Raw genomic sequence first — 55,741 nt, forward strand, 5'->3', positions numbered from 1 at the left:
GACGATGCAACCCTTGACCTTGGTCGCCGCGAGGTTCTGGTTCGCGACCTTGCCCGAGACCTGGTCGACGATGAGGTCGACACCTTCGCCGTTCGTCGCCTTCAGCACCCCGTCGACCCATGAGGGGTCAGAGGAGTCGACCGCAAGATCGGCGCCATACTCCTTCAGCCGGCTGCGGCGATAAGCATCGGTCGAGGAGCCGATCACGAGCCTGGCGCCCTTGAGCTTCGCAATCTGCATCGCCATCAGGCCGACGCCGGAGCTTGCGCCCTGGATCAGCACGGCTTGCCCGGGCTGCACGCCGCCGATGGTGACGACGGCGTTGTGCATGGTCGCGAGTGCGACGGGCAGGGTGGCGGCTTCCTCGAAGTTCATGTTCGAGGGCGCGTGGAAAAGCCGGCCGTGATCGGCCAGCGTGTATTCGGCAAACGCCGCGCCGCCCGAGCCCATGATGCGGTCGCCGACCTTGAGGCCCTTGGCATCCGGTCCGAGCGCGGCGACCTCGCCGGCCCATTCCATGCCGAGCACGGTGCCGGCGCCGCCGGCCGCGCCATGGGCGTGGCCCTTGCGCATGCCGGTGTCGGCGCGATTGAGGCCACAGGCGCGGACCCGGACCAGCACCTGCGTGCCTTCAGGCTTTGGTTGAGCGACGTCGGAAATCGTAGCGCCACCAGGGCCGTAGACATAAGCCTTCATGAATTGCTCTCGCTTCTTGCAGTGATTATTCAGCAGCCTGCGCTGTCGGATGAACGATCATGCCTTCGAGCCGGCTGCGGATGATGGCCTCCGCTTCGCGCACGATGCGGGAGATCAGTTCCGCGCAGGTCGGGATGTCCTGGATCAGGCCCTGGACCTGGCCCGCCGACCAGATGCCTTCGTCCGAGTTGCCGGTCGCGTAGACCATCTTGCCGCGGGCGCCCGCGACGAGTTCGCGGATGTCCTCGAACTTGGCGCCTTCCTTCTCCATCGCTACGACCTTGGTCGAGATCTCGTTCCTGGCGACGCGGGAGGTGTTGCGCATGGTGCGGAAGATCAGCTCGGTTTCGCGCTCGTCATTGGCCACGATCTTCTCCTTGATGAGCTGATGAATGGGGCTCTCTTTGGTCGCCATGAAGCGGGTGCCCATGTTGATGCCTTCGGCGCCGAGCGCCAGTGCGGCGACGAGGCCGCGGGCGTCGGCAAAGCCGCCGGAGGCGATCATCGGGATCTTGATCTTGTTGGCGGCGGCCGGGATTAGGATCAGGCCGGGGGTGTCGTCCTCGCCGGGATGGCCGGCGCATTCGAACCCGTCGATCGAGATGGCGTCGACGCCCATGCGCTCGGCCGAGAGCCCGTGACGGACGCTAGTGCATTTGTGCACGACCTTGACGCCGTGCTTCTTGAACTCGTCGACATGCTCCTGCGGCTTGTTGCCGGCGGTTTCGACCACCTTGATGCCGCTCTCGATGATGGCGGCGCGATATTCGGCATAAGGCGGCGGCTTGATTGCGGGCAGGATGGTGAGGTTGACGCCAAACGGCTTGTCGGTGAGATCGCGGCAGCGGGCGATCTCCTTCCTGAGGTCCTCCGGTGTCGGCTGGGTCAGCGCCGTGATGAAGCCGAGCGCGCCGGCATTGGCGACGGCGGCGACCAGCTCGGCGCGCCCGACCCACTGCATGCCGCCCTGGACGATCGGGTGCTCGACTCCGACGAGCTTGGTGAACCGTGTCTGCAGCATGATCTGTTTCCCCGCTTGCGTGGCGCTCTTTTATCGGTCGATGCCGGCAGGATGCCGCCCGGGTCGGGAAAAGTCTATTGCGAGGGCGTGCGGTGGAGGCGGGGCGATCATGCGGGGAGTGGGGGGATTCCGTGAGGCGGATAATTGACGCGGGCTCGTGTCCCGGACGCGCTGCAACGCCTCTTCGCGTTGCCGCGCAGAGCCGCGACCCATGCCCAGCGAGCGCTCTGAAAGATGGGCGCCGGCTCTGCAGCGCACCGTCGAACCGGACGATGCTTCGCTCTGCCGGGGGATGCTGCGCTGCGTCCGGGGCACGGACGCACAATCTTCCGATCAATCTCGATCCGACTTGCAAACAGCAGACGCATCTTCGCATCCTCGCGGCGCATTTCGCCCGAGCTTTGCCTGATCGCATCGCCCTCGTCGTGACAAGGGCGCAGGGAAGGCCGGGCGCCGGCTGGCACCCGCAAGTCCGTGCGCCAGAAGAATGCACACGGGGTGGACCACAGGTCAGCCAATCGCCCGGCCTTCCCTGCGCGGTGGTTTACGGCTTACTTCGTGCTCTCCCCGGGGAGCGATGCACTATTGCCCCCGTCGCCCCGCAGATGGCTGATGCAAGCGCCCGGTCGGGCAGCACGCATCACCACAGGACTTGACGCACAGACCCCGGGCGTCAGGACCACACGACTTCGCCGTCCGCGCACGTCCTCGCTGGGTCTTCGGGAGCTGGCGTGTGCTCGCACCCGAAGCCATGCGAAGACGCTGTCGGCGCCGTGTCGTAGGCGCGAAAGCCTGTGCTCACGGTTTCCCGCCCTGCAAGGCTCGCCGCGCCCGACGCCGTCGCGTCCATCGCTGCCCCACCCGCGGTCCGTGACGATCGCGATCCGCCCCTTGTCCCGGGTCAGGGTGTGTCGTAGGTGCGCCAAATCCGAATTTCGGTAAAGTGGAATATTTTGGCAGACGGGGATTGACAGGCGGCGCGCGAAATTTGTGCGGCTGTTTTGCCCGACGGGCGAACCCTGCCGGGCTATTCCGTCGACAGCCGCACCATCTGGCGGCCGCCGTTCATTTCCTTGAGGCTGTTGACGAAGTTTTCGGGGCGCTGCCAGCGGTAGGGGACCTTCAATCCCATGTACTCGGCGATGTCGCCGATGAAGCCGGTGCAATTGGTGGTCTCGGCGTTCCAGACCGGCGAGCTCGCCTGCAATTTCTTGATATAGGCAAACACGCGCTTGGCGTCGGCTTCGTTCAGATATACGCGGTAGTTCGCGGTCAGATACTCCGGGTCGAGATCGCCGTAGCTCGCGCCGGTCTCCGCCGGCACCCAGGTGAGGTGACCAAGCACATAGGCCCAGGTGTCGCCGGCGGGCGTGAGCCCTGCCACTTCGACGGCGCGCTCGCTGGTCTTGCCGTACCAGACGAAGGCGTGGCCCCAGCTCGCCGCCGTGCGGGCGCGGAAATCGACGTAGTACGGACCTTTTTCCGCGCGCGCGACCGGGCGCCGGGTCGATGGCGCCGGCCGTGATACGGTGTCGGTCGTGGCAAGCGCGTTTGCGTCAGCAACGCGCTTGTTCGCTTCGTGGGCCGAGGCCGAAGGTGTCGTACACGCGAGCATGGCCGCGAGCGCGAATCCCGCAAGGATGCAGGGTCCCGATCGATCAGGTTTGTTCGTCACGCTGTGCCCCTCGACTGTCGGCCACTCACGCAGAGTCTACGCTTGCTTCTGCGGGTATTTCGCTAACGCGTCAGTAGCGCGCTGCGACGGGGCCGGGCGCCTTGCCGATCGGGGCCTTTCCAACCGGGCTCTTGCCAATCGGCATCTTGCCGATCGGCGCCTGCTCCGAATAGACGGGAACGGGCTGCCGGCGCGGCAGATCCGCGGCATTCGCGACCGTTACCAGAGCAAGCGTAGCACCCACGACAAATACAATCTTCTTCACAGTCATACCCCTAGAAGGTTTGGTCCAAACACGGCACCGCCGTGCCCCCAGACACGCCTCACAGAAGGGCGGCCGAATGCGTCCACAGTGCGGCATCGGCGCGACATGTTGGCGGCATCTGCCGGCCGCGCGGAGATGTGATGTGTCTGGATGTTTCGGCGCGCTCTGCCCAGCCTACGCGACTCGGCCTCACCCGATCCGGTTCAGGCTGTTCCTGATCGTCGAGAAGATGCCGCCGATGTCTTTTCGCAAACCGTCGAGCGCGTTGAAACTGTCGAAGATGCGGGCGAGGCGGTCTTCGACCTCGCGTTTGCTCTTGGTCAGCGCGTCGACGCGCGAGGCGAGGGTGACGTCGCCGTTTGCCTCGATCTCGCCGACGGTTTTGGCGAGGAGGTCGTGCGTCGTGCCGACGTCCGCGATCATGGCCTCGATTCCGAACACGGGCGCCTTCAGCGGGACGAGGTCAGCCTGCGACTTCGACAGCTCTGTCTTGAAGGCGTTCAGCGTCGCCAGCGTTTCCTGTAACGCACCGAGGCGCTGGCGCGACTGGAGAACAAAATCGTTCAACGCATTCTGGCGGTCGGCAAGCGTCTTGCCCTCGGCGTCGATCTCGACACGGGCGAGCGAGCGTTCGAGCTGGGCCCGGCGCTCGCCGAGCTCTTCGAAGTCGAGCCCGATGCCTTTCAGGATGTGGAAGCTGTCGTCGATGCGGGCCAGGCGCTGCTCGATGTCGATCTTGTTCTTCGACAGCGTCTCGACGCGGGCGCCGAGCGGTGCTTCGCCGCCGGTTTCGAGCTCGTCGACGCTCTTGGCGAGGCGCTCATGGCTGAGGCTCAGCTCGCCGATCAACGCATTGAGGCCAGCGTCCGACGCGCGCAGCGGCACCAGCTCAGCGTGGGACTTCGCTAGATCGTCCTTGTACTGGTTCAGGGTCGCAAAGGTGTCCTGGACCGCGCCGACCCGGGACAGCAGCGTCGATACGTCGCCCGCGATGTCCTTGAGCCGGTCGGCGAGGTTGTTCTTGCGGTCGTCGGTCTCGAGGTCGTGCAGCGAGCGTTCGAGCTGGTTCTGGCGGTCGCGGATCTCAGTGAAAACCGGCTCGACCGCGCGGCGCTGCTCGGCGATCTTGCCGACCATATCGCGCAATTCCTGCTGGCGGCGGCGGATTTCGGCGAGCTGGTCGTGCATGTCGGTGGATTCGTTGCGGCCCCGCTGCAGCAGGGCGCGCTGCTCGGTCTCGCCCAGCTTGTCGTGCAGGGCGGAAACGGCCTCCCGGGGATCGCTCTCGATCAGGTGCTGGACGGTGGCGTCGAGGTGGTTCTGCAGGGCGTGGGCGACGACCACGTCCTCGCGGGTCTTCTTGAGGCGGTCGCGCAATGTGTCGAGGCGCCGGTCCTGGCGCGAGAGCCGCCAGGCGGAGGCGCCGATCAGTGCCAACGCCAAGGCCAGGATCGCGCCGGTCGCAACACGCTGCGGGACGGGCAGGCCTCCGAACCAGGCAGGCAGGTGGCCGACATCGTAACCGAGCGCCTGCTGGGCGAAGATCGCGATGGCAGTGAGCAGAACAAACCAGGCAACCAGGAAAAACAGCCACATCGTGACTTCCTCACGCCGGCACATTATCGCCATAATTGCTATTGGAGAGCGGAACCGAGATCAAGGGCGGCGGGAGCTTGCTGGATAGGTCCGGCCTCACGATCCACGGCTGAATGCGTCAGCCGATCGGTGGAGGGGGAGAGGCGCGTTTCCCGTGTTGGGGGCAGACGTTCAGGGCGCTGGTCATGCCCGGGCTTGTCCCAGGCATCCACGCGCCTCCGCGCCAACAGAACGTGGATGGCCGGGACAAGCCCGGCCATGACGGAGAGAGAAGCTACAGCCGAAACTCGTTGGTCAGCTCGCCGATGCCGTCGATCGCGACGGTCACAATGTTCACCGGCTCTTTCATCACGCCGACGCCGACCGAGGTGCCGACGGCAATGAGGTCGCCGGGGAGCAGGGTCATGTCGTGGGAGATCCTGCTGACCAGCTCCTGCGCGGTGAAGATCATGTCCGATATCGGATAGTTCTGTCGCTCCGCACCGTTGAGGATGGTGCGGACCACCAGCCTGACCGGATCGAGACCGGTCGCGATGACGGGGCCGAACGGGCCGTAATCGTCGATGCCTTTGGCCCGTGCCCATTGCGGGAAGGTCGGGTCGCTGGTCAGGATGTCGTTGGCGGTGATGTCGTTGACGCAGGTGTAGCCGAAGATGAAGCTGTCCGCTTCCGCCGGCGACACCCGGGCACAGGTCTTGCCGATGACGATGCCGAGCTCGCCTTCATACGTGGTCTTGCCATCGTAATAAGAGGGACGGCGGATCACCGCGCCTGGCGTCGTAATGCTGGTGGTGGCCTTCAGGAGGTAGAGCGGCTCCGGTGGCTCGGGCTGGTTGAGCCTGGCCGCGAGTGCATGAAAATTGTTCCAGAGCGCGACGATCTTGCTGGGCACGCAGGGCGCGAGCAGTTCGACCTCCGACAGCGCCAGCGTCTTGCCGGTGGCTGCATGGCGGCCAAACATCTCGCCCTCATGGACGCTGATGCCCGACGACGTTAGCGTGCCGAAGCCGGTCGCACCGCTATTCCGGAAGCGGAGCCATTGTTTGATCTCGCCAGCCATCACGCCACCGCCAGTGCGCGCGGATCCGATGGGGTCGGGATGCCGTCGTAGAGACCGGCAATGCGGGCGCGCTGGGTCACCATCGCCAGCACTGAATCGAGGGCGGGGGTGGCGACGCCGGTGAGGCGGCCCATCTCCTGCACGACGGTGACGAGCGGGTCGATCTCCATCGGGCGGCCGCGCTCGAGATCCTGGAGCATCGAGGTCTTGTGCGCGCCGACCTTGCGCGCACCTTCGATGCGGCGCTCGACGTCGACGCGGAATTTGACGCCGAACGTTTCGGCGATGCCTTGCGTCTCCATCATGATCGCGCGCGACAGCGCGCGAGTGGCCGGATCGGTGCAGATCACGTCGAGCGTTGCATGGGTGAGTGCGCTGATCGGGTTGAAGCAGACATTGCCCCACAGCTTGAGCCAGATCTCGTCGCGGATGCGGTCGAGCACCGGCGCCTTCAGCCCGGCTGCGACGAAGAGATCGGCGAGGCGTTGCACGTCCGGGGTGATCTCGCCGGAGGGCTCGCCGAGCGGAAAGTTGTTGCCGTAGACGTGACGGATCACGCCGGGCGCCTCGATCTCGGTGGCGGGATAGACGATGCAACCGATGGCGCGCTCGGCGCCAATTTCGCGCCACTGCCGTCCGCCGGGGTCGATGCTCTCCAGCGTCGAATTCTCGTATTGGCCGCCGTGCTTGTAGAAGTACCAATAGGGGATGCCGTTGACGGCGGTGACGATGCGGGTGTGGGGTCCGAGCAGCGGCTGCATTGTCTCGATCACGCCGGTGATCGAGTGCGCCTTCAGCGTGATGATGATGTAGTCCTGCACACCGAGCTCGGCGGGATCGTCGGTGCAGCGCGGATGCACGGTGTGCTTCTCCTCGCCCGCGAGCAACGTCAGGCCGCGCTCGCGCATCGCGGCAAGGTGCGCGCCGCGTGCGACGAGGCTGACGTCGGCGCCCGCGCGCGCGAGCTGAACCCCGAGATATCCGCCGATTGCGCCGGCGCCGTAGATGCAGATCTTCATGGAATCCTCGCGAAGCAGCGGAAGCCGGATTTCGGGACGAAAGATCCGGTCCGGCTCGGAAGGTCCGAGCCGGGGACGGTAGTCGCAGGGGAAGTGAGACGCTTTAAGCTGCTTGCGGCGTGCCGTTGATCGCTTCGTCCACGAAGGAGGCGATGTCACGCATGCTGATGACCGAGACGAGGCTGTAATCGTCGATGACAGGCAGGTGCCGGATGTGATTCCGGTTCATCAGATGGCGGACGTGCTCGATCGTGTCGTTTGAGGTGCAGGATACGAGCTGCTGCACCGAGACGAGCTGCGAAACCTTGACGTTGACGGCATTGGCGCCGTGCTCGGCGACGGCGCGCACGACGTCGCGCTCGGTGAACATGCCGACCGCGGTGTTACCCTCGGAGCGGACCACGTCCTTCACCACAAGTGCGCTGATATTGTTGGCGCGCATCAGCTTGGCGGCGATACCCACCGTTTCGTTCATTCGCACCGTGACAACGCGCGGTGTCTTCTTGCGCAGAATGTCTCCGACCAGCATTGCAACCTCCCTGGGTGAATGATGGGGCAAGTGTGGTATACATAATGCCAATCGTCAAGCACTCGATTTGGCTGTTCCGAAAAATCTTGAGGCAACAATGCTGACGTTTGCCGTGAGCCAAAAAGAAAGAGGCGCATCGCTGCGCCCCCTGTCTCACCGTGCAAGGAGTGTTCGTTATGCCGTCTCGGTCTTGGCGTTCCCCGTCGCGGCGTTGGCGCTCTCGGCTTCCTTGCCGAGGATGAAGGAGCGGCGCATCGGCTTGATCACGAACAGCGCCGTCAGGGCCGCCGTCGCGTTCAGCGCGACTGCGACCACGAACACGGCCTTCCAGCCATACGTGGCCGAGATCACGCTGGCGAGCGGAACGAGCAGGGACGCGGTCCCCTTCGCCGTGTAGAGCATGCCGTTGTTGGTGGTTGCGAACTTCGAGCCGAAGGTGTCGCCGCAGGTCGCTGGGAACAGCGAGTAGATCTCGCCGAACACGCCGAAATAGACCGCGGTGGCGAGCACGAAGACGACAGGGACGTGGCCATAGGCCGACAGCGTCAGCAGCATCAGCGCGGCGGTGCCGAAGGCGATGAACATGGTGTGCTCGCGGCCGATCGTGTCGGAGACGAAGCCGAAGAACGGCCGTCCGAAACCGTCGAAGATGCGGTCGAGCGAGATCGCGAACGTCAATGCCGCCATCTGGAATCCGGCGAGCGTGACCGGCGTGTCGGCGATCTTGAAGTCGTGTGCGATCGGGGCGATCTGCGCCGCGGTCATCAGGCCGCCGGAGGCGACCATGACGAACACGAGATACATGACCCAGAAAATAGGGGTGCGCAGCACCTGGGGCGGGGTGAAGTCGATCTTGGTCTGCGGCAGATTGAGCTGCTTCTTCTTCGGCGGGATCGAGATCCGCGGCGGCTGAATGAAGAAGGCGAGCACGAAGACGATCACGCCCTGGCCGATGCCGAAGGTGAGGAACGCGTGCTGATAGCCGCTCGTTGCGATCATGGCTGCGATCGGCACGACGGTGAGTGCAGCGCCTGCGCCGAAGCCGGCGGCAGTCGCACCGGCGGCAAGGCCCCGGCGATCGGGAAACCATTTCAGCGCGTTGCCGACGCAGGTGCCGTACACGGCGCCCGCGCCCATGCCGCCGATGATCGCGGCCGCGTAGAGCAAGGTGAGGCTATCGGCATAGGAGTTGAGAATCCACGACAGCGCGATCATGACGCCGCCGAACATGATGACGATGCGCGGGCCGTATTTGTCGACGAACCAGGCCTCGATCGGCACCAGCCAGGTTTCGGTGACGACGAAGATGGTGAAGGCGAGCTGGATCGCGGCGCGTCCCCAATGGTGCGCGTGATCGATCGGATCGACGAACAGGGTCCAGCCATATTGCAGGTTGGCGATCATCGCCATGCAGACGATGCCCATGACCAGCTGGAGCCAGCGGAAACCTGTGCGGAGAGGCGCGGCCGTGACAGCGCCATCGGTGCTGGAAATCATCAAGAACCTCCCAAGCGCCTGTCTGGTTCGACACCGGTCGCAAGATGACCTGATGTCGCAATATTGTGGCTTATCGTCGCAAGCGCGGTGGCGACCTTGGTATACCATATTCCAGATTGCAAGCCCTATCTTGGCGCGCGCCTGAAAATTTGCGGAGTTCCTTTAGGGACGGCGGGTTCACGAAAACGTCGCGCACAACGAAAACGCCCGGCCGCGAGGCCGGGCGTTTTGCGCGAGAAGCGCTTTTGGAGCGCGTCAGACGGTCGATTGCGCGACCACGACCTTGCGCCAGGGCTTGAGCACCGCGATCGCCAGCGCCGAGGCCAGGATGTTGGCGCCGGCTGCGATGATAAACACGTTGTCCCAACTGCCCGACGACTGCTGCATGTAGTTGCCGATCGGGACCAGCAGCGCGGCCGTACCCTTCGCGGTGTAGAGCAGGCCGGCATTGGTGGTCGCGAACTTGGCGCCGAACGTGTCGGTGCAGGTCGAGGGGAACAGCGAGTAGATCTCACCCCAAGCGAAGAACACGAAGCCCGAGAGCAGCACGAACCAGAGCGGATCGTGGCCCCAGAGGTAGAGCATCCAGATGCCGATACCTTCCATGCCGAAGGCGATGAACATCGTGTTCTCGCGGCCGATCATGTCGGAGATCCAGCCGAAGAACGGACGCGTCAGGCCGTTGAGCACGCGGTCGATCGTGGCCGCGAAGGTCACCGCGGTCATCGTCACCGCCATCAGCGTGACCGGCACGTTGTCGATCTTCCAGTCCGCCGCGATCGGCTTCAGGTTCGCCGTCACCATCAGGCCGCCAGCGCCGACAATCACGAACATGAAGTACATCAGCCAGAAGATCGGCTGACGCAGCACCTCGGTCGGCTGGTAGTTGCGCCGGGTCTGCTGCAGATTGGCGTTCACGACCGCGTTCGGCACCTGACCTGCTTTCGGCGCGAGCAGGAAGAAGGCGAGGATGCAGATGATAATGCCTTGTCCGAGGCCGAAATAAAGGAAGGTGGTCTGGAAACCGCTGTCCTTGATCATGGCCTGGATCGGCGCGACGGTCAGCGCGGAGCCCGCACCGAAACCAGCGGCCGTGATGCCCGCGGCAAGACCGCGCTTGTCCGGAAACCACTTCAGCGCGTTACCGACGCAGGTGCCGTAGACGCCGCCGGCGCCGATGCCTGCGATGATCATGCCGAGATAGTAGCCGTTGAGCGTGGTCGCCTCCGCGTTGATCGCCCAGCCGGCGGCACAGAGCACGCCGCCGACCAGCACCACGATGCGCGGACCGTATTTGTCGACGAACCATCCTTCGATCGGCACGAGCCAGGTCTCGAACAGCACGAACAGCGTAAAGGCCCATTGGATCGACGCACGATCCCAGCCGAACTTCTTCTGGATGTCGGGGACGAAGAACGTCCAGCCGTATTGATAATTGGCGATCATTACCATCGCCGCGACGCCAACTGCCAATTGCGTCCAGCGATACGTGTCGCTAACGCGCGCGGCTGTCGGGGCGGTTGCTTGCACCATGTCCGTCATAAAGCCTCCCGTGGCGCCTCTCATTTTTCTGCGAGCGCTGGAACGGCATTCTTGTATGCATTATGCCAAGCTTCAAGCGCTGGTCCGGTCACCGTGCGCAAATGCCGCAGGACCTTGCCCGGTTGCGGCTGTGACTCAGGACAGCACAAGTAGAAATGGCCCCGTGATCCGGGGCCATTCATCAAAAGTAGTATGCGGACTGATCTAAAACCGTCTCCCGCTGCGCGCGCAGGCGCGGGCGGCTGTCCGGCCTACAGGCCAAAGCGCGGCAGGTCGCCGTTGTGATTCGAGATCTCGGCGCTCGCCATCAGGAGGCGGTCGATCGTTGCCATCAGGCGGGCGAACAGCGTGGAGGAGGGCGCGAGAGCGACGGAAGCGGTCTTGGACATCGGAAATCCCTTTCTCGAGACGGTCAGTAGTGCTGTCTCATTTCGAAAGGGAATTTATGTATACCAGATGCCAATGTCTATGCATGCCATTGCATAGCAGCATTTAGCTTTTCGCATTGCAGCATAATAATCAGTTAAATGGGCCGATTTGAGCGGGATATGCCCAAAGCCGGCCGAAACTGAACCATTTGACCGTCGATATCCAAAAACGGAGCCTTGGCAGCGGCACATGAAGCCGTTAGTGGTCTGCCCCCTCCAATCATCTGTCAGAGTGGTTCATGTCGAGCGCCTCGCCCGCCGTCTCGATCGGCATCGATTTTGGGACCAGCAACACGGTCGTGGCCCTTGCGGCGGACGATCGCCGGGTCGAGGCCATCCGCTTTGACCATGGTGAGCAGCGCCACAGCGTCTTCGTGTCAGCGCTGTGCTTCTGGGAGGACCGGCCGGGAGCCGGCGCCCAGGCTGAAGGCGGCCCGTGGGCGATCGAGCAGTTCCTGGAAGGACGCCATGTCTACCGCTTCCTCCAGTCGTTCAAGACCTTTGCCGCAAGCTCCAGCTTCAACACCACCCAGGTGTTCCGGCAGCGCTACAAGTTCGAGGATATTTTGGCGGCGTTCCTGCGGACGCTGGCGCGGCATGGCGGCGATAAATTCGGCTTCGAGACGTCCACCATTACAGTCGGTCGCCCCGTCCGCTTCGCCGGGGGCAATCCCGACGAAGCGCTGGCGATGCAGCGCTACCGGGCCGCGTTCGAGCGCCTCGGCGCCGGCCACGCCCGCTATGTCTACGAACCCGTGGGCGCGGCGTTCTCCTTCGCCCGCCGGCTGGAGCGCGATGCGACCGTGCTGGTCGCGGATTTCGGTGGCGGCACCAGCGATTTCTCGGTGATGCGGTTCTCGCGTGCCGGCGGCGCCTTGCGCGCCGAGCCGCTCGGCCATGCCGGCATCGGGATTGCGGGCGACACCTTCGACTACCGTATCGTCGATCACGTCGTCTCGCCGCGGCTGGGCAAGGGCTCGAGCTTCCGCTCGTTCGACAAGGTGCTGCCGATCCCCACCGGCCACTACACTAATCTCGCGCGCTGGCATCAGCTCGCGATGATGAAGAGCAACGGCGACCTGCGCGAACTCCGGGAGCTTGCGCGCACCGCGGTGAAGCCGGCTCTGCTCGAGGATTTCATCACCATCGTCGATCTCGACCTCGGCTTTGCGCTGTACCGCGCGGTGTCCGACGCCAAGGTCGCGCTGTCGGCCCAGGATCAGGTGGAGTTCCGCTTCAAAGGAGGCGGGGTCGATATCGGCTCGACTATCACGCGGAAGAATTTCGAAGCCTGGATTGCCGACGACATCGCGAGGCTCGGGGCCACCGTCGACAAGGTGCTGGGCGAAGCCGGCATCACCGCGCGCGAGGTCGAGAAGGTGTTTTTGACCGGCGGCACGTCTTTCGTGCCGGCCGTTCGAAAACTGTTCGCCGAGCGGTTCGGCAACGAACGGCTGATGTCGGGCGATCAGTTCGAGTCGATTGCGTACGGCCTTGCTTTGATCGGACACAGCCCGGACCCGGACCGCTGGACCGCAAGCGGCGGGCTCCAGTCGAGGGCGGGCGCGTAGCCTACGGTCACGCGGCCGCCCCTAAGTCGCGTCCGATCGCTATTGCTTGATCTCAGGCTCGACGAGCTTCGCCAGATTGCGCAGCGATTCCTGCCAGCCGAGATAACAAGCCTCCGGCGGGATGACGTCGGGGATGCCGGCCTGCGTGATATCCAGCTCGGTGCCTACGGATACTTTCTTCAGGATCACGGTGACCTGGATCTCTCCCGGCAGATTGGGGTCGTCGAACCTGTCGGTGTAACGGAGACGTTCGCCGGGGACGAGCTCGAGATATTCGCCGCCGAAGGCGTGGCTGTTGCCCGTCGTGAAGTTACGGAACGACATCTTGAACGTGCCCCTGACCTTCGGCTCGAAATGATGGACGGTGCAGGTGAAGCCATTCGGCGGAAGCCATTTTGCCAACGCATCCGCCTCCAGGAAGGCGCGATAGACTTTCTCCGGGCTGGTCGTGAGAACGCGGTGCAGGCGGACAGTGCTGGGCATGATCATTCTTCCTCATGAATCGCCGGGCTCGACGTGGGCGTCTACTGCCCGTTCATGTCCAGATGACGAAGGAGATGCTGCCGATCCGACGCGGCGTCTCGATTTTTTTTGATGGATCCACGCATGGGGCGCTCGGCAGCCTTCGAGAGCAGCTCGCCGGGGGGCGAAAGATGAGCGCTGAATAGCGCGCGTCCTGCACCTACCGCCGGGCTCCCGAGCCGTTAAATTCCGTCAAGCCTTGCAAATGGCGAGGATGAGGTATACGTTGAGGCTGTTCGTTCAGCCGCTGTGCCTTGTTGAATGCGCCCGCGGGCTCCTTTTCCATAGACATCGACGAATAGAATTTGTTCTGCGTGACGATCACGCGGAACCTGCGCGTATGCGCTTTGGAGAAGAAAATGACGACAGGTACTGTAAAGTGGTTTAACGGCCAGAAGGGCTTTGGATTCATTCAGCCGAACGACGGCGGCAACGATGTGTTCGTTCACATCAGCGCGGTCGAGCGGGCTGGTCTTGCAGGTCTCGCTGAAGGCCAAAAGGTCAACTTCGAACTCAAGACCGACAAGATGCGGGGCAAGGTCAGCGCTGAGAATCTCTCGCTGGCCTAAGCCTTGGTGCCGTTTCACGGATGTACTGAAACGGCCATGCCACCCGCTCGATCCCAGGATTGAGCGGGTTTTTGTCCGTTGCAGAGCAGGGTGAATAATGAGCGCCAAGAGACCGGCCGAACCGTCACCCGAAAGCATCGCGCGTTCTAACCGTCAGCGTTTGGCCGCTGAGGAAGGCGCGCGGGCGATGGTGGACGTTGGAAAGCAAGCCGTCGATGTTCGCAAGAACATGGCGCGGCTTCGAGAGCTGCGCCAGGCCAAGGAAGCGGCAGACGCCGCCCTTCAGGCGTCGCTGCCGCCGCCCGTCCCGACGAAGCGCAAGAAGAAGGTGACGCCATAACTGGCTTCCATTGCGCCGAGGACAATTTGGAGAGGGCCGATCACATGCCAAAGAGTGCGGGTCGTGCCTAGAATAAAGTCGGATGGCGGTGGCACCATCACCTTCTTTCTCGCGCTTGGCGCGGGACGACAGATGTGCCGTCTTGCGACGACGTTCCTGACGCAGAAGCAGGCTTTCAGTTATCTTCGCAAGAACCGGACCGAGTTCGAGCGCATGGCGCGGGCGCAGCTCGCTTCTGGTGCAGTCGAAGACGGAATCGTCGTGCTCTCGATGCTGTAGACCAGGCGGATTTCGGCGCCCCGCCTTTAGCGGAATTCGCGGTCGGAGTCTGGGATCGTCGTGCCTATTCGGAGCCGCTTCCCGGCTTCGCCTCCCGGGCCAATCGCTCCGCTTTCAGCCGTTCGCGATTCTCGTTGAAGGAGTTCTGGTCCTTCGCATAGTCATTGATCGGCTTCTGCGTTGTCGCAGGCTTGAACGCCTTGTTGGCTTCACGCTTGGCGCGATCAGAGGATTGATCTTTCGACATTTAAGCCCTCAATTTGATCAACGAGCGTGGTCCTGGCGAGTGCCGGACGCGACGCCACCCGTGCCCGAACTGAAAGGCCGACTTGCCATCCTCGGAAGCGAAGGCGACCAGTTCTTCAGCGTGGGGCAGGGTCTTTGCGAGGCGTGCTGCACTCGCCGTGGAGATGGCATGCTGGCATTTCCGGCATGCTCGCATTTCCGGGAGCACACCGGTCGAGGGAGCAACGGCCGGCCACCGCATCTGTTCCTCGCGAACCAATCTTTAATCCAGCCTTGGCGGCGCGGCAAGCGCGCCGATCGTGCGATGCAGCCTTTGCGCGCCAACAAAAAGGCCGCCGAAGCCGGCGGCCTTTCGCGTCGTGAGATAAGCCCGCTTATTCGGCGGCCTGCTTCTGCGGCGGATCGAGCGCGCCGGACTTGTGGATATCGGCGACCTGATGGTCCGAGAAGCCCAGCACGGTGCGCAGGATCTCGTCGGTGTGCTCGCCGAGCAGCGGGGATCGCTCCACCTCGCTCGGGGAGTCCGACAGCTTGATCGGGTTGCCGACGGAGATGTACTTGCCGCGGGTGGGGTGGTCGACCTCGACCACGGTGCCGGTCGCGCGCAGCGACTGGTCCTCGGCGATCTCCTTCATCGACAGGATCGGGCCGCAGGGAATGTCGTCCTTGTTGAGGATTTCCATCGCCTCGAACTTCGTCTTCGTCATCGTCCATTGTTCGATGCGGCCGAAGATCTCATTCAGGCGCGGCAGGCGGACGGCCGGCTTGGCGTAGTTGGGATCGGTCTTCCAGGAGGGCTCACCGATCACGTCGCAGATCTTCTCCCAGACCGGGGCCTGGGTGATGAAGTAGATATAGGCGTTGGGATCGGTCTCCCAGCCCTTGCACTTCAGGATGCGGCCGGGCTGGCCGCCGCCGGAATCGTTGCCGGCACGCGGCACGGCATCGCCGAACGGAATGCCTTCGCCGAACTGGCTGTATTCCTTGAGCGGACCATGGGCGAGGCGCTGCTGGTCGCGCAGCTTGACGCGCGCGAGATTGAGCACGCCGTCCTGCATCGCGGCGGTGACGCGCTGGCCCTTGCCGGAATGGGTGCGCTGATAGAGTGCGGTGACGATGCCGAGCGCCAGATGCAGACCGGTGCCGCTGTCGCCGATCTGCGCGCCGGTCACGAGGGGCAAGCCGTCGCGGAAGCCCGTGGTGGAGGCGGCGCCGCCGGTGCACTGGGCGACGTTCTCATAAACCTTGCAGTCCTCGTATGGTCCGGGACCAAAGCCCTTAATAGAGGCGACGATCATCTTCGGGTTGATCGCCTGGATCTTCTCCCAGGGGAAGCCCATGCGGTCGAGCACGCCGGGGCCGAAATTCTCGACCAACACGTCGCACTTCTTGATGAGCTCGGTGAGGACTTCCTTGCCCTTGGGGTTCTTGGTGTCGAGCGTGATCGAGCGCTTGTTGTGGTTGAGCATGGTGAAATACAGGCTGTCCACATTCGGGATGTCCTGCAGCTGGCCGCGGGTGATGTCACCCACGCCCGGGCGCTCCACCTTGATCACGTCGGCGCCGAACCATGCGAGCAACTGCGTGCAGGTCGGCCCGGACTGGACGTGGGTGAAGTCGAGAATGCGAACGCCCTCGAGCGCTTTTGTCATCGTGTTGCTCCGTACTCTGATCTACCCCTGCACCCGCAGGGACCTTGTGGGTTGACGGGGATGCTTACTTCTTCTTCTGCAGAACGCTCTGCGGATTGAGATTGCCGATGCGGCCGCTCTCGGAACCGGCGGCCGGATCGATCACGGCGTTGATGAGCGTCGGCTTGCCCGAAGCCATGGCCTCGTTGACGGCGCGCTTGAGCTCGTCCGGTGAGGTGGCATTGACGCCGACGCCGCCGAAGGCTTCCATCATCTTGTCGTAGCGGGCGCCCTTGACGAACACCGTCGTCGCCGGATCGGCGTTGGCGCCGTTGACGTCGGTGCCGCGATAGATGCCGTCATTGTTGAAGACGACGACGCAGATCGGCAAATTGTAGCGGCAGATGGTCTCGACCTCCATGCCGGAGAAGCCGAAGGCCGAGTCGCCTTCGACCGCGAGCACGGGATGGCCGGTCTCGAGAGCAGCCGCGATCGCCTGGCCCATGCCAATGCCCATCACGCCCCAGGTGCCGACGTCGAGACGCTTGCGTGGGCGATACATGTCGATGACGCCGCGGGCGAGGTCGAGCGTGTTGGCGCCCTCGTTGACGAGGATCGCCTCGGGATGATCCTTGATGACGTTCTTCAGCACGCCGAGCGCGCCGTGATAGTCCATCGGCGATTTGTTGTTCATGAGCTTCGGCGCCATCTTGGCGACGTTCTCTTCGCGCTTGGTCGAAATCGCCTTGGTCCATTCGGCAGGCGGGGCGGTCCAGCCCGAAGCCATCGCCTGGTTGAAGGCGGAGACGACCGAGCCGATGTCGCCGACGACGGGCGCGACGATCTCGACGTTGGAGTCCATCTCGCGCGGTTCGATGTCGACCTGGATGAACTTCTTGGGCGCTTCGCCCCAGTTCTTGCCCTTGCCGTGCGAGAGCAGCCAGTTCAGCCGGGCGCCGATCAGCAGGACGACGTCGGATTCCTTCAGCACCGTCGAGCGGGCAGCGCCTGCGCACTGCGGATGGGTGTCTGAGAGGAGACCCTTGGCCATGCTCATCGGCAGGAAGGGGATACCGCTCTTCTCGACGAAGGTTTTGATCTCCTCGTCGGCCTGCGCGTAGGCCGCGCCCTTGCCGAGGATGATGAGAGGGCGCTTTGCGCTCTTCAAAACATCAAGCGCGCGCTTGATCGAAGCGGGCGAGGGGATCTGCGCGGGAGCCGCGTCGATTACCTTGACCAGCGACTTCTGGCCGGCATCGGCGTTCATCACCTGGCCGAACAGCTTTGCCGGCAGGTCGAGATAGACGCCGCCCGGACGGCCGGAGACGGCGGCTCGGATGGCACGGGCAAGACCAATGCCGATGTCCTGGGCGTGCAGCACACGGTAGGCTGCCTTGCACAGCGGCTTGGCGATCGCGAGCTGGTCCATCTCTTCATAGTCGCCCTGCTGGAGGTCGACGATCTCGCGCTCGGAGGAGCCCGAGATCAGGATCATCGGGTAGCAGTTGGTGGTGGCGTGGGCGAGCGCGGTGAGACCGTTGAGGAAGCCGGGCGCGGAGACGGTGAGGCAGATGCCGGGCTTCTTGGTGAGGTAGCCGGCGATGCCCGCCGCATAACCGGCGTTCTGCTCGTGGCGGAACGAAATCATGCGAATACCGGCCGCCTGCGCCATGCGGCCCAAATCCGTGATCGGGATGCCCGGCACATTATAGATGGTGTTGATGCCGTTCAGCTTGAGCGCGTCAATGACGAGATGAAAACCATCCGTCAATTCCTGCTCGGTGCCCGGTGCTTCGGACTTGGTCGCGGTATTCAGCATGGGCCTTGTCTCCCTGGTCTCAAGATGCCGTTTCAGGCTTTTGCGGGCGATGCCTCGCCCTTTGGTGAACGTTGCCGGCTAGAAGAGTTCCTGACCATGCGCTTCGACGTAAGCGGCAAGGCCAAGGGTGTGATCGCGGGCGCGCTTCTCGGCGAGCTCGGTATCGCGCGCCTCCAGGGCTTCGATCATGCCGAGATGCTCGGGAAGCGACGTCGCGGTGCGGTCCTTGCGTCCGATGGTCAATTGCCGATAGCCACGCACATGCAGCAGCAAGTCGTTGGTGAGATCGACCAGCACCGGTGATTCCGACAGCGAGATCAGCGCCTGGTGGAAGGCGATGTTGGCGCGCGAATATTCCTCGACGTGATCCTCGGGCAGGCGATCCTTGCCAAATTCCTTGAAGTAGTCGCGCAGCGCCGTGATGTCTTTCTTGCGCGCTGTGGCGGTGATGAGGCGAGCCGCCATGCTCTCCAGCGCCGCCCAGGCGCGGATCATGTCGACGATCTCGCTTTTGGTCCTTCGGACCACCATGATGCCGCGGCGAGGAACCGTCTTCACGAAACCGTCTTGCTCTAGCATCGCGATGGCTTCGCGGATCGGCGTGCGGCTCACGCCGAGGCGCTCGGACAACGCTCGCTCGTCGAGCATGACGGGTTCGGGCGTCGAGTAGATGTCCATCTTGAGGATGGCTTCCTTCAAGGCGTCATACGCCTTGTTCTTGAAGCTCGACTCCGGGGCAATACGAACGATTGCGATATCTGCCTCGGCCATGTTCGGCAACGCCTTGGTTGGTTTCCGCAGTGACACGACGAATCTCCTCCAGTGGGAGTCGTCTTTTACAGGATTATTAACGGGAAAGTTTTTGGCATACCAAATACCAGAATGTCAAGCTGCCTATTTTTTGCAGCGTTCTAAGGTGCGCTGCAGCTTGACAAGTTGGCTTCTGGCATACCAAATGCCATCGCCAGCCATTTTTGATCCAAGCCGGCGGAGTAATCTCGGCTTTATGCCACTCCGTTCCGCGACATGGAACAGAGCGCGGCGAATGGAAAGCATCACGGGCAGCCGCAACGCGCGCGCGCTTTGAGAACGCAAGAACCAAGGTCAAGGGAGAAGCCACATGTCCAATTCCAAAGATGCCGTCCGCAAGGTGCTTGACCAGGTCAAGGCGGACAAGCGCACCAGCCTGACCGCGCCGGAAGGCAAGCTGGTCTGCGACGCCTACGGCATTGCGGTGCCGAAGGAGGGTGTGGCGAAGTCGGCCGGCGAGGCCGGCAAAATGGCCGCCTCGATGGGGTTTCCGGTGGTGATGAAGATCGTCTCGCCGGACATTCTCCACAAGACCGAAGCCGGCGGTGTCATCGTCGGCCTCAAGACGGCCGAAGACGCCGAGAAGGCCTACGAGACGATTCTCTCCAACGCCAGGAAGTACAAGTCCGATGCCAAGATCGAGGGTGTCCAGGTGCAGCAGATGCTGGCCGGCGGCACCGAAGTGATCGTGGGGTCGATCACCGACGCCTCGTTCGGCAAGCTGGTTGCCTTCGGCCTCGGCGGCGTGCTGGTCGAAGTCCTGAAGGACATTACCTTCCGCCTCGCGCCCGCGACCAAGCAAGATGCGCTGTCGATGCTCGACGGCATCCAGGCGCATGAAATTTTGAAGGGCGTTCGCGGCGGCGAGCCGGTGAACCGCACGGCGCTCGCCGATGTCATCGTCAAGGTCTCGCAGCTCGTCACCGATTTCCCCGAGATCGTCGAGCTCGATCTCAACCCGGTGTTCGCGACGGCCAAGGACGCGATCGCGGCCGACGTCCGCATCGTCGTCGACTTCGCTTACGTGCCCAAGCCGAAGCCGCGCCCGACCGAAGAGATCGTCGCGGCGATGAGCCGCATCATGCAGCCGAAGGCGGTTGCCGTGGTCGGCGCTTCGGCCGAAGACGGCAAGATCGGCAATTCCGTGATGAAGAACCTCATCAACGGCGGCTACAAGGGCGACATCTACCCGATCCATCCCAAGGCCGCCGAGATCCTCGGCTACAAGGCCTACAAGAGCGTCAAGGACGTGCCCGGTGTGATCGACACCGCGGTGTTCGCAATTCCCGCGAAGTTCGTGGCCGCGGCGCTCACCGAATGCGGCGAGAAGAAAATTCCCGGCGCGGTTCTGATTCCGTCGGGCTTCGCGGAAGCCGGCGCGCCGGAGCTCCAGGCCGAGATCGTCGAAGTCGGCAAGAAGTACGACATCCGCCTGATGGGACCGAACATCTACGGCTTCTATTATACGCCTGCCAATCTCTGCGCGACCTTCTGCACCGCCTATGATGTCAAGGGCCACGCGGCACTGTCTTCGCAATCGGGCGGCATCGGCATGGCCATCATCGGCTTCTCCCGTTCGGCCAAGATGGGCGTGTCGGCGATCGTCGGCCTCGGCAACAAGTCCGACATCGACGAGGACGATCTGCTCGCCTTCTTCGAGCAGGATCCGAACACGAACCTGATCGCGCAGCACTGCGAAGACCTCAAGGACGGCCGCGCCTTTGCGGAAGCCGCAAAACGCGTCTCCAAGAAAAAACCGGTCATCGTGCTCAAGGCCGGCCGCACCTCCGCCGGTGCCAAGGCGGCCTCGTCGCACACCGGCGCGCTCGCCGGCAACGACAAGATCTACGAGGATGTCCTGGCCCAGTCCGGCGTGATCCGCGCCCGTAGCTTGCGGCAGCTGCTCGAATTCGCGCGGGGCGTGCCGGTGCTGCCGACGCCGAAGGGCGAGAACGTGCTGATCATTACCGGTGCAGGCGGTTCGGGCGTGCTGTTGTCGGACTCCTGCGTCGACAACGGCTTGTCGCTGATGTCGATGCCGCCGGATCTGGATGCGGCCTTCCGCAAGTTCATCCCGCCGTTTGGCGCGGCCGGAAATCCCGTGGACATCACCGGCGGTGAGCCGCCGATCACCTACGTCAACACCGTAAAACTCGGCCTGACGGACGAGCGCATCCACTCGCTGATCCTCGGCTACTGGCACACCATCGTCACGCCGCCGATGGTGTTCGCCCGCAACATGGTCGAGGTGAAGAAGGAGATGGAGGCCAAGGGCTTCGTGAAGCCGATCGTCGCCTCGCTCGCCGGCGACGTCGAGGTTGAGGAAGCCGCCGAATATCTCTACCAGAACGGCATTCCGGCCTATGCCTACTCGACCGAACTGCCGGTCGAGGTCCTCGGTGCCAAGTACAAATGGGCGCGCGGAGCAGGGCTGCTCTGAGCCGACGATGCCGCTTCACCTCTCCCCGCGCGCGGGGAGAGGTGAGAACAGTCAGGTCGCGATGGGCAGGAACGTGATCCGGCGCAAATCGATCGAGCCCCGATCGCCATCGGCGGCCGATCGCGACGCGCGCGACGGCGGCGTGCAGTCCGTCGATCGCGCGCTGTCGATCCTCGAGACATTGTCCGAAGACGACGAAGGCTATCGCCTCAGCGATCTCGCCGTCCGCACCGGGCTCTCGGCCTCGACCGTGCATCGCCTGCTGGCGACGCTGGAAAGCCGCCGCTTCGTGCAGTTCGACCGCGCCGAATCCAAATGGCATGTCGGCGTGCGCAGCTTCACGGTGGGCGCGAGCTTTGCGCGGCGGCGCAATTTCAGTGCCCAGGCCATTCCTTACTTGCGCAAGCTGCGTGATCTTACCCGCGAGACCGCCAATCTCGCCGTGGTCGACGACGAGTTCGTCATCGTGCTGACCCGGATGGAGAGCCGCGAGATCATGCGCTCGCTGACCCAAGTCGGCGGCCGCGTTCCGATGGTGACCTCCGGCGTCGGCAAGGCGGTGCTCGCGACCTATTCCGACGAGGACGTCGGCGCCGTCATCCGCCATCACGGCATGCCACGCCTGACCGAGAAATCGATCGTGCGGCCGAGCGACCTGTTCAAGGAGCTCGAAAAGATCCGCAAGCAAGGCTACGCGCTGGATGATGAAGAGGCCTGCATGGGTCTGCGCTGCGTTGCAGCGGTGGTCTACAACGCCTGCGCCGAGCCGCTTGCTGCGATTTCGGTGTCCGGCATGACCAGCCGGCTGACCGATCAGCGGTTACCGGAAATCGGGCAAATCGTCCGTGATGTTGCCGCCGAACTGACGGCAGCGCTCGGCGGGGCAATTCCGACGCCCCGCTAATCGGAAACCGGGGGTATGTCACTGGACAGTGTCGGCCGTTTTGGCTGATATGCGACCAAACGACACGATGCGGCAAACGTCCGCATGAGCCCGGAGACGTCCCATGTTTCAACTTCCCGCGCGCCTCGTCGGCGCAGCCGTCGCGCTGACCCTTGCGGCAGCCACGCCGGCCTTTGCCCAGCAGCTCGAGCTCAAGCTGATGGCACCTGCGGCGCCGGGCGGTGGTTGGGACCAGACCGCGCGCTCGATGCAGCAGGCGCTGGTCGCTGCCGGCGTCGCACGCAGCGTGCAGGTCACCAACGTTCCCGGCGCAGGCGGCAGTGTCGGCATCGCGCAGTTCGTCAACGGCGCCAAGGGCGACGGCAACCAGCTGATGGTCAACGGCTTCGTCATGGTGGGCGCGCTCGCCATGAACAAATCACCCGTCACGCTCGAGCAGGTGACGCCGATCGCGCGCCTCACCGAGGAAATCCAGGTGATCGTGGTGCCGGCGAATTCTCCGATCAAGACCGCGCAGGATCTGGCCGCAGCGGTGAAGGCCGACATCGCCAAAGTGACCTTCGCCGGGGGCTCGGCCGGTGGCGTCGATCATGTGATGGCAGCATTGTTCGCCGGCGCCGTTGGCGCCGACGCGAAGAAGATCAACTACATCCCGTTCTCGGGCGGCGGCGAGTCGCTCGCCGCCATTCTCGGCGCGAAGGTCACTGCCGGCATTTCCGGCCTCAGCGAATATGATGGGCAGATCAAGTCGGGCAAGCTGCGCGCGATCGGCGTGACCTCGGAGAAACGCATTCCAGGCAGCGACATCCCGACCTTCAAGGAGCAGGGCATCGACCTCGTGATCGCCAACTGGCGTTCGGTGGTCGCGCCTCCCGGAATCACGCCGGAGCAGCGCAAGACGCTGAGCGACGCGGTCGAGAAGATGGTGAAGTCGGACGCCTGGAAAGACATTCTCAAGCAGAAGGGCTGGGAGGATGCCTATCTCGGCGGCGACGCCTTCGCCGACTTCCTGAAGAAAGAAACGGTGCGTGTGACGGACGTGCTGAGATCAGTCGGCCTGGTCAAGTCATGACCTCAGGCGATCCCGTCCAGCCACCGCGGCGCGTCGATCGCGCCGGCGTCGTCATCGCCGCGCTGCTCGCAGGTCTTGCCGCGGTGCTGGTCTGGGATGCGCACGGCCTGCAATCGACCGCGATGTACGGGATGGGGCCGGAAGCCATGCCGGTCGTGATCGCCTCCGGCCTCGCGCTGCTCGCGATCGGCAATCTCGTTGACGCGCTGCGCGGCGGTCTGCCAGCGCGCGAGAGCGCAGATCCCGTGCCTGTGGTCTTGATCCTCGCCGGCCTTGCGCTGCTGATTGCCATCATCGGCTTCGGCGGCGGGTTCATCCTGGCGACGTCGGCGCTGTTCGTCACGACCTCGGCGGCATTTGGGCGCCGGGCTGTCCTCGTCGATTCCGCCATCGCCCTCGTGATGTCGACCCTCATTTACCTCGCGTTCGACCGCCTGTTGACGTTGAGTCTTCCGGCCGGCCCCCTGGAGCGACTGCTGTGATGGAAACTTTCGCGGCGCTGGCCCACGGCATGGCGGTCGCCGTCCAGCCGATGAATCTCCTCTACGCCCTGATCGGCGTATTCCTCGGCACCGCCGTGGGCGTGCTGCCCGGCATCGGCCCGGCGTTGACGGTCGCGCTGCTGCTGCCGGTGACGTACAAGCTCGATCCTGGCGGTTCGCTGATCATGTTTGCCGGCATCTATTACGGCGGCATGTATGGCGGATCGACTACGGCCATCTTGATCAACACGCCCGGCGAGAGCGCCTCGATGGCGACGGCGCTCGAAGGCAACAAGATGGCCAAGGCCGGCCGCGGCGGGCCGGCGCTCGCGACCTCCGCGATCGGCTCCTTCGTCGCCGGCACCATCGCCACCATCGGGCTTGCCTTTCTCGCGCCGTGGTTGGTCGATTTCGCCGTGCGCTTTGGCCCGGAGGATTATTTCGCGCTGATGTGCGTCGCCTTCGTCACGGTGTCGGCGACCTTCGGCGATTCCCCGATCCGCGGCCTGACCAGCCTGTTTATTGGTCTGACATTAGGTCTCGTCGGTATCGACAAGCTGACCGGTCAGGCGCGGCTTGCGTTCGGGGTGCCCGAGCTGCTCGACGGCGTCGAGGTGACGACGCTCGCGGTCGGCCTGTTCGCGGTGGGCGAGGCGCTCTACGTCGCATCGCGCCGCCACCACACCGAAGAGAAGCTCGAGCCGGTGCGCGGCTCGCTGTGGATGACCAAGGAAGACTGGAAGCGATCGTGGAAGCCGTGGTTGCGCGGCACCATGTTCGGCTTCCCAATCGGTGCGCTGCCTGCCGGCGGCGCGGAGATCCCGACTTTCCTGTCCTATTCCTGCGAGAAGCGACTGACCAAATACCCCGAAGAATTCGGCAAGGGCGCGATCGAAGGTGTCGCAGGACCGGAGGCCGCCAACAACGCTTCGGCTGCCGGCACGCTGGTGCCGCTCTTGACGTTGGGATTGCCGACCTCGGCGACGGCCGCGATGATGCTGGCGGGCTTCCAGCAATACGGCCTCAACCCGGGGCCGCTGCTGTTCGCTGAGCGGCCCGACCTCGTGTGGGGCCTGATCGCGAGCCTGTTCATCGCCAATTGCATGCTGCTGGTGCTCAATCTGCCGCTGGTTGGCCTATGGGTGCGGCTGCTGGCGATCCCGCAGCCGTGGCTCTATGCCGGCATCCTCGTGTTCGCGACCATGGGCACCATCGCCGCAAAGCCGTCGGTGGTCGAACTGTCGATGCTGGCCGGCTTCGGCGTGCTCGGCTTTCTGATGCGGCGGTTCGATTTTCCGATCGCGCCCGTCGTGGTCGGCCTGATTCTCGGCCCGATCGCCGAGAGCCAGCTGCGTCGCGCGCTCGCGATCAGTCTCGGCGATCCCATGACGTTGCTCCAGAGCCCGATCTCGGCGACGCTGCTTGCGCTGGCGTTCATCGCGCTGCTGGCACCCTTCGTGCTGAAAGGGATGGGACGCTTCAAGGCGAACGAGGACTAGCCATTCCGCCGCGAGCGTCTTCTAATGTTACGTTCATCTCGTAGGAAAAGTCATGCCGTCAGAGCTCCGTTCGCCCCGTCTCGCTGTCCTGATCGATGCAGACAATGCTTCGGCAAAGATCGCCGATGGGCTGTTCGAGGAGATTGCCAAGATCGGCGAGGCCAGCGTTCGCCGCATCTACGGCGACTTCTCCAATGCCAGGTCGAGGGGCTGGGCCGACATCCTGTCCAAACACGCCATCATCCCGCAGCAGCAGTTCGCCTATACGACGGGGAAGAATGCCTCCGACATCACGCTGGTCATCGACGCAATGGACCTGCTTCACAGCGGCCGGTTCGATGGCTTTTGCCTGGTGTCGTCGGACAGCGATTTCACCCGTCTGGCCGCCCGCATCCGGGAGCAGGGCATCGACGTCTTTGGGTTCGGCGAACAGAAGACGCCGGAGAGCTTCCGGCAGGCCTGTCGAAGGTTCGTCTACACGGAGAACTTGCTTGCCGCCCCAGCGAACACCCAGGACGCCGCCTCGAGATCGACGTCGCTTCAGCCGCTCGATGCCGCAACCCCCATCATCAAGAAGGTCATCACCCAGATGGAGAGCGAGGACGGCTGGGTGACGCTCGGGGAAGTTGGCCGCCAGCTCGCCAATCTCGCGTCCGATTTCGATCCGCGAACGTTTGGCTTCCGCAAGCTGAGTGACCTCGTGCGCAAGACGAATGCGTTCGAGATTGACGAGCAGAACGGGAGGTCGATGCGGATTCGGGTCAAGCCCGCTGCCGCACCGGCCCCGCGACGACGGAACTCGCGCAGACCTGGGAGGCCAGCGGCGGCAGGCGCTTCTCCGCCTAAAGCGTAAGCAGAGCCTGCCGTTATATTTGCGCTTGCCCGGTCGGGCGCAGGGCGTAACCATCGCAGGGCCATAACGCCACGCGAGGGTTCTGATGACCAGACTTACCCGCTTCGCCGTCGCACCGCTGCATTCGATGACCCGGCGTCTCGCCGATGTGGCCTCGGCGCGTGTCGCGCCGGATCTCGTCGTCACCGGCGCGCGGGTGCTCTCGACCTATTCGGAGCGCATCCATGCGAACCGCGAAATCTGGATCACCGGCGGCCGCATTGCTGCGATGAAGCCGGCCGGCGCTGCGAAGAATGTCTTCGGCGACGTGCCGGTTTACGACGCGGCGGGCGGCATCATCGCGCCGGGGCTGGTCGATCCGCACATCCACATCGAATCCTCGATGGTGACGGCCTGCGCCTATGCCGAGGCCGCCCTGCTCAACGGCACCACCACAATCTTCTGCGACAGCCACGAGATCGGCAACGTCATGGACGTCGTCGGCGTCGAGGCGATGCTGGAGGACGCACGCGAGGCTCCGCTCTCGATCTTCCTGACGGTGCCCTCGACGGTTCCTGCGACTTCGGCCGCACTGGAGACTGCGGGCGGCGATCTGACGCCCGACAAGATCGCCGGCCTGTTCGACCGTTGGCCGGAAGCCGTCGGGCTCGGCGAGAAGATGGATTTCGTGCCTGTCACCATGGGCGATGAGCGAAGCCACGCCATCCTCGCTGCCGCCCTGAAGCGCGGCCGGCCGGTGTCCGGCCATATCTATGGCCGCGACTTCGTTGCGGCCTATGCGGCGAGCGGCATCACCGACACCCATGAGGCGATCGACCGCGACATCGCCGACGATCTGCTCGATGCCGGGGTCTGGGTGTTCCTGCGCGGGGGACCGCCGACCACGCCCTGGCACTCGCTGCCGCAGGCGATCCGGACCATCACCGAGCTCGGCGCCTCGCACAAGCGCACGGCCGTGTGCACCGACGATCGCGACGCCGACGATCTCCTGCTGTTCGGTCTCGACTGGGTGGTGCGCGAAGCCGTGAAAGCAGGGATGTCGCCGGAGCAGGCCTGGTCGATGGGCTCGCTGCATGGCGCGACGCGCTTCAACATGGACAGCGATATCGGCGGGCTCGGCGGCGGGCGCCGCGCCGATCTGGTGCTGATGGACGACAATCTGAAGCCGCAATGCACCTGGTATGGCGGCGAACTCGTGGTCGAAAACCGAAAAATCACGCCGAAGCTCGAGCAGGCGCTGTCGCAGCGCTATCAATATCCGCAGGCGGCCTATGCGACGGTGAAGCTGCCCGAGAAGGTCAAGCTGACGCCGGAGCTGCCGGCGAAGGCCTGCACTGTCAACGCGATCAAGACCGCGTTGCCCGGCATCACGCTGATCCATGAGAAGATCGCGATCGAGCCCGCAAAGGACTGGCCCTCACTGTTCGCCCGCTACGGCCTATGCTTCGTCACGGTGGTCGAACGCCACGGCAAGTCGGCCGGCAATGTCGCCTACGGCCTGTTGAAGGACTTTGGACTGAAGCGCGGCGCGGTCGCCTCCAGCGTCGGGCACGACAGCCACAACATCATCGTTGCCGGCACCAACGAGGCCGATATGCAGGTCGCGGTCGCCGCCATCAAGGAGCAACAGGGCGCCGTCTGCCTCGTCGCCGAGGGCAAGGTGAGGGCGCTAGTGCCGCTGCCGATCGCTGGGCTCTTGTCCGACAAGCGCGTCACGGAGGTGGCGGAAGAGGTCAAGGCGCTGAAGAAGGAATGGGCGGAGGCCGGCTGCACCATCCCCTACATGGGTTTCAATCTGATTCCGCTATCGGTCATTCCGGAAATTCGTATCACCGACAAGGGCCTCGTGCTGGTGCCGCAGATGCAGCTGGCGCCGCTGTTCGAGTGATCGCTTTCACGGATATCTCGATCTAACCGATTGAGACCGCCACGTTTTTCCCGCGGCTGCCGCATCGTGGAAAATAAAATCGATCTCGTTGAGTGAAGCCCTCGCGGGCCCGATGATCTCGCTCGAGCCAATGCAACTCAAGCGAGGTCCGATATGGCGAAGATGCGAGCCATCGATGCTGCCGTGCGAATTCTGGAGAAGGAGGGCATCTCGACTGCCTTCGGCGTTCCCGGGGCCGCGATCAATCCGCTTTACTCGGCGCTGAAGAAGCGCGGCTCGATCCGCCATATCCTGGCGCGCCATGTCGAGGGTGCCTCGCACATGGCCGAGGGCTATACGCGGGCCAAGGCCGGCAATATCGGCGTCTGCATCGGCACCTCGGGGCCGGCCGGGACCGACATGATCACCGGGCTCTATTCCGCGATCGCTGATTCCATCCCGATCCTCTGCATCACCGGGCAGGCGCCGCGCGCGCGGCTCTACAAGGAGGATTTCCAGGCCGTCGACATCGAGTCGATCGCAAAGCCCGTGACCAAATGGGCGGTGACGGTGCGCGAGCCGGCGCTGGTGCCCCGCGTGTTCAGCCAGGCGTTTCACGTGATGCGCTCGGGAAGGCCCGGCCCGGTGCTGATCGACATGCCGCTCGACGTGCAGCTCGCCGAGATCGAGTTCGACGACGAGACCTATGAGCCATTGCCGGTCTACAAGCCGACCGCGACCCGCAAGCAGGTCGAGAAGGCGCTGGAGATGCTCAATGCGGCCGAACGGCCGCTGATCGTCGCGGGCGGCGGCGTGATCAATGCCGACGCCTCGGATCTGCTGGTGGAATTCGCCGAGATTGCCAACGTGCCGGTCGTGCCGACGCTGATGGGCTGGGGGGCCATCCCCGACGACCACGTGCTGATGGCCGGCATGGTCGGTCTTCAGACCAGCCACCGTTACGGCAATGCCACCATGCTCGAATCCGATTTCGTGCTCGGCATCGGCAATCGCTGGGCCAACCGCCACACCGGCTCGGTCGAGACCTACACCAAGGGGCGCACCTTCGTGCATGTCGACATCGAGCCGACGCAGATCGGGCGCGTGTTCAATCCCGATCTCGGCATCGTCTCGGACGCGAAGGCCGCTCTCGAACTCTTCGTCACCGTCGCCAGGGAGTGGCGCCGGTCCGGCAGGTTGCGCGAGCGCCAGGCGTGGCCCGCTGCCTGCCGCGACCGGAAGAAGACAATGTTGCGCAAGAGCCATTTCGATAACGTCCCGATCAAGCCCCAGCGCGTCTACGAGGAGATGACCAAGGCGTTTGGCCGTGACACCTGCTACGTCTCCGTGATCGGCCTGTCGCAGATCGCCGGCGCGCAGTTCCTGGGCGTCTACAAGCCGCGCAACTGGATCAATGCCGGGCAGGCGGGCCCGCTCGGCTGGACGCTACCCGCGGCGCTCGGCGTGCGCGCGGCGTGTCCGGATCGTGATATCGTCGCGCTCTCAGGCGACTACGATTTCCAATTCCTGATCGAGGAGCTCGCAGTCGGGGCGCAATTCAATCTGCCCTACATCCACGTCGTCGTGAACAATTCCTATCTCGGCCTGATCCGCCAAGCCCAGCGCGGCTTCGACATGGACTATCACGTCCAGCTCTCGTTCGAGAACATCAACGCGCCCGAGCTCGGCGGCTACGGTGTCGATCACGTCGCTGTCGCCGAAGGGCTCGGCTGCAAGGCGATCCGCGTCACCGACCCGAAGGACTCGCAGGCGGCGTTCGCGACCGCGCGCGAATGGATGGCCAAGCATCGCGTGCCCGTGATGGTCGAGTTCATCCTCGAACGCGTCACCAACATCGCGATGGGCACGGAAATCGACAACATCGTCGAATTCGAGGAGGTGCTGGATCTGCCGCTCGACGAGGTCGCGACCGCGCGGCCCGGCGTGCTGCAGCCGGCGGAATAGGGAGATAGCATCATGCCGAAATTCGCCGCCAACCTCACCATGCTCTTCAACGAAATGCCGTTCGTGGACCGCTTCGCAGCGGCCAAAGCAGCGGGCTTCGGCGGGGTCGAGTACCTCTTCCCCTACGAATTCGACAAGGCGCAGCTGCGCGAGCAACTCGACGGCCATGGGCTGACGCAGGTGCTGCACAATCTGCCGGCCGGCAATTGGGCGGCGGGCGAGCGCGGCATCGCGATCCTGCCTGATCGTATCAGCGAGTTCAGGGACGGCGTGTTTCGCGCCATCGACTATGCCAAGGCGCTCGATTGCGAGCAGCTCAACTGTCTCGTCGGCATCGCGCCTGCGGATGCCGATCCGCGTGAGCTCAACGAAACGCTGGTCGGGAATCTGCGCTTTGCGGCGTCGACGCTGGCGCGGGAAAACATCAAGCTGCTGATCGAGCCGATCAACACGCTCGACATCCCCGGCTTCTTTCTGAACGGCACCGAGCAGGCCGTGCAGCTGATCTCCGAGGTGCGCTCGAACAATCTGTTCGTCCAGTACGACATCTACCACATGCAGATCATGGAGGGCGACCTCGCCCGTACTATGCAGGAATACCTGCCGCAGATCGCGCACATCCAGCTCGCCGACAACCCCGGCCGTCACGAGCCTGGCACCGGCGAGATCAACTATCCCTTCCTGTTCCGCCATCTCGACGCGATCGGTTACCGCGGCTGGGTCGGCTGCGAATACAAGCCGCGCACCACGACGCTGGAAGGCCTGTCCTGGCACGCGGCGCAGACGTTCGAGACCTGAGGAAACGTTGACATGATCGACATCGGCTTTATCGGACTTGGCACCATGGGACGGCCGATGGCCGGCCATCTTCTGACCGCAGGCCATCGCGTTCTCCTGCACGATGTCGGGCCGGTCGCGCCCGGGCTGATCGCGGCCGGCGGCGTTGGCTGCAAGTCAAGCAAGGAGGTCGCGGAGGAGGCGGATGCGGTCATCATCATGGTGCCGGATACGCCGCATGTGGAGGCCGTGCTGTTCGGCAAGGACGGCGTCGCGGGCAGCATTTCCAAGGGGAAGATCGTGGTCGACATGAGCTCAATCTCGCCGCTGGCGACCAAGGAGTTTGCGAAGAAGATCGAGGCGCTCGGCGCGGATTATCTCGACGCACCGGTGTCAGGCGGGGAGGTCGGTGCCAAGGCGGCAAGCCTCACCATCATGGTGGGTGGCCCCGAGCGCGCCTTCAACACCATGAAGCCGATCTTCGACCGGATGGGGAAGAACGTCACCCGGGTCGGCGCCAATGGCGACGGCCAGACGACGAAGGTCGCCAACCAGATCATCGTCGCGTTGACGATCGAGGCGGTCAGCGAAGCGCTGCTGTTCGCGTCGAAAGCCGGTGCGGATCCGGCGCTGGTGCGGCAGGCCCTGATGGGCGGCTTTGCGTCGTCGCGGATTCTCGAAGTGCATGGCGAGCGCATGGTGAAGCGCAATTTCGATCCCGGCTTCCGCATCGAGCTGCATCAGAAGGATCTCAACCTCGCGCTTGAAGGCGCCCGCGCGCTCGGCCTGTCACTGCCAAGCACGGCAGTGGCGCAGCAATTGTTCTCGTCTTGCACCGCACATGGCGGCAAGGGTTGGGATCACTCGGCAATGGTGCGTGCGCTGGAACTGATGGCGCGGCACGAGATCGCCGCAGCCTGAACTGTTACCAGGTAACAGTCTCCACTTGTAGTTCTGCCTAGATCCGGCGGGGAACCGGAACAATGATCCGGCCCCGCGGTTGAAGGCGCACAACAATCACTGGAGACATAAGCACATGAAGACCCGTCTTGCGATTACGTTCGCTGCCGCGTCGCTGCTGGCGTCGAGTGCAGCCTTTGCCCAGTCGACGACCGAACAGGGCGCCAGGGACGGCGCTCGCGCGGGCGGCGACATCGGCGGCCCGGTCGGAGCGATGGTCGGTGGTACCGTCGGTGCGGCGGTCGGCGCTGGTCTGGAAATCCCGAATGCGATCCTCGGCGGAATTCCGCGCGATGATTCCGTCGTGGTCCACGAGCGCGTCGTGGTCGGCGAGCCACTGCCGCCGACCGTGGTGCTGCGGCCCGTGCCGAACTACACCGAATATCGCTATGCGGTCGTGAACGATCGCCGCGTGATCGTGGAGCCGCGCACGCGCCGCGTCGTTAAGATCATCGACTGATCGACCGGAGCGTGAGCTTTGAAGAGACGGGCCCTGCGGAGCGTCACTCCGCGGGGCCTTGACTCGTCAGGGCCGGATTTGCGCGAAACCGCGTCATGGCCCAATCGGCGATGGCCGCCAGCGCGAAACCGATGCAGGTGGTGCCGGCATCGACCAGAAAGTCCTCCAGCCGCGCATGCCGTCCCGGTGCCCAGAATTGCATCAGTTCCAGCAGGCCGATCAGCACCACGGCGATCGCTGTGGCCGACAGGCGGCGGCGCGGATAGGCGAGGCCGAAGGCTAGTCCCACCAGGACGAAGGCAAGGGCATGTTCGCCGTCCTGGCCAAGGTCGGAATGGGGCCGTAGGCCTGGCGGGCCGAGGGTTGCAAAGGCGACGGCGGCGGCAAGCAGCCAGGCAGAGGAGCGAAGCAAAATGGACATCCGCACCGCTTAGCACGGATTGCAGCAGCCTGCCGAGGCGCCAGGATCAGATCGCCGTGTAGTTAATGACGAACCGTTAAAGTGGCTCGCGCACGCCAAGGCCGTGCATGAAGCGTTCCCGGATTTGTACGGGATCGCGTCGGGTGGCGCCGACGCCGGGCTTGTCATCGATGCGGACGGCGATCAGGCTGGGCTCGCCGGCCGACATGGCTTCCTCGACCAGACGCTCGAAATCCGCCTCGTCCGCGGCCCAGGCGCTGTTGGCAAGCCCGGAGCCGGTTGCGATGGCGACGATGTCAGCCACGTTCGCGGCCGGTGTCGGCTGCGCGCCCGTGATCTGGTAGATGCCGTTGTCCATCACGATCATGATGAGGTTCTTCGGCTTCAACGCCGCGATCGTCGAGAGTGCGCCGAGCTGCATCAGCAGCGAGCCGTCGCCTTCGAGCGCAAAGACGCGCCGGTCCGGCTGCGCCAGCGCCACGCCCAGCGCGATCGGGAAGGCGAGCCCCATGCTGCCGAGCATGTAGAAATTTTGCGCACGGTGGCCGGCGGCCCAGAGGTCGAAATTGGTGTTGCCGATGCCGCCGATCACGGCTTCCTCGTGCTCGAGTTTCGCGATCAGGCGCGAGGTGACGTCGAAGCGGTTCATCACTTTGGTGTTGCGCACGTCTGTATTCATTTGGGCCGGACTCACTTGTCGAACACCTTGCCGCCCGTGAGCAGCGGGTTGAGGATCAGCGCGACTGGCGCCTGCGTCGTGACGGCCTGCTTGATCGAACGATCGGCAATGAATTCGAGCTCGTCGAGCCGGGTGATGGTGTGATGCTCCAGCGCCAGCGAATCCAGCACCGGACGCATGGTGCGGCAGACCAGTGACTGGCCGTAGTTGAACTCGCCGAGCGTGCCGCGCTCGGACACGAACATGATAAGCGGAATCTGGTAGGGCACCGCGAGCGAGGCCAGCACGTTGGCGAGCGTCGCAAAGCCTGAGGTCTGCATCAGCACCGCACCGCGCCGTCCGCCCATCCAGGCGCCCGAGACGATGCCGACGGCCTCCTCCTCGCGGGCGGTGGCAAAGGTGGTGAAGAACTGATCGGCGTGCAGGTTCTTGATCAGCGGCGTCAGCACGCGGTCGGGCACGTAAGGGACGAGGCTGATCTCATTCCGCTTTAAGGTTTGCAGGATGATGCCGTGCCAGCTCTTGTCACTGGAGGTCTGCGCCGCCTCGGACGAGGTTTGTTGCTCCGCAATCGGCATTGCGTTCTCCCTTCGGCCGCGCATGCTTCTTGGTCTTTGCCATTGTCTTAGGCGTCGTCTTAGCCCTTGTCTTGGCCGTCGCGGCGGTCTGCCGAACTTGACGCAGGCAGCGGGATTGTCAACATGTCCGGACTGCACCGTGATCTGCGCCAGACGGCCTGCCGCAGCCGGTGCCGCCGTGTCATAAGCGGCAACAACAAGAGAACGGAAGAACGCATGACAGGAGCGCGCGAAGCGCTGGCCCTGCGGATCTCCTGGAGAAAGCCGGAAGGGTCCTGATGTCCGTCAACAGCAAGCGCGTCTTCTACGTCAAATATCTGGCCAATCCGATCTATATCGACATCCTGAAGGCGCGGCCCGACGTCCGGCTCGATCGCATCGAGAACGAGAGCCCCGAGGAATATTTCGCGCCGATCATCGAGGCGGCTCATGTCTACCAGATCGGCGCCGCCCGTGACGAACTGGCCCCGCACTTCCATGTCGATGCTGCCTTCCTGAGGCGCGCGCCGAACCTGCTGCTCGTCTCCAGCAACGGCGCGGGATTCGATCCTGTCGATGTCGAGGCTTGCACCGATGCCGGCGTGCTGGTCGTCAACCAGTCCGGCGGCAACGCCCACTCGGTCGCCGAGCATGCGCTGGCGATGATGTTGACGCTGTCCAAGCGCATCATCCAGTCCGACCGCAAGCTCCGCAGGGAGTCCAACGTCAACCGCAACGAACTCGTCGGCAACGAGATCGAGCACAAGACCGTCGGCATCGTCGGCCTCGGCAATGTCGGTCGCCGCATCGCCGCGCTGTGCAAGGGCCTGTTCGGCATGAAGGTGCTGGCCTACGATCCTCACCTCACGGCCGAGGTGATGGCCGAGCGGGGCGGCGAGAAGGTCGAGCTCGACGAGCTGCTGCGCCGCGCCGATTTCGTCTCCATCTCCTGCCCGCTCGACAAGCGCAGCCGCAACATGATCAGCGTGCGCGAATTTGCGTTGATGCAGCCGCATGCGTACTTTATCACCACGGCGCGCGGCTTCATCCACGATGAGGATGCGCTGCTCCAGGCCTTGCGCGAGAAGCGCATTGCGGGCGCCGGTCTCGACGTCTGGTCCAAGGAGCCGCCGCCGCCGGAGCATCCGCTGCTCCAGCTCGACAACGTGCTGGCGAGCCCGCATACCGCGGGCGTCACGATCGAGGCGCGGCAGAACATGGGCCGCATCGCGGCCGAGCAGGTGCTGGATACGCTCGATGGCAAGCGGCCGCCGCGCATCATCAATCCGGAGGTCTGGCCACGCTATGTGGAGCGATTCAAGCAGGCGTTTGGTGTGACGCCGGCGTAGTTGACAGTCGCTCTGTCCTTCCGGGGTGCGATGCTCCTGCTGCCCAATGTCCCGGTTAGCGCTACGCGCCACGGAACGATCGGCGGGGGGAACCGCGCCCGACTTTGATCCGTGTCAAAATCTCCCTCCCGGATTCCGCCTAAATGGGATAAGAGTGAGCGCCGCCGGGGCAGGCAGGAGGTCCCATGTCAACTTATGTGGTCAGGTTCATGAAGGACGTGCTCGGCCAGTACGGCCGGCAGATCGAGGTGTGCCAGGGCACGCTCGAGATCGACGCTTCCGACGAGGACGAAGCCAGAGAGCGGGCGAAGGCGAGGTTTTGCGAGGATCAGGCGTTGCACCACTGGTCGCTGCATGCCGACCGCATCCAAGTCAGACCGGCTGACTTTCCCTCGTGAGGCCTGGCGGCCGGGCGCCGTGAGGTGACGCCGGCGCCGAGAGGGGACTGCTGCACCGTCTCAGTCGAGCAGCTTGTCCAGTGTGATCGGAAATCGACGGATGCGTTTGCCGGTGGCGTGATAGACGGCGTTCGCGATCGCGGCGGGAACGCCGACGATGCCGATCTCTCCCAGCCCCTTGATGCCGAGCGCGTTGATGTGCGCGTCCGGCTCGTCGACGAAGATCACGTCGATGTCGTGAACATCGGCATTCACGGGAATGTGGTACTCGGCGATGTTCGCGTTCATGATCCGCCCGAAGCGGTGATCCATCACCGTCTCCTCGTGCAGGGCCATCCCAATCCCCCAGACCACGCCGCCCATGATCTGGCTGCGGCCTGTCTTGGTGTTGAGAATCCGCCCGGCCGCGACGGCGCTCACGACCCGCGTCACGCGAATGACGTTTAGCTCTTCGTCCACCTTGACCTCGGCGAAGACGGCCGAGTGGGTGTTACGCGCGTGCTTCTTGTCCTCGCCGAATTGATTGAGCTTTTCCTTCTCGATGCGTTCGACGCCGCCGTGACGCATCGCGTCGGCGATCGAGACCGCGCGGCTGTTGTTGCTGGAGCTGGCAATGCTGCCGTCGGTCAGCACCGTATCGGCTAGCTCGGCGCCGGCGAGCGGCGAGCCTGGCATCTTCCCGGCCAGGCGTAACAGTTCCTTGCGCACTTCCTCGGCGGCTGCGAGCACCGCATGCGCGCTCGAAGCGGCCATCCAGGAGCCGCCCTCCACAGGCGCCTGCGGCAGACTGGAATCTGCGAGCCGGACGCTGATGTTCTCAATCGGCAGGCCGAGCGCATCGGCTGCGACCTGAGCCACAATGGTGTAGGTGCCGGTGCCGATGTCGGATGCGGCGCAGGACACCTCGGCATGTCCGTTCGACGTCAGCACGATACGGACGGCGACCGGCATCTGCAGTGCTTCCCACACACCCGTCGCCATGCCCCAGCCGATCAGATCCTTGCCGTCGCGCATCGAGCGCGGCGCAGGATCGCGTCTGCTCCAGCCGAAGGCGTCCGCGCCGCGCGCGTAGCATTCGCGCAACTGCTTGCTGGTGTAGGGCAGGTTTTCGCTCTGGTCGCGATCCGAGTAGCACTTCAGCCGCAATTCGATCGGGTCGAGCTTGAGTGCGACGGCGAGCTCGTCCATCGCGCATTCCAGCGCGCAGACGCCCGACGCAGCGCCCGGTGCGCGCATGTCGCAGGGGGTGGAGACGTCAAGGTGCACCAGCTTGTGGGAGAAGCGGCTGTTCGGGCTCTTGTAGAGCTGTTCGGCCCAGCCGGTATCGTTGCGGGCAAAATCCTCATAGCGCGAGGTGACGGCAATCGCCTCGTGCGTGACCGCGTCGAGGGCGCCATCGGATCTTGCGCCGAGCCCGACGCGCTCGATGGTCATCGGCCGGTAGCCGAGCCCGTACATCTGCTGCCGCGTCAGTACGACGCGAACGGACCGCTTCAGCGCGAGCGCGCCGAGTGTTGCCAACACCACCTGATATTGCGGCCGCAAGCCGGAGCCGAAGGCGCCGCCGACGTACGGCGAGACCACGCGAATGTCGTCCGGCTTCTTGTCGAACACGCTGCAGAGAAATTTGTGGACGTTCTGGACGCCTTGGGTCTTGTCGTAGATCGTGAGCTTGCCATTGCTGTCCCAGACCGCCGTGGTCGCATAGAGCTCCATCGGGTTGTGATGCTCGGTCGGTATCACGTAGTCCGCCTCGTGGCGCACATCAGCTCCCGCAAGGGCGGCTGCGGCGTCGCCCCGCGGTTTATGCGGCTCGTTCTTCTCGGCGGCGTTGCTGCGTTCGCCTTCGAGGTCGGTTGCAAAACCATGCTGCTCATATTCGACCCGCACGAGCGTCGCGGCGAATTTCGCGGTTTCCCAGTCCTCTGCGACGACAAGTGCGATCGGCTGGCCATTGAACTTGATCTTGTCATCATAAAGCGGACGGAAAGGCGAGCCTTCCTCGGGCGCCACCTCGTCCTTCCACGCCTCGTCCTTGTCGGCCAGCGGCGGACGGTTCGCATGCGTGAGCACGTTGAGTACGCCCTCGACCTTCAACGCCTCGCTCGCGTCGAGGCGGGCAATGCGCCCGCATGGAATGATGGCCTCGACCACGAAGCCATGGAGGAGCTTGTCGGCTGGAAATTCGCCGGCGTATTTGGCGGCGCCGGTGACCTTGGCCCGGCCGTCGACACGCGACGTTGGCGTTCCGACATAAGCGTTCATGGGGTCCTCACGCGATCTTCTTGTGCGCCTGAGATTGCGGCGTGGCGTTCGCCGCCTGTGTCAGCGTCCGCACGATGGCGCGGCGTGCGAGCTCGACCTTGAAGCCGTTATGTGAGCGGGCTGTTGCTCCCTGGAGCAAGAGATCCGCGGCGTGCGAGAAGTGATCGGGCGTTGCGGCCTGGCCGCGCAACGTAGCTTCGGCCTCGAGGCTGCGCCAAGGCTTGTGAGCCACGCCGCCGACCGCCACGCGTGCCCCGCTGATCGCGTTGCCCTCCAATTCGAGCGCGGCGGCAACCGAGACCAAAGCAAAAGCATAAGACATCCGGTCGCGAATTTTTAGATAGCTGTAGTTTTGAGCAAAGCCGCGCGGCGGAAGCTCAATCCCGGTGATGATCTCGCCGGTGCCGAGATTGGTATCGACATGAGGCTTGTCGCCGGGCAGCCGATGGAGATCGGTCAGCGCGATGGTGCGTTCGCCGGAGGGACCCGCGATGTGCACGAGCGCATCGAGCGCGGCGAGCGCCACGCTCATGTCGGATGGATTGGTCGCGATGCAGGCGGCGCTCGTGCCCAGGATCCCATGGTTGCGGTTCAGCCCGTCCATTGCCGAGCAGCCGCTGCCGGGATGTCGCTTGTTGCACGGCGTGGCCGTGTCATAGAAATAAGCGCAGCGCGTTCGTTGCATCAGATTGCCGCCGACCGATGCCATGTTGCGCAGTTGCGCCGAGGCGCCGGCCAGGATGGCGCTGGCGAGCAGGGGATAGCGCTGCTCGATCAATGGATGATAGGCGAGGTCCGAGTTCGGCACCAAGGCGCCGATGCGCAAGGACCCGTCGGGCGTCTCTTCGACCTTGCGGAGCGGCAGGCGGGAAATGTCGATCAGCCGGGAGGGGCGCTCGACATTCTCTTTCATCAGGTCGATCAGATTGGTGCCGCCGGCAATCAGTTTGGCGCCGGGACCGGCGGCGAGCAAGCGGATGGCGTCGGCGACATCAGTGGCTCGAGCGTACTGGAAGTTGTTCATGGCTGGCCCATTGCCTGCTGGATGGCGGCGACGATGTTTGGATAGGCGCCGCAGCGGCAAAGGTTTCCGCTCATCAGCTCCCGGATCTCGTCGGTATCTTTGGCACGGCCTTCGGCGAGCAGTCCGGCCGCCGAGCATATCTGTCCCGGCGTGCAATAGCCGCACTGGAAGGCGTCATGGTCGATGAACGCCTGTTGCAGGGGATGCAGCGCGCCATCCTTGGCAAGACCTTCGACAGTCGTGATCTCCGCGCCGTCCTTCATGACGGCGAGCGTGAGACAGGAATTGACGCGCCGGCCGTCCACCAGCACCGTGCAGGCGCCGCACTGACCATGGTCGCAGCCCTTCTTGGTGCCGCTCAGTGCAAGATGGTCCCGCAAGGCATCGAGCAATGTGGTCCATGGCACGAGATCGAGCGTGTGACTGACGCCGTTGACGACAAGATGGATCGGAATGCGTTCGGAAATCTGATGCGTGACATCGCCCATGTCCTGCTCCCTGCGACGGCGACCGTGCCGGACGTCAGCCGTGTTGACGCGGGGGCACGCCTCCGCCGGCCAATAGCGCCCAACGGACCACCGACCGGTTGGTTCCTTGCCAGCAGTTCGCCTTTCCGAGAGGTTGCGGTCAGCGCTTTGCTTCGCCGAACACCACATTCGGCACGGCGCGGTCGACAACTTCGCGCAGCGCGAAGCTCGATTGTACCCTCGCGACGCGCGGCAGGCGCGACAGCTCCATGCGGTGGATGCGCTCGAAATCCTGGATATCGCGGGCGAGCACGATCAGGATGTAGTCGTCGGTCCCCGACATCAGGAAGCAGCGCACGACGGACGGGCATTTCACCACCTCCGCCTCGAACGCCTTCAGCGCCTCATCGCTCTGGCTTTCCAGCGCGATACGGACCAGCACCGTGGTGGTGAGGCCGAACTGCGCGAGGTCGAGCGTGGCCTGATAGCCCTGGATATAGCCGTCGTCTTGCAGCGCCTTCTGCCGCCGCGCGAGCGCGGTGCTTGATAGCCCGACCTTGTGCGCGAGCTCGGTGTGACTGGCCCGCGCGTTGGTCGTGAGCTCCGCGAGGATGGCGAGATCTTTCCTGTCGAGGGCCAAGGTTTCGTTTCCAGCGTGAAAGGGCGTTTGCGCGCCGGAAACCGGCGCAGGGAGGCCAAAGCTAGCGGATATTTGCACGAAACCAAACAGGGCACGTCGCTACGATCATGAGGTGAATCACAAGGAGGCCCGGGATGCGCGTCGGTGTGCCCAAGGAAATCAAAGTGCAGGAATATCGCGTCGGGCTCACCCCGGGTGCGGTCCGCGAATATGTCGCCGCGGGGCACGAGGTGACGGTCGAGACCGGTGCGGGCGGCGGCATCGGCGCCTCCGACGAAGACTACCGGCGGGCAGGGGCCACCATTGCCGAGAGCGCGCGCGACATCTTCGCGAAGTCCGACATGATCGTGAAGGTGAAGGAGCCGCAGACAAGCGAGTGGCCCCAGCTCCGCGAAGGCCAGATCCTGTTTACTTACCTTCATCTTGCGCCGGATCCCGAACAGGCCAGGGGTTTGCTCGCCTCCGGCTGTACTGCGATCGCCTATGAAACCGTCACCGACGCGGCCGGTCACCTCCCCCTGCTTGCGCCGATGAGCGAAGTCGCCGGCCGCCTCGCTATCGAGGCCGCCGGCGCCGCGCTCAAGCGCTCCGCTGGCGGTCGCGGGCTGCTGCTGGGCGGTGTCCCTGGCGTGCAGCCGGCGCGGGTCGTCGTGCTCGGCGGCGGCGTGGTGGGAACGCAAGCCGCGCGCATGGCCGCGGGCCTTGGCGCCGAAGTCACCGTGATCGACCGCTCCATTCCAAGGTTGCGGGAGCTTGATGATCTCTTTGTCGGACGCGTGCGCACCCGCTTCTCCACCATCGAGTCGGTCGAGGAGGAGGTGTTCGCCGCCGACGTCGTGATCGGCGCGGTACTGGTGCCGGGCGCGAGTGCGCCCAAGCTCGTCACGCGTGCGATGCTGACATCGATGCGCCCAGGCGCCGTGCTGGTCGACGTCGCGATCGATCAGGGCGGCTGCTTCGAGACCTCGCACCCGACCACGCATGCCGATCCGACCTATCTTGTCGACGGCATCGTGCATTATTGCGTGGCCAATATGCCCGGCGCGGTGCCGGTGACGTCGAGCCAGGCGCTGAACAACGCGACGCTGCCGTTCGGCTTGATGCTCGCGAACAAGGGTTTTGCTGCGATCTTGGAAAATCCACACCTGCGCAACGGGCTGAATGTGCATCGCGGCCGTATCACCAACAAGGCGGTGGCGGAGAGCCTCGGGCTGGAGTTTGCTCCGGTGGAGAGCGGGCTAGCGGCGTAGCGTTGCTGCTCATGCCGGCTTGCGATGGCGGCTGCCGAGAGCTGCCTCGATCGTCCCGGGCTTCTCGATGCGTTCGATCAACACGTCGATGCGGTCGCCGCCCCAAAACAGCTCGCCGTTGAACACCATGGTCGGCACGCCGAACACGCCGAGCACTTCGGCCTCGTCGATGATGCGGTCATGCTCGGCGCGTGCGGGGCCATGGACGTAGGCTTCGAACTTGCTGGCCGAGCCACCGCAGGACGTGATGACGTCCGTGATTGCGGCGAGATCGTCGATCTCGAGCTCATGCCTCCAGAACCGACGAAACACCGTGTCGTGATACGGACGGAAGAAGCGGTGCTGTTGGGCGAACAGCATGCCGACGCTGGAATAGAACGCGTCGTAGATCCGCCTAGGCCCTTTCATGACGAGCCCTTGCGCATTGGCATAGCGCCGGGCGTCCATATAGGCGTAGCGCACCTTGCGCCAGAAATGCGGCGTGCGCTCTTCCACGGTCCCCATGAATTCGGCAACGCGCAGCGTATAGGGCAGCCATTCGAGCTCGACGCCGTGCGTCTCCTGCAGTTCGAATAGGCGCTTGTTGGCCACGAACGCGTAGGAGCTCTTGTAGTCGGTGTAGACGCGCACGCGGGGGTTTGGCATTGGCAGATTCCTTTCATACGCGCGGCGCTACCTGCTCGCCGTGGCGCCGGTGCTCAAATAGGCCGGAAGAAGAAAACTATTGCCCCGGGTCCGTCCGGCGGAAGGAGTTTCCTCTTCGGGAGGCAAAAAAGCCAATCGCTTCCATTGCTGTTTGGGGCCGAAACGACGACATTTCCATCAGAAATTGATGGATTGACTGCTATGGAACGCACCAGGTTTGAGCCTTTCGGCGAGCAATTGGTGTCCGCAACGGACACCCAGCCGCGCTCGCGCGGGTCAAAGCTGCTGCTGCGGGTCGGCACCGGGCTGTTCTGGTCGCTGGTCGCCGGTATCGTGCTGGCGCGCGCGGCCTTCTTCGAGCCCGGCGTCTATGACGGCTTCAGCCGCGTCGCCTCGCTGGCCAAGAGCCTGATCTTCTAAGGCGCGCCTGATCTTCCAACGGGCGCCTGATCTTCCGAGCCAGATTATTCCGGATTGAGGATAGAACTTCGCTCGGCCCTGATATGTCGAAAACTTATTCCCCAATCGGATGGCGCTGCGTATAAATCCTTCTCCTTGGGGAGAGATTTGTGTCGCAGAATCAAGCATCCAGCCCGGCCGACGCCAAGCGGACCACGGCCATCAGCCGCATCGTCGCGCTGATTCCCGGGATCCTCCTCTGCATCGCCGTGGCCGGCGTTTCGGCCCTGCTCGAACGGGCGGAATTGGGCATCTTCGAACATCCCTATGTCGAGGCGCTGGTGATGGCGATCTTGCTCGGCATGGCTGTGCGCAGCTTTTGGAAGCCCGCGCCGCGCTGGCAGTCCGGCATCGCCTTCAGCGCCAAGCAGCTGCTCGAAGTCGCCGTCATGCTGCTGGGGGCCTCGATCAGCTTCGCTGCTATCGCGGCGTCCGGCGTCGCGCTGTTGGCCTCGATCGCGGCCGTCGTTGTGGTCGCGCTCTGCGTTTCCTTCGGCATCAGCCGGCTGCTTGGTCTCTCGACGCGGCTCTCGATCCTGATCGCCTGCGGAAACTCGATCTGCGGCAATTCGGCGATTGCGGCGGTGGCGCCGATCATCGGCGCCAACAATGACGAGATCGCATCCTCCATCTCCTTCACCGCGATCCTCGGCGTGATGATGGTGCTCGGCCTGCCGCTGCTGATTCCGCTGCTGCAGCTATCGGCTACGCAATACGGCATCCTTGCAGGCCTCACTGTCTATGCCGTGCCGCAGGTGCTGGCTGCGACGGTGCCGGCGGGACTCGTCTCGACGCAGATCGGCACGCTCGTCAAGCTGATGCGCGTGCTGATGCTCGGGCCGGTGGTCGTCGGCCTCTCGCTGACGGCGTCGCGCTGGCACAGCGATGCCAAGAAGACCAATGTCGGCTTCTTCCGCCTGGTCCCGTGGTTCATCCTCGGCTTCCTTGCGCTGGCGACCTTGCGCTCGCTCGAGATCGTGCCGTCCACGGTGATTGCCCCGATCACGCGGATCACGGGTTTTCTCACGGTGGTATCGATGGCCGCGCTTGGCCTCGGCGTCGATGTGAAGGTGCTTGCCAATGTCGGGGGACGGGTGACGGCGGCCGTGACCTTGTCGCTACTGCTGCTGCTCGGCATTAGCATCGCGCTGGTGCACTGGTTCAAGTAAGGCAAGCTGCTGCGCATACTCCACTTCCTTCTCCCACAAGGGGGAAGGAAGTCAGCGCGCAAGTCGAAGATCCCTAAATCACATCCGCGAGCGAGTGCCCGTGCAGCTCGATGTTCAGCCCCTGCATGCCCATGTCGTTGAGCTCGCCGCCCATCGCCTTGATGCTCTCCTCGCGGATCAGCGACATCAGTCCGCGGCGCAATGCCAGGAATTCCGACGACATCATCATCGACTGCTGCCGCGGCCGCTCCAGCGGGATCGGAATCTCCGCCTTGATCGAGCCGGGGCGTGCGGTCATGCAGTAGACACGGTCGGACAGGAAGATCGCCTCGTCGATGTCGTGGGTGACGAATAGCACCGAGATCTTCAGCCGCTGCCACATGTTGGTGAGGATCTGCTGCATGATGACCCGGGTCTGCGCGTCGAGCGCGCCGAAGGGTTCGTCGAGCAGCAACACTTTGGGTCCCGTCGCGAGCGCGCGGACGATGCCAACGCGCTGCTTCATGCCACCTGAGAGTTTCTCGGGGTAATGCTTTTCGAACGCTTCGAGGCCCGCGAGTCCCAGCAGCGTGCGGGCGGCGCGCTCGCGCTGCGAGCGCGGCATGCCGCGCATCTTCAGGCCGAACTCGACGTTCTCCCGCACGGTCTTCCAGGGAAACAGCGAATATTGCTGAAACACCATGCCGCGCTCCGCGCTGGGGCCGTTCACCTTCTCGCCGTCGACGGTGACGATGCCCGTGGTCGGCTTGAGGAAGCCGGCAACCGCGTTGAGCAGCGTCGACTTTCCGCAGCCGGAGGGCCCGACGATCGAGACGAACTCGCCAGGCTTCACATGAATCTGCGTATCGGCGACGGCTTCGACCGGCCCCTCGATGCTGTCGTAGCTGAGGGAGAAGTTCTTGACCTCGATATGGCCCTGCGGTGCCTTGACAACGATCTCACTCATCTTGACCTCCACGGCATCACCAATTGTCCGGCGCCTCGGATCAACATGCTCGATCCGAGGCCAAGCACGCCGATCGCGATCATGCCGAGCGCGATGTCGGCATACTGGACCAGCGAATAGGCCTCCCAGGTGAAATAGCCGATGCCGTACTGTCCGGAGATCATCTCGGCAGCGATCAGCGACACCCAGGCCACGCCCATGCCGACGGTGAGGCCGGTGAAGATGTGCGGGAGCGAGGCCGGAAAATACACATCGCGGAAGATCGAGCGCTCCCGCGCGCCGAGACATTGCGCGGCACGCACCAGCACGGGATCGACCAGCGACATGCCGTGCAGCGTGTTGACCAGGATCGGGAAGAACGATCCGAGGAACGTGATGTAGACGATGCTCTGCTCGTTGGTCGGCCACAGCATGATCGCCATCGGCACCCAGGCGATCGCCGGGATCGGCCGCAGCACCTCCGCCACGGGAAAGATGATCTCGTGGACGAGCTTGAAGCGGCCCATGATCAGGCCGAGCGGCACCGCGACGATCGCCGCGAGCGAGAAACCGAAGAAGATGCGGCGGCAGCTCAAGAGGACGTGCAGCAGGAATTTCGGATCGTGGATCGCCTTGGTGAAGCTCGCATAGACCGCGAGCGGCGAGGGCACGTTGGTGAAGCGCACGAAGAACACGACGCGATAGGTTGTCAGCAGATGCCAGACCAGCAAGAAGGCGAGCAGCGAGATGATGCCGATCGCGGTCGCGCGCAGCCCGCCCCGGTTGAGCCGGTACCAGCGCACTGCGAGCGTGCCGAAGGAGGGTGGAGACGCGGGTGGCGTGGAGGCGGGCATGGCGCTTGCCTCCGCGATTGCACTTGCCGGCATGCTGTCCTCGGAATGTCTGCGGAGGGCGGGACTGCTCACGTCTTACCCCCGCCGACCGCCGCCTTCACCGCGTCGTCGAAGCCGAGCACCTTGCCGCTGATCTTGGCGGCATAGGCTTCGGCGTCCTTTTTCAACAGGAACGGCGCAACCTCGCCATTGCCGACCGCGAAGAAAGCCTGGTCGGCGAACAGCTTGATGCCGCGGGTTGTATCGAAAACGTAGGCGACGTTGATCTTCTTGCCCTTGGCTTTGTAGTCGGCATAGGCCCCGAGCGTGCAGCTGGCTGACGAGAAGGGCACGATGCCTGAATCGTCGACCCAGACCTCGCCGGCCTTGCGCGGATCGGCGATCGGTTTCTTGCAGAAGGAATCGTCGCCGGAGATCTCGTAGTTCTTGGTGCTCGCAAGCTGCGCGTCATAGTCGAGCTTCATCTCGGCATAGGCTTTGCGGATGTAGCTGTCGTCGACCCATTTCTTCGGGTCGAACTCCTTCATCCGGCCGAGGTTCTGCAGCACCTTGACGTCGGCCGTGGCAGCGTCGATCAGCGCCGGCTTGATCGAGGGATCGGTCGTCATGTTGCCGCTGGGGCCGAGAAAGATATAGACGACCTCCTTGCTGATGCCGGTCCATTCCTGGATCTTCTCGGCGGCGAGCTTGGGATCGTCGCGCAGCCATTGATTGGCGGCGATCACCGCCTTGAAGTAGGCGACGACGACTTCGGGATATTTTTCGGCGAAATCGGTTCGCACCACGATGCCGTGGAAAGTCGGGAGATTGGTCTCGACGCCGTCGAAGATCTTTCGCGCAAAACCGCGGAACGGCAGCAACTCGGCGAACGGAACGAAGTCGGCATGCGCGTCGATCTTCTTCTCCTGGAGATTGGTCGAGCCGACCTCCGGACTCTGGCTCACCAGCTGGAAGAAATCCGATGCATAGCCGCGGTCCTGCATCGCCTTCAACACCATGCCGTGTGCGGCCGAGCCGAACGGCACGCTCACGAGCTTGCCCTTGAGATCGGCGAGATCGTAGTAGGGCGAATCCTTGTGAACGACGATGCCGTTGCCGGAGCCCGACAGGCTGTAGGCGGCGATGCCGATCAGCCGGCTCTTGCTCTCGGGATTGCTGTCAAAAGTGAAGCCGTTCACGATCAGCGGATAGTCGCCCATCATGCCGATCTGCAGCTTGTTGGCCATCATCGCGTTGGTGACGGGCGGGCCGGAGGTGAAGTTCTGCCACTCCAGCTCGAACTTGATGTTGGCGTATTTGCCGTCTTTCGGCAGATATTTTTCGAGGAGATGGAGCTGGCGGATGACGACGCCGGCGGTCACCGTGTTGGTTGTGGTGTCCTGCGTTCCGATGCCCAGCGTGACGGTTTCCGCCGCGGCCGGCTGCGCGAGGAGAAGCGCCAGCGACGTCACCGACATCGCGATCGAGAGCGTGGGAAGATGGCGGACCATTCTCATCCTCATTCGGTTGGATGTGCTGTGGTTGCCATGATTGGGTGAGGGCGTGGGCAGGGCAAATCCGGAATGAGCGCCACAGTCGATTAGTTGCCGGGAAAAGTTGATTGCATACTCCTTGGGCAGTCCTGCACTATTAAGCCGCTTGCATGGGCACCGGCCCTGGTCGCAAGCTCGGTCAGTCGGCCGCCTGCCCTCGCATCTCTTCCAGCACGTCGGACCGGCAGACCACGATCTGCGAGCGCTTGGTCAGCACGATTCCCTTTTCCTGCATGCGCTTCAGGCTGATCGTGACCCATTGCCTGGTGGCACCGACCATGTGGGCGATATCGGCATGGGTGAAGGCGGCCGCGATCACCCGGCCGTCGGCGTCATCGACGCCATAGAGGTCGACGAGATGCAGCAACAGATGCGCAAGGCGCTGTGTGATCGAGCGCGTTCCCAACATCTGGGCCAGCGCCGAATAGCACTTGCCCTTGAAGGTCAGGCCTTCGATCAGGCCGATCGCGAGGTTCGGGATCTCGACCGCAAGGGATCGTAGCTCCTTTCCGGGCAGATGCACCACGCTGCAATTGCTGGATGCAACGCCGGACCATTGATGCACGGTGCCTTCGAACACTTCCGGCCCGCCGACGAAATTGCCGACATGCCAATAGGCCAGCGTGATCTCGCGGCCGAGCGGAGAGGTGTAGAACACCCGGATCCGGCCGCTCTCGATCAGCCAGATACCGTCATGCTTGCCACCCTGGCTGAACAGCGTCTGGCCACGGTTGAGCACTTTTCGGCGGCCCTGCTTCAGCACCAGCTCCCGCTCGCGCTGGCTGAGCTTGTCCATCAAGGGCGGCGGTCCGCCGATCCATTGCTGGTTCTCGGTGAGCAGCAGCGAGGAACCGCCGGTAGGCCGGACCGTTGCGGGAACCGTCCCGCGAACCACATTGGCCGCCGCCTGCAACATCATCTGCCTCCGGAACGTTCAAACCGTTCTAAAGAGGAGCAATGTCCGTGCCAGATTCACTCCGCTGTCATCGCCCGGCTTGACCGGGCGATCCAGTATTCCAGAGACGTCAATGGGCTATCGAGAAGCCGCGGCGTACTGGTTCCCGCCTTCGCGGGGAATGACAGCGAAGCTTGGAAGACGACCTGTGGCGTCTACCGCCCCACCAGGCTCAGCAAATACGGCTTCGGGTAAATCCCCCGATTGTGCCCATCCGAAAACGAGATGTTCAGCCCGTAACCGAGATCGCCGATCTCGGTGATCGCGATGCCTGGAAACCGCTCGGGAAAGCGGCCGTCGAAGCGGGCGCGGGTGCAGTGGGCGCATTTGCAGGAGAGGCGGAGCGTTTCCGCCGCCAAGTCCAGCGTGTCGTCCTGAGCGGTGCGGACGCGGAGCGTCGCGAGGTCGGCGCTTGCTTCGTAATCTGCCACGGTCGGTCCCACCAAGGTCATGACGTGTCTCCGACCCTTCTCTACCTTGCCGCAGCACTGCCGCGATAGCAACTAATTGCCAGGCGCAGGGTGCGCGGCGCTGATCGTCGCTGCCTGCTGTTCGATCATCGCCCACGAAATGTGAAACTAATCGACCGGCAATTTCAGTTCGGCGTTGCCGGATTCCTGTCTCTCCGAAACCTTGTGCGCAATCGAGATCAGGAGAGACAATGAGTGCATTTCAGAGGGAAACGGTCCTGTCGGTCAGGCACTGGACCGATAGCCTGTTCAGCTTCACCGCGACGCGCGATCCGGGCTTCCGCTTCCAGAACGGCCAGTTCGCGATGATCGGGTTGGAAGTCGAGGGCAAGCCGTTGCTGCGGGCCTACAGCATGGCGAGCGCCAATCACGAGGAGGCGCTCGAGTTCTTCTCGATCAAGGTACAGGACGGTCCGCTGACCTCACGCCTTCAGAAGATCAGGGAGGGAGACGTCATCCTGGTCGGCCGCAAGGCCACGGGCACGCTGATCACGGGCAATCTCATTCCCGGCAAACGCCTGTTGCTGCTCTCGACCGGAACGGGACTCGCGCCGTTCGCCAGCCTGATCAAGGACCCCGACGTCTACGAGAATTATGAAACCATCGTGCTCGCCCATGGCTGCCGCCAGGTCTCCGAGCTCTCCTATGGCGAGCACCTCGTGGAAGGCCTGCGAGATCACGAGTTCTTCGGGCCGCTTATCCGTGACAAGCTCGTCTACTACCCGACCGTCACCCGCGAGCCGTTCAGGAATCGCGGCCGCATCTCCGACCTGATCGCGTCGAACCAGCTCTTCGACGATATCGGGCAGTCGGGACTCGACATCGAGACCGACCGCATCATGCTGTGCGGCAGCCCGGCGATGTTGGAGGAACTTCCCGCGATGCTTTCTGCGCGCGGCTTTGTCGAGGGCAATCACAGCCGGCCCGGCCATTTCGTGATCGAAAAGGCCTTTGTCGAGCGCTGAGGCGCAAATCGCAGCCCGGCGACAACTAATTGCTATCGCCGGGACGCCTGCTGAACAAATCTGATGCAAAGGCGCCGGATCTGCCGGCGGACCAGGAGCAAGCGATGTCACTAGATCAGATCGTCGACGGACTTTCGGAGGTTTCCTGCGACGTGCTCGTTATCGGCGGCGGCACTGCCGGCCCGATGGCGGCGTTGAAGGCGAAGCTGAAGAATCCGAAGGCCAACGTCGTCCTGCTCGAAAAGGCGAACGTCAAGCGCTCCGGAGCGATCTCGATGGGCATGGACGGCTTAAACAATGCCGTCATTCCCGGCTACGCGACGCCGGAGCAGTACACCAAGGAAATCACCATCGCCAATGACGGCATCGTCGATCAGAAGGCGGTCTACAAATACGCGCAGAACTGCTACTCGATCATCGAGGAACTCGACAGTTTCGGCATCCGCTTCCTGAAGAACGAGAACGGCGACTACGCCGTCAAGAAGGTGCACCACATCGGCACCTACGTGCTGCCGATGCCGAACGGCGAGACCGTGAAGAAGGCGCTGTATCGCCAGCTCCGGCGTGCCCGCATCCTGATCTCCAACCGCTATATGGCGACGCGGCTGCTCAAATCCGCCGATGGCCGCATCGCCGGCGCGATCAGCGTCAACACCCGCACCGCCGAGATGCTGGTGATCAAGGCCAAGGCCGTCATCCTGTGCATGGGCGCCGCCGGCCGTCTCGGCCTGCCGACCTCGGGCTACATGTTCGGCACCTACGAGAACGCGGCCAATTCCGGCGACGGCTATTCCATGGCCTATCACGCCGGTGCAGCACTGGCGAACCTCGAATGCTATCAGATCAATCCGCTAATCAAGGACTATAACGGCCCGGCCTGCGCCTACGTCGCCGGTCCCTTCGGCGCCTTCACCGCCAACAACGAGGGATCGCGCTTCATCGAATGCGATTACTGGTCCGGCCAGATGATGCTGGAGTTCTACAACGAGCTGTTGTCCGGGAAGGGCCCGGTGTTTCTCCAGCTCAAGCATCTTCACCCCGACACCATCTCGGAGATCGAATCGACGCTGCACAAGGTCGAACGTCCCACGCGCGGCCTGTTCCAGCAGGGGCGCGGGGTCGACTACCGCAGCGAGTCGATCGAGATGCACATCTCCGAGATCGGCTTCTGCTCCGGTCACAGCGCGTCGGGCGTGTTCGTCGACGACAACGCGCGCACCACCGTCCCGGGCCTCTATGCCGCCGGCGACATGGCGAGCGTGCCGCACAACTACATGCTCGGCGCCTTCACCAACGGTTCGGTCGCCGGCGTCGACGCGATGGAGTTTGCGGACAATCACGACTTCGCGGAATTCGACGCGGCTGAGGTCGCCCGCGAACGTGACCGCGTCATGGCGCCGACCAAACGCGAGGACGGTATTCCGCCGAACCAGATCGAGTACAAGACGCGGCGTCTCGTCAATGACTATCTCCAGCCGCCGAAAGTCACGCGCAAATACGAGCTCGGCATGCGCCGGCTCGCTGAAGCGAGGGAAGACATGCAGGAGCGCATGATCGCGCGCAATGCGCACGAACTGCTCCGCGCGCTCGAAGTCCAGTCGATCATGGATTGCGCGGACATGGCTGTGCATGCCTCGCTCTACCGCGAAGAAAGCCGTTGGGGCCTCTATCACTGGCGGACGGATTTCCCGGAGAAGGACAACGAGAACTGGTTCTGCCACACGTTGCTCAGCAAGCAGGATGGCAAGATGACCAGCGAGAAGCGTGCCGTGGAGCCCTATATCGTACCGATCGCCGACGATGAGAAGGATCTCTACGACAAGCAGCGCATCCGCGCGACAGCCTGACCCGCCGCACAAATACAGGAGACATACGATGCCTCTCGCTTCCTATCAGACATCGGTTCCGGTGGTCGTCGATGACGCCAAATGCATCGCGGACAAGGGCTGCACGGTGTGCGTCGACGTCTGTCCGCTCGACGTACTGCGTATCAGCGATATGACCAACAAGGCCTACATGGCCTATGACGAATGCTGGTACTGCATGCCCTGCGAGGCGGATTGCCCGACCGGCGCCGTCACCGTCAACATTCCTTATCTCCTGAGGTAGCCATGTCGAGCCCGTTCGAATCCTACGACGATCTCGAAGACGCCGACGAGCGGCTCCAGGCTGCCGATCCAGGGGAGCGCCGCGTCGCGATCATCGCGCTCGGCCATTCCGGCGATCCCGCCGCCGTCGGCCATCTCGCCAAAATGGTCGCCGATCCTGATGCCGGCGTCCGCCAGCAGGTCGCGATGGCGCTCGGCGAGTTCGACGGGCCGGAGGCCGCGGCTGCGCTGGTGAAGCTGCTCGTCGATCCTGAACGAATCGTTGCGTCCGCCGCGGCCGACAGCATGGCGGAGTTCAAGGATTCGGCTTGCGCCGAGATCATCCTGCCGCTGGTCAAGCATGCCCACGCCTTCGTCCGCATGGGCGCGTTGCGTGCGCTGAAGGAGCTGCGCTGCAAGGACACACTGAAACCGGCGCTGGAAGCGCTCCAGGATTCCGATGCCGCCGTGCGGGTGCAGGCGATCGGCGTGATCGGGTTCCTCAAGCTGGAGGAATCAATTCCGGCGCTGACCGCGCTGATCAACGATCCCGACGCGCATGTGCGCCGTGCCGCCGTCAGCGCGCTCGCCTTCTCGCAGATGAAGCCCGCGGCCGAGATGATCACGCGCGCGTTGAAGGATTCGGACTGGATGGTGCGGGAGATGGCCGCGGAAACGCTGGGCCTCAACGTCAACGGATCGATTGCCGCCGACCAGCTCATCGCTTCGCTCAGTGACGAGTTCTGGCAGGTGCGGCTGAAGGCAATCCGCAGCCTTGGCCGGATGAAAATCGAGCGCGCGGTGCGCCCGATCGGCAACTGCGTGAACCATGAGCAGGCCAATCTGCGGAAAGAGGCGGCGGCTGCGCTTGGCGAGATCGCCCACCACGACGGCGAAGCGTTCCTTGCCGTCATCGCCGACGATCCCGATCCCGAGGTGCGCAAGAACGCGCGCTGGGCGCTTCAGCAGATTGCGGCCCGAAAAGCGCGGGCGGGGGCATAGAAGCGCGGCGGGCTGCCGCGCTGGACTTCCCGTCCCAGACGTTTATTGGTCTTCGCCAATGTGATAGGCCTCCGCGAGCGAGGCCGATCCGAAAAGAGCGAGGATACGCCCATGGCGACATTGACGGTAAAGGACCTTCTTCCCGAGGACGGCACGCGGGGAACGCTCGTCGGCCGCGTCTGGCTGCCGCAGGCGAATGGCCCGGCCGTGGTCGCCGTGCGCGGCGATGGTGTGTTCGACGTCACCGCAAAATTCCCGACCGTCAGCGCACTCTGCGAGGAAGACAATCCGGCGAAGGCGCTTGCCGCGACCAAGGGCGAGCGCATCGGCGATCTCGAGGCCATCGTCGCCAACACGCCTCCCGATCAGCGCGATCCGAAAAAACCGTGGTTGCTTGCGCCCGTCGATCTCCAGACGCTGAAGGCGGCCGGCGTCACCTTTGCCATCTCGATGCTGGAGCGCGTGATCGAGGAGCGGGCAAAGGGCAATCCGGCCTCGGCCGAAGCGATCCGGAAGGAAGTGACCCGGCTGATCGGCGACGATCTGTCGAAGCTCAAGCCGGGCTCGGACAAGGCGATGCACCTGAAGCAGGTGCTGATCGACCAGAACGCCTGGAGCCAATATCTCGAGGTCGGCATTGGCCCCGATGCCGAGGTCTTCACCAAGGCGCCGACCTTGTCGTCGGTCGGCACCGGCATGGATGCGGGGCTGCATCCGAAGTCGACCTGGAACAACCCCGAGCCGGAGCTGGTGCTGTTCGTCTCGAGCCGCGGCACGATCGTCGGTGGCGCCCTCGGCAACGACGTCAATCTGCGCGACTTCGAGGGCCGTTCGGCACTGCTGTTGTCGAAGGCCAAAGACAACAACGCCTCGTGCTCCATCGGCCCGCTGCTGCGCCTGTTCGACGACAGCTTTACCCTCGACGACGCCCGCAAGCTCGACATCAGCCTGAACGTCAAGGGGCAGGACGGTTTCGTCCTCGACGGCCATTCCTCGATCAGCATGATCAGCCGCGATCCGACCGATCTGGTCGAGCAGACCATCGGCAAGGTGCACCAATATCCCGATGGCTTCGTGCTGTTCCTCGGGACCATGTTCGCGCCGGTTAAGGATCGCGACGCGCCGGGACAGGGGTTCACCCACAAACGCGACGACATCGTCACGATCTCGGCGCCCCAGCTCGGCAAACTCGTCAACCGCATGCGGGCCAGCGACGAATGCGAGCCCTGGACGTTCGGCATCGGCGCGCTGATGAAGAATCTCGCGCAGCGCAAGCTGATCTAGCTCACTGCACGCCGGATGTGGGGGACTCTCCACGAGTCGCTTTGCCTCGATCGACGCAGAAACTCTCTCCCCACCGTCATTGCGAGCGCAGCGAAGCAATCCAGAATCCCTCCCCGGAAAGACTCAGGATTGCTTCGCTGCGCTCGCGGTGATGGGGGGAGGGGTTGCGGGTTCGCCTTTCACCATCCTCCTAGACAGTGTCTTCGCCCCAACTGCCGCATCATTTCGTTCATCTCCGCGTTGCATCCGTGGAATAAAATCGCGCTGCGCGTGACATAGAAGTCGCTCATCCGCTCGCGCGCGCTTTCCCCCTCAATAGTCAAATAATATGACTAGTCGGAACCAAACTTCCGTGAAATAGTCCCTCCCGCCACCTCAAAGGTCGGCCTGTGGGTGCGATGCTACCAATCGGCGCCCCCGGATAACATTTTGGGAGACACGCCTGATGATCGTCAAAGCCCTCTTTGCGGCCAGCGCGACGGCCGCGTTGCTGCTCGCGCTGCCGGCGAATGCCGCCGAGCTCACCATTGGCTTCTCGCAGATCGGATCGGAATCCGGCTGGCGCGCGGCCGAGACCTCGGTCTCCAAGCAGGAGGCCACCAAGCGCAAGGTCAATCTCAAGATCGCCGACGCGCAGCAGAAGCAGGAGAACCAGATCAAGGCGATCCGCTCCTTCATCGCGCAGAATGTCGATGCGATCTTCCTCGCGCCCGTCGTCTCAACCGGCTGGGACTCGGTGCTGAAGGAAGCCAAGGAGGCCAAGATCCCGGTCGTGCTGCTCGACCGCGACATCGATCCCTCCGGCAAGGAGCTCTATCTCACCGCCGTGACCTCCGACAGCGTTCACGAAGGCGAGGTCGCGGGTGACTGGCTGGCGAAGACCGTCGGCGCCAAGGCCTGCAACATCGTCGAATTGCAGGGCACGGTCGGCGCGAGCGTCGCCGCCAACCGCAAGAAGGGGTTTGACACCGCTATCGCCAAGCATGCGAACCTGAAAGTGGTGCGCAGCCAGACCGGCGACTTCACCCGCGCCAAGGGCAAGGAAGTGATGGAAAGCTTCATCAAGGCCGAAGGTGGCGGCAAGTCGATCTGCGCGGTCTATGCGCACAACGACGACATGATGGTCGGCGCGATCCAGGCGATGAAGGAAGCCGGGCTCAAGCCGGGCAAGGAGATTCTCACCGTCTCGATCGATGCAGTCCCCGACATCTTCAAGGCGATGGTCGCCGGCGAAGCCAATGCCACGGTCGAGCTGACGCCGAACATGGCAGGCCCCGCTCTCGATGCCATCGCGGCCTTCAAGGACAAGGGTACCGTTCCGCCGAAATGGATCCAGACGGAATCCAAGCTCTACACCGCCACCGATGATCCGCAGAAGATCTACGACAGCAAGAAGGGCCTCGGTTACTGAGGCGAGAGTGTCGCCGGACGGCCGTGCTTCGGCAGTCCGGCGATCCCGCTCGAAACCGCTGCGCGAACGAACAGGCTCCGTGTCCGCATTGTCAGCGGGCGCCCTTGGGAGTGAATGTCATGGAGAACAGCCAGGATTCCGCTGCTTCCCTGCTGGAGGTGCGTGGGATCAGCAAGAGCTTTGGCGCCGTGCGTGCGTTGCAGGAGGTCGACTTCACGCTTCGCGCCGGCGAGATCCATGCGCTGCTTGGTGAGAACGGCGCGGGCAAGTCCACGCTGATCAAGGTCGTGACGGGCGTATTTCCGCGCGATGCCGGCATCGTCAGACTGGGCGGCGAAGAGGTCGCGCCGCGCTCGGCCAAGGCGGCGGTTCAGGCCGGCATTGCGACGGTCTACCAGGAAGTCAATTTGCTGCCGAATCTCTCGGTGGCGCAGAACCTGTTCCTGGACCGGCAGCCGACGCGCTTCGGCGTCGTGCGCGAGGGCGAGATGCGACGGCGCGCGAAGTCGCTGCTCGCGGATTTCGGTCTCGACATCGAC

At 63.8% G+C, this 55,741-nt stretch carries 56 protein-coding genes (2 of these 56 running past the window's edge); 27 read left to right on the top strand and 29 right to left on the bottom strand.

The annotated features are described in order from the left end of the window. From AC0L3B_RS02300 to AC0L3B_RS02350, 11 genes are all read right to left on the bottom strand, one after another. On the bottom strand, positions 1-696 hold the 5' portion of the coding sequence (locus AC0L3B_RS02300) for a quinone oxidoreductase family protein (RefSeq protein ID WP_473379954.1). Its footprint begins 273 nt before the window's first position; only the first 696 of its 969 coding nucleotides appear in the window; it begins with the start codon at positions 694-696; its stop codon lies off the left edge, out of view. Between the two features lie 25 nt (positions 697-721). Continuing rightward, entirely contained in the window at positions 722-1,717 is a 996-nt protein-coding gene (locus AC0L3B_RS02305) for an NAD(P)H-dependent flavin oxidoreductase (RefSeq protein WP_018458568.1), read from the bottom strand. 1,027 nt (positions 1,718-2,744) lie between these two features. Beyond that, entirely contained in the window at positions 2,745-3,392 is a 648-nt protein-coding gene (locus AC0L3B_RS02310) for a hypothetical protein (protein ID WP_085352311.1), read from the bottom strand. Between the two features lie 70 nt (positions 3,393-3,462). Then, positions 3,463-3,663, bottom strand: coding sequence for a hypothetical protein (locus AC0L3B_RS02315; RefSeq protein WP_007608336.1), 201 nt, complete (start codon positions 3,661-3,663; stop codon positions 3,463-3,465). A 183-nt stretch (positions 3,664-3,846) separates the two neighbouring features. Then, a complete protein-coding gene (locus tag AC0L3B_RS02320; protein WP_473379955.1) occupies positions 3,847-5,253 on the bottom strand; it encodes a hypothetical protein in 1,407 nt (468 codons plus the stop codon). Between the two features lie 274 nt (positions 5,254-5,527). Next, positions 5,528-6,313: a fumarylacetoacetate hydrolase family protein gene (locus AC0L3B_RS02325; protein ID WP_204510720.1), complete on the bottom strand. Its 786-nt coding sequence runs from the start codon at positions 6,311-6,313 to the stop codon at positions 5,528-5,530. Further along, complete coding sequence (locus AC0L3B_RS02330) at positions 6,313-7,332, bottom strand: 2-dehydropantoate 2-reductase (RefSeq protein WP_018458572.1); 1,020 nt, start codon at positions 7,330-7,332, stop codon at positions 6,313-6,315. Before AC0L3B_RS02330 ends, AC0L3B_RS02325 begins: the two co-directional genes overlap by 1 nt. Positions 7,333-7,435: 103 nt before the next feature. Then, positions 7,436-7,861, bottom strand: a complete 426-nt coding sequence (locus AC0L3B_RS02335) for a CBS domain-containing protein (RefSeq protein WP_018458573.1) — start codon at positions 7,859-7,861, stop codon at positions 7,436-7,438. 174 nt (positions 7,862-8,035) lie between these two features. Next, positions 8,036-9,358, bottom strand: coding sequence for an oxalate/formate MFS antiporter (oxlT, locus tag AC0L3B_RS02340; RefSeq protein WP_018458574.1), 1,323 nt, complete (start codon positions 9,356-9,358; stop codon positions 8,036-8,038). Between the two features lie 255 nt (positions 9,359-9,613). Next, on the bottom strand, positions 9,614-10,900 hold the full coding sequence (gene oxlT / locus AC0L3B_RS02345; protein ID WP_026233613.1) for an oxalate/formate MFS antiporter: 1,287 nt from the start codon (positions 10,898-10,900) through the stop codon (positions 9,614-9,616). Positions 10,901-11,151: 251 nt separating this feature from the next. Beyond that, complete coding sequence (locus AC0L3B_RS02350; protein WP_018458576.1) at positions 11,152-11,289, bottom strand: hypothetical protein; 138 nt, start codon at positions 11,287-11,289, stop codon at positions 11,152-11,154. Between the two features lie 278 nt (positions 11,290-11,567). Here AC0L3B_RS02350 and AC0L3B_RS02355 point away from each other — a divergent pair, with 278 nt between their 5' ends. Then, positions 11,568-12,899 carry an Hsp70 family protein gene (locus AC0L3B_RS02355; protein WP_018458577.1) on the top strand — a complete coding sequence of 444 codons (1,332 nt, stop codon included), beginning with the start codon at positions 11,568-11,570 and terminating at the stop codon, positions 12,897-12,899. 39 nt (positions 12,900-12,938) lie between these two features. On the opposite strand, the gene AC0L3B_RS02360 is transcribed toward AC0L3B_RS02355, so the two are convergent. Beyond that, positions 12,939-13,382: an SRPBCC family protein gene (locus AC0L3B_RS02360; protein ID WP_026233614.1), complete on the bottom strand. Its 444-nt coding sequence runs from the start codon at positions 13,380-13,382 to the stop codon at positions 12,939-12,941. A gap of 398 nt (positions 13,383-13,780) precedes the next feature. Between AC0L3B_RS02360 and AC0L3B_RS02365 the strand changes: the two genes are divergently transcribed. The 3 genes from AC0L3B_RS02365 to AC0L3B_RS02375 all read left to right on the top strand — a co-directional run bounded on the left by AC0L3B_RS02365 (position 13,781) and on the right by AC0L3B_RS02375 (position 14,609). After that, positions 13,781-13,990: a cold-shock protein gene (locus AC0L3B_RS02365; protein ID WP_007593324.1), complete on the top strand. Its 210-nt coding sequence runs from the start codon at positions 13,781-13,783 to the stop codon at positions 13,988-13,990. Positions 13,991-14,087: 97 nt separating this feature from the next. Continuing rightward, positions 14,088-14,330 carry a hypothetical protein gene (locus tag AC0L3B_RS02370; RefSeq protein ID WP_026233615.1) on the top strand — a complete coding sequence of 81 codons (243 nt, stop codon included), beginning with the start codon at positions 14,088-14,090 and terminating at the stop codon, positions 14,328-14,330. Between the two features lie 54 nt (positions 14,331-14,384). Next, positions 14,385-14,609 carry a hypothetical protein gene (locus tag AC0L3B_RS02375; protein ID WP_026233616.1) on the top strand — a complete coding sequence of 75 codons (225 nt, stop codon included), beginning with the start codon at positions 14,385-14,387 and terminating at the stop codon, positions 14,607-14,609. 64 nt (positions 14,610-14,673) lie between these two features. On the opposite strand, the gene AC0L3B_RS02380 is transcribed toward AC0L3B_RS02375, so the two are convergent. The 4 genes from AC0L3B_RS02380 to AC0L3B_RS02395 all read right to left on the bottom strand — a co-directional run bounded on the left by AC0L3B_RS02380 (position 14,674) and on the right by AC0L3B_RS02395 (position 19,076). Further along, entirely contained in the window at positions 14,674-14,856 is a 183-nt protein-coding gene (locus AC0L3B_RS02380) for a hypothetical protein (RefSeq protein ID WP_007608360.1), read from the bottom strand. Positions 14,857-15,229: 373 nt separating this feature from the next. Continuing rightward, on the bottom strand, positions 15,230-16,507 hold the full coding sequence (frc, locus tag AC0L3B_RS02385; RefSeq protein ID WP_018458582.1) for a formyl-CoA transferase: 1,278 nt from the start codon (positions 16,505-16,507) through the stop codon (positions 15,230-15,232). A gap of 64 nt (positions 16,508-16,571) precedes the next feature. Further along, entirely contained in the window at positions 16,572-18,305 is a 1,734-nt protein-coding gene (oxc, locus tag AC0L3B_RS02390) for an oxalyl-CoA decarboxylase (protein WP_247474354.1), read from the bottom strand. A gap of 78 nt (positions 18,306-18,383) precedes the next feature. After that, positions 18,384-19,076, bottom strand: a complete 693-nt coding sequence (locus AC0L3B_RS02395) for a GntR family transcriptional regulator (protein WP_162496371.1) — start codon at positions 19,074-19,076, stop codon at positions 18,384-18,386. Positions 19,077-19,425: 349 nt separating this feature from the next. On the opposite strand from AC0L3B_RS02395, the gene AC0L3B_RS02400 reads away from it, so the two are divergent. The 11 genes from AC0L3B_RS02400 (at position 19,426) to AC0L3B_RS02450 (ending at position 32,394) form a co-directional block, all read left to right on the top strand. Further along, a complete protein-coding gene (locus tag AC0L3B_RS02400) occupies positions 19,426-21,555 on the top strand; it encodes an acetate--CoA ligase family protein (RefSeq protein ID WP_018458584.1) in 2,130 nt (709 codons plus the stop codon). Positions 21,556-21,616: 61 nt separating this feature from the next. After that, complete coding sequence (locus AC0L3B_RS02405; RefSeq protein WP_473379976.1) at positions 21,617-22,459, top strand: IclR family transcriptional regulator; 843 nt, start codon at positions 21,617-21,619, stop codon at positions 22,457-22,459. Between the two features lie 103 nt (positions 22,460-22,562). Then, a complete protein-coding gene (locus AC0L3B_RS02410) occupies positions 22,563-23,531 on the top strand; it encodes a Bug family tripartite tricarboxylate transporter substrate binding protein (RefSeq protein ID WP_018458586.1) in 969 nt (322 codons plus the stop codon). Then, positions 23,528-24,013, top strand: a complete 486-nt coding sequence (locus tag AC0L3B_RS02415; RefSeq protein ID WP_204510725.1) for a tripartite tricarboxylate transporter TctB family protein — start codon at positions 23,528-23,530, stop codon at positions 24,011-24,013. The genes AC0L3B_RS02410 and AC0L3B_RS02415 overlap by 4 nt, the downstream gene beginning before the upstream one ends. Further along, positions 24,013-25,512, top strand: coding sequence for a tripartite tricarboxylate transporter permease (locus AC0L3B_RS02420; RefSeq protein ID WP_018458588.1), 1,500 nt, complete (start codon positions 24,013-24,015; stop codon positions 25,510-25,512). Before AC0L3B_RS02415 ends, AC0L3B_RS02420 begins: the two co-directional genes overlap by 1 nt. A 52-nt stretch (positions 25,513-25,564) precedes the next feature. Continuing rightward, the gene (locus AC0L3B_RS02425; protein ID WP_204510726.1) at positions 25,565-26,365 is read left to right on the top strand and encodes an NYN domain-containing protein; all 801 of its coding nucleotides are present in this window, start codon (positions 25,565-25,567) and stop codon (positions 26,363-26,365) included. An 85-nt stretch (positions 26,366-26,450) separates the two neighbouring features. Then, the gene (locus tag AC0L3B_RS02430) at positions 26,451-28,253 is read left to right on the top strand and encodes an adenine deaminase (RefSeq protein ID WP_247490117.1); all 1,803 of its coding nucleotides are present in this window, start codon (positions 26,451-26,453) and stop codon (positions 28,251-28,253) included. Between the two features lie 153 nt (positions 28,254-28,406). Next, complete coding sequence (gene gcl, locus AC0L3B_RS02435) at positions 28,407-30,197, top strand: glyoxylate carboligase (protein WP_018458591.1); 1,791 nt, start codon at positions 28,407-28,409, stop codon at positions 30,195-30,197. A 12-nt stretch (positions 30,198-30,209) separates the two neighbouring features. Beyond that, positions 30,210-30,995, top strand: coding sequence for a hydroxypyruvate isomerase (hyi, locus tag AC0L3B_RS02440; RefSeq protein ID WP_018458592.1), 786 nt, complete (start codon positions 30,210-30,212; stop codon positions 30,993-30,995). Positions 30,996-31,007: 12 nt separating this feature from the next. Then, positions 31,008-31,895, top strand: a complete 888-nt coding sequence (locus AC0L3B_RS02445) for a 2-hydroxy-3-oxopropionate reductase (RefSeq protein WP_473379956.1) — start codon at positions 31,008-31,010, stop codon at positions 31,893-31,895. A gap of 115 nt (positions 31,896-32,010) precedes the next feature. Further along, positions 32,011-32,394, top strand: a complete 384-nt coding sequence (locus AC0L3B_RS02450) for a DUF1236 domain-containing protein (protein ID WP_018458594.1) — start codon at positions 32,011-32,013, stop codon at positions 32,392-32,394. Positions 32,395-32,437: 43 nt separating this feature from the next. Here the strand turns inward: AC0L3B_RS02450 and AC0L3B_RS02455 are convergent, their stop codons facing one another. The 3 genes from AC0L3B_RS02455 to AC0L3B_RS02465 all read right to left on the bottom strand — a co-directional run bounded on the left by AC0L3B_RS02455 (position 32,438) and on the right by AC0L3B_RS02465 (position 34,072). Further along, positions 32,438-32,815: a VanZ family protein gene (locus tag AC0L3B_RS02455; RefSeq protein ID WP_018458595.1), complete on the bottom strand. Its 378-nt coding sequence runs from the start codon at positions 32,813-32,815 to the stop codon at positions 32,438-32,440. 76 nt (positions 32,816-32,891) lie between these two features. Beyond that, positions 32,892-33,494: a thiamine pyrophosphate-dependent enzyme gene (locus tag AC0L3B_RS02460; RefSeq protein ID WP_018458596.1), complete on the bottom strand. Its 603-nt coding sequence runs from the start codon at positions 33,492-33,494 to the stop codon at positions 32,892-32,894. An 11-nt stretch (positions 33,495-33,505) separates the two neighbouring features. Then, entirely contained in the window at positions 33,506-34,072 is a 567-nt protein-coding gene (locus AC0L3B_RS02465) for a thiamine pyrophosphate-binding protein (protein ID WP_026233617.1), read from the bottom strand. A gap of 278 nt (positions 34,073-34,350) precedes the next feature. Between AC0L3B_RS02465 and AC0L3B_RS02470 the strand changes: the two genes are divergently transcribed. Together AC0L3B_RS02470 and AC0L3B_RS02475 are read left to right on the top strand one after the other, a co-directional pair. Then, a complete protein-coding gene (locus tag AC0L3B_RS02470; RefSeq protein WP_473379957.1) occupies positions 34,351-35,400 on the top strand; it encodes a hydroxyacid dehydrogenase in 1,050 nt (349 codons plus the stop codon). A gap of 185 nt (positions 35,401-35,585) precedes the next feature. Further along, entirely contained in the window at positions 35,586-35,798 is a 213-nt protein-coding gene (locus AC0L3B_RS02475; protein ID WP_007608382.1) for a hypothetical protein, read from the top strand. A 60-nt stretch (positions 35,799-35,858) separates the two neighbouring features. Here AC0L3B_RS02475 and AC0L3B_RS02480 read toward each other — a convergent pair whose 3' ends face one another. The 4 genes from AC0L3B_RS02480 to AC0L3B_RS02495 form a co-directional block, all read right to left on the bottom strand. After that, positions 35,859-38,063 carry a xanthine dehydrogenase family protein molybdopterin-binding subunit gene (locus AC0L3B_RS02480; protein ID WP_018458600.1) on the bottom strand — a complete coding sequence of 735 codons (2,205 nt, stop codon included), beginning with the start codon at positions 38,061-38,063 and terminating at the stop codon, positions 35,859-35,861. Between the two features lie 7 nt (positions 38,064-38,070). Then, positions 38,071-39,087: an FAD binding domain-containing protein gene (locus AC0L3B_RS02485; RefSeq protein WP_018458601.1), complete on the bottom strand. Its 1,017-nt coding sequence runs from the start codon at positions 39,085-39,087 to the stop codon at positions 38,071-38,073. Further along, positions 39,084-39,575, bottom strand: a complete 492-nt coding sequence (locus AC0L3B_RS02490) for a (2Fe-2S)-binding protein (protein ID WP_018458602.1) — start codon at positions 39,573-39,575, stop codon at positions 39,084-39,086. The genes AC0L3B_RS02485 and AC0L3B_RS02490 overlap by 4 nt, the downstream gene beginning before the upstream one ends. Before the next feature lie 139 nt (positions 39,576-39,714). Further along, the gene (locus AC0L3B_RS02495) at positions 39,715-40,194 is read right to left on the bottom strand and encodes an Lrp/AsnC family transcriptional regulator (protein WP_018458603.1); all 480 of its coding nucleotides are present in this window, start codon (positions 40,192-40,194) and stop codon (positions 39,715-39,717) included. A gap of 134 nt (positions 40,195-40,328) precedes the next feature. Between AC0L3B_RS02495 and ald the strand changes: the two genes are divergently transcribed. After that, positions 40,329-41,444: an alanine dehydrogenase gene (gene ald, locus AC0L3B_RS02500; RefSeq protein ID WP_018458604.1), complete on the top strand. Its 1,116-nt coding sequence runs from the start codon at positions 40,329-40,331 to the stop codon at positions 41,442-41,444. A gap of 9 nt (positions 41,445-41,453) precedes the next feature. Here ald and AC0L3B_RS02505 read toward each other — a convergent pair whose 3' ends face one another. Beyond that, the gene (locus tag AC0L3B_RS02505; RefSeq protein ID WP_473379958.1) at positions 41,454-42,089 is read right to left on the bottom strand and encodes a DsbA family protein; all 636 of its coding nucleotides are present in this window, start codon (positions 42,087-42,089) and stop codon (positions 41,454-41,456) included. A gap of 240 nt (positions 42,090-42,329) precedes the next feature. On the opposite strand from AC0L3B_RS02505, the gene AC0L3B_RS02510 reads away from it, so the two are divergent. Next, positions 42,330-42,509 carry a hypothetical protein gene (locus AC0L3B_RS02510; protein WP_231171117.1) on the top strand — a complete coding sequence of 60 codons (180 nt, stop codon included), beginning with the start codon at positions 42,330-42,332 and terminating at the stop codon, positions 42,507-42,509. A gap of 149 nt (positions 42,510-42,658) precedes the next feature. Further along, a complete protein-coding gene (locus AC0L3B_RS02515; RefSeq protein ID WP_085352331.1) occupies positions 42,659-43,717 on the top strand; it encodes a YeiH family protein in 1,059 nt (352 codons plus the stop codon). Between the two features lie 73 nt (positions 43,718-43,790). Here the strand turns inward: AC0L3B_RS02515 and AC0L3B_RS02520 are convergent, their stop codons facing one another. The 5 genes from AC0L3B_RS02520 to AC0L3B_RS02540 all read right to left on the bottom strand — a co-directional run bounded on the left by AC0L3B_RS02520 (position 43,791) and on the right by AC0L3B_RS02540 (position 48,435). Next, a complete protein-coding gene (locus AC0L3B_RS02520; protein WP_026233618.1) occupies positions 43,791-44,663 on the bottom strand; it encodes an ABC transporter ATP-binding protein in 873 nt (290 codons plus the stop codon). Then, complete coding sequence (locus AC0L3B_RS02525; protein ID WP_473379959.1) at positions 44,660-45,568, bottom strand: ABC transporter permease; 909 nt, start codon at positions 45,566-45,568, stop codon at positions 44,660-44,662. Before AC0L3B_RS02525 ends, AC0L3B_RS02520 begins: the two co-directional genes overlap by 4 nt. Next, a complete protein-coding gene (locus tag AC0L3B_RS02530) occupies positions 45,565-46,986 on the bottom strand; it encodes an ABC transporter substrate-binding protein (RefSeq protein ID WP_162496366.1) in 1,422 nt (473 codons plus the stop codon). Before AC0L3B_RS02530 ends, AC0L3B_RS02525 begins: the two co-directional genes overlap by 4 nt. Positions 46,987-47,167: 181 nt before the next feature. Further along, on the bottom strand, positions 47,168-47,947 hold the full coding sequence (locus AC0L3B_RS02535; RefSeq protein ID WP_018458610.1) for a Crp/Fnr family transcriptional regulator: 780 nt from the start codon (positions 47,945-47,947) through the stop codon (positions 47,168-47,170). A 191-nt stretch (positions 47,948-48,138) separates the two neighbouring features. Then, entirely contained in the window at positions 48,139-48,435 is a 297-nt protein-coding gene (locus AC0L3B_RS02540; protein ID WP_018458611.1) for a gamma-butyrobetaine hydroxylase-like domain-containing protein, read from the bottom strand. A 209-nt stretch (positions 48,436-48,644) separates the two neighbouring features. On the opposite strand from AC0L3B_RS02540, the gene AC0L3B_RS02545 reads away from it, so the two are divergent. From AC0L3B_RS02545 to AC0L3B_RS02575, 7 genes are all read left to right on the top strand, one after another. Continuing rightward, complete coding sequence (locus AC0L3B_RS02545) at positions 48,645-49,418, top strand: ferredoxin--NADP reductase (protein ID WP_018458612.1); 774 nt, start codon at positions 48,645-48,647, stop codon at positions 49,416-49,418. A gap of 104 nt (positions 49,419-49,522) precedes the next feature. Continuing rightward, complete coding sequence (locus tag AC0L3B_RS02550; protein ID WP_026233620.1) at positions 49,523-51,265, top strand: fumarate reductase/succinate dehydrogenase flavoprotein subunit; 1,743 nt, start codon at positions 49,523-49,525, stop codon at positions 51,263-51,265. A 28-nt stretch (positions 51,266-51,293) separates the two neighbouring features. After that, positions 51,294-51,527 (top strand): 4Fe-4S dicluster domain-containing protein, encoded by a 234-nt coding sequence (locus tag AC0L3B_RS02555; protein WP_007593252.1) that lies wholly within the window; start codon positions 51,294-51,296, stop codon positions 51,525-51,527. Between the two features lie 2 nt (positions 51,528-51,529). Beyond that, complete coding sequence (locus AC0L3B_RS02560) at positions 51,530-52,507, top strand: HEAT repeat domain-containing protein (protein ID WP_473379960.1); 978 nt, start codon at positions 51,530-51,532, stop codon at positions 52,505-52,507. A gap of 111 nt (positions 52,508-52,618) precedes the next feature. Then, on the top strand, positions 52,619-53,791 hold the full coding sequence (locus AC0L3B_RS02565) for a fumarylacetoacetate hydrolase family protein (protein ID WP_473379961.1): 1,173 nt from the start codon (positions 52,619-52,621) through the stop codon (positions 53,789-53,791). Positions 53,792-54,236: 445 nt separating this feature from the next. Then, positions 54,237-55,202 carry a galactofuranose ABC transporter, galactofuranose-binding protein YtfQ gene (gene ytfQ, locus AC0L3B_RS02570; RefSeq protein ID WP_018458617.1) on the top strand — a complete coding sequence of 322 codons (966 nt, stop codon included), beginning with the start codon at positions 54,237-54,239 and terminating at the stop codon, positions 55,200-55,202. Positions 55,203-55,321: 119 nt separating this feature from the next. Next, positions 55,322-55,741, top strand: the 5' end (the start) of a protein-coding gene (locus tag AC0L3B_RS02575; RefSeq protein WP_085352337.1) for a sugar ABC transporter ATP-binding protein. It continues 1,125 nt past the right edge of the window; only the first 420 of its 1,545 coding nucleotides appear in the window; the start codon lies at positions 55,322-55,324; the stop codon falls past the right edge of the window.

It is taken from the genome of Bradyrhizobium sp. Kon56, from assembly GCF_055807635.1.

Bases quoted from the DNA above. Each gene is read 5' to 3' on its own strand.
- AC0L3B_RS02420 (WP_018458588.1), top strand. From the start codon at position 24,013: ATGGAAACTTTCGCGGCGCTGGCCCACGGCATGGCGGTCGCCGTCCAG.
- AC0L3B_RS02550 (WP_026233620.1), top strand. From the start codon at position 49,523: ATGTCACTAGATCAGATCGTCGACGGACTTTCGGAGGTTTCCTGCGAC.
- oxlT (WP_018458574.1), bottom strand. From the start codon at position 9,358: ATGATTTCCAGCACCGATGGCGCTGTCACGGCCGCGCCTCTCCGCACA.
- AC0L3B_RS02465 (WP_026233617.1), bottom strand. From the start codon at position 34,072: ATGCCGATTGCGGAGCAACAAACCTCGTCCGAGGCGGCGCAGACCTCC.
- AC0L3B_RS02540 (WP_018458611.1), bottom strand. From the start codon at position 48,435: ATGACCTTGGTGGGACCGACCGTGGCAGATTACGAAGCAAGCGCCGAC.
- hyi (WP_018458592.1), top strand. From the start codon at position 30,210: ATGCCGAAATTCGCCGCCAACCTCACCATGCTCTTCAACGAAATGCCG.
- AC0L3B_RS02460 (WP_018458596.1), bottom strand. From the start codon at position 33,494: ATGAATACAGACGTGCGCAACACCAAAGTGATGAACCGCTTCGACGTC.
- ytfQ (WP_018458617.1), top strand. From the start codon at position 54,237: ATGATCGTCAAAGCCCTCTTTGCGGCCAGCGCGACGGCCGCGTTGCTG.
- AC0L3B_RS02455 (WP_018458595.1), bottom strand. From the start codon at position 32,815: ATGTCCATTTTGCTTCGCTCCTCTGCCTGGCTGCTTGCCGCCGCCGTC.
- AC0L3B_RS02355 (WP_018458577.1), top strand. From the start codon at position 11,568: ATGTCGAGCGCCTCGCCCGCCGTCTCGATCGGCATCGATTTTGGGACC.
- AC0L3B_RS02565 (WP_473379961.1), top strand. From the start codon at position 52,619: ATGGCGACATTGACGGTAAAGGACCTTCTTCCCGAGGACGGCACGCGG.
- AC0L3B_RS02325 (WP_204510720.1), bottom strand. From the start codon at position 6,313: ATGGCTGGCGAGATCAAACAATGGCTCCGCTTCCGGAATAGCGGTGCG.
- AC0L3B_RS02530 (WP_162496366.1), bottom strand. From the start codon at position 46,986: ATGGTCCGCCATCTTCCCACGCTCTCGATCGCGATGTCGGTGACGTCG.
- AC0L3B_RS02330 (WP_018458572.1), bottom strand. From the start codon at position 7,332: ATGAAGATCTGCATCTACGGCGCCGGCGCAATCGGCGGATATCTCGGG.
- AC0L3B_RS02560 (WP_473379960.1), top strand. From the start codon at position 51,530: ATGTCGAGCCCGTTCGAATCCTACGACGATCTCGAAGACGCCGACGAG.
- AC0L3B_RS02315 (WP_007608336.1), bottom strand. From the start codon at position 3,663: ATGACTGTGAAGAAGATTGTATTTGTCGTGGGTGCTACGCTTGCTCTG.
- AC0L3B_RS02415 (WP_204510725.1), top strand. From the start codon at position 23,528: ATGACCTCAGGCGATCCCGTCCAGCCACCGCGGCGCGTCGATCGCGCC.
- AC0L3B_RS02365 (WP_007593324.1), top strand. From the start codon at position 13,781: ATGACGACAGGTACTGTAAAGTGGTTTAACGGCCAGAAGGGCTTTGGA.
- ald (WP_018458604.1), top strand. From the start codon at position 40,329: ATGCGCGTCGGTGTGCCCAAGGAAATCAAAGTGCAGGAATATCGCGTC.
- AC0L3B_RS02450 (WP_018458594.1), top strand. From the start codon at position 32,011: ATGAAGACCCGTCTTGCGATTACGTTCGCTGCCGCGTCGCTGCTGGCG.
- AC0L3B_RS02395 (WP_162496371.1), bottom strand. From the start codon at position 19,076: ATGGCCGAGGCAGATATCGCAATCGTTCGTATTGCCCCGGAGTCGAGC.
- AC0L3B_RS02410 (WP_018458586.1), top strand. From the start codon at position 22,563: ATGTTTCAACTTCCCGCGCGCCTCGTCGGCGCAGCCGTCGCGCTGACC.
- AC0L3B_RS02555 (WP_007593252.1), top strand. From the start codon at position 51,294: ATGCCTCTCGCTTCCTATCAGACATCGGTTCCGGTGGTCGTCGATGAC.
- AC0L3B_RS02470 (WP_473379957.1), top strand. From the start codon at position 34,351: ATGTCCGTCAACAGCAAGCGCGTCTTCTACGTCAAATATCTGGCCAAT.
- AC0L3B_RS02370 (WP_026233615.1), top strand. From the start codon at position 14,088: ATGAGCGCCAAGAGACCGGCCGAACCGTCACCCGAAAGCATCGCGCGT.
- AC0L3B_RS02475 (WP_007608382.1), top strand. From the start codon at position 35,586: ATGTCAACTTATGTGGTCAGGTTCATGAAGGACGTGCTCGGCCAGTAC.
- oxlT (WP_026233613.1), bottom strand. From the start codon at position 10,900: ATGACGGACATGGTGCAAGCAACCGCCCCGACAGCCGCGCGCGTTAGC.
- AC0L3B_RS02380 (WP_007608360.1), bottom strand. From the start codon at position 14,856: ATGTCGAAAGATCAATCCTCTGATCGCGCCAAGCGTGAAGCCAACAAG.
- AC0L3B_RS02430 (WP_247490117.1), top strand. From the start codon at position 26,451: ATGACCAGACTTACCCGCTTCGCCGTCGCACCGCTGCATTCGATGACC.
- AC0L3B_RS02405 (WP_473379976.1), top strand. From the start codon at position 21,617: ATGGGCAGGAACGTGATCCGGCGCAAATCGATCGAGCCCCGATCGCCA.
- AC0L3B_RS02490 (WP_018458602.1), bottom strand. From the start codon at position 39,575: ATGGGCGATGTCACGCATCAGATTTCCGAACGCATTCCGATCCATCTT.
- AC0L3B_RS02545 (WP_018458612.1), top strand. From the start codon at position 48,645: ATGAGTGCATTTCAGAGGGAAACGGTCCTGTCGGTCAGGCACTGGACC.
- AC0L3B_RS02445 (WP_473379956.1), top strand. From the start codon at position 31,008: ATGATCGACATCGGCTTTATCGGACTTGGCACCATGGGACGGCCGATG.
- AC0L3B_RS02485 (WP_018458601.1), bottom strand. From the start codon at position 39,087: ATGAACAACTTCCAGTACGCTCGAGCCACTGATGTCGCCGACGCCATC.
- frc (WP_018458582.1), bottom strand. From the start codon at position 16,507: ATGACAAAAGCGCTCGAGGGCGTTCGCATTCTCGACTTCACCCACGTC.
- gcl (WP_018458591.1), top strand. From the start codon at position 28,407: ATGGCGAAGATGCGAGCCATCGATGCTGCCGTGCGAATTCTGGAGAAG.
- AC0L3B_RS02505 (WP_473379958.1), bottom strand. From the start codon at position 42,089: ATGCCAAACCCCCGCGTGCGCGTCTACACCGACTACAAGAGCTCCTAC.
- oxc (WP_247474354.1), bottom strand. From the start codon at position 18,305: ATGCTGAATACCGCGACCAAGTCCGAAGCACCGGGCACCGAGCAGGAA.
- AC0L3B_RS02305 (WP_018458568.1), bottom strand. From the start codon at position 1,717: ATGCTGCAGACACGGTTCACCAAGCTCGTCGGAGTCGAGCACCCGATC.
- AC0L3B_RS02400 (WP_018458584.1), top strand. From the start codon at position 19,426: ATGTCCAATTCCAAAGATGCCGTCCGCAAGGTGCTTGACCAGGTCAAG.
- AC0L3B_RS02350 (WP_018458576.1), bottom strand. From the start codon at position 11,289: ATGTCCAAGACCGCTTCCGTCGCTCTCGCGCCCTCCTCCACGCTGTTC.
- AC0L3B_RS02480 (WP_018458600.1), bottom strand. From the start codon at position 38,063: ATGAACGCTTATGTCGGAACGCCAACGTCGCGTGTCGACGGCCGGGCC.
- AC0L3B_RS02520 (WP_026233618.1), bottom strand. From the start codon at position 44,663: ATGAGTGAGATCGTTGTCAAGGCACCGCAGGGCCATATCGAGGTCAAG.
- AC0L3B_RS02320 (WP_473379955.1), bottom strand. From the start codon at position 5,253: ATGTGGCTGTTTTTCCTGGTTGCCTGGTTTGTTCTGCTCACTGCCATC.
- AC0L3B_RS02360 (WP_026233614.1), bottom strand. From the start codon at position 13,382: ATGCCCAGCACTGTCCGCCTGCACCGCGTTCTCACGACCAGCCCGGAG.
- AC0L3B_RS02535 (WP_018458610.1), bottom strand. From the start codon at position 47,947: ATGATGTTGCAGGCGGCGGCCAATGTGGTTCGCGGGACGGTTCCCGCA.
- AC0L3B_RS02335 (WP_018458573.1), bottom strand. From the start codon at position 7,861: ATGCTGGTCGGAGACATTCTGCGCAAGAAGACACCGCGCGTTGTCACG.
- AC0L3B_RS02425 (WP_204510726.1), top strand. From the start codon at position 25,565: ATGCCGTCAGAGCTCCGTTCGCCCCGTCTCGCTGTCCTGATCGATGCA.